This is a genomic window from Alicyclobacillus sp. SO9 (assembly GCF_016406125.1).
Classification (GTDB): domain Bacteria; phylum Bacillota; class Bacilli; order Alicyclobacillales; family Alicyclobacillaceae; genus SO9.
On record NZ_CP066339.1, the window covers coordinates 346027 to 403697 of the forward strand.

59 protein-coding genes and 2 pseudogenes (1 of these 61 running past the window's edge) are annotated in these 57671 nt (G+C 47.4%); 39 read left to right on the forward strand and 22 right to left on the reverse strand.

Going from position 1 to position 57671, the window contains the following annotated elements; all coding sequences use genetic code 11:
• The first annotated feature begins 64 nt into the window (after positions 1 to 64).
• On the forward strand, positions 65 to 634 hold the full coding sequence (locus GI364_RS01435; protein WP_198851965.1) for a site-specific integrase: 570 nt from the start codon (positions 65 to 67) through the stop codon (positions 632 to 634).
• Between the two features lie 39 nt (positions 635 to 673).
• On the opposite strand, the gene GI364_RS25280 is transcribed toward GI364_RS01435, so the two are convergent.
• Positions 674 to 823, reverse strand: a complete 150-nt coding sequence (locus GI364_RS25280) for a GyrI-like domain-containing protein (RefSeq protein ID WP_198851966.1) — start codon at positions 821 to 823, stop codon at positions 674 to 676.
• A gap of 331 nt (positions 824 to 1154) precedes the next feature.
• Here GI364_RS25280 and GI364_RS01445 point away from each other — a divergent pair, with 331 nt between their 5' ends.
• Positions 1155 to 2075: an alpha/beta hydrolase family protein gene (locus GI364_RS01445; RefSeq protein ID WP_198851967.1), complete on the forward strand. Its 921-nt coding sequence runs from the start codon at positions 1155 to 1157 to the stop codon at positions 2073 to 2075.
• 114 nt (positions 2076 to 2189) lie between these two features.
• Here GI364_RS01445 and GI364_RS01450 read toward each other — a convergent pair whose 3' ends face one another.
• The 3 genes from GI364_RS01450 to GI364_RS01460 all read right to left on the reverse strand — a co-directional run bounded on the left by GI364_RS01450 (position 2190) and on the right by GI364_RS01460 (position 3944).
• Complete coding sequence (locus GI364_RS01450; RefSeq protein ID WP_198851968.1) at positions 2190 to 2798, reverse strand: TetR/AcrR family transcriptional regulator; 609 nt, start codon at positions 2796 to 2798, stop codon at positions 2190 to 2192.
• A 289-nt stretch (positions 2799 to 3087) separates the two neighbouring features.
• A complete protein-coding gene (locus GI364_RS01455; protein WP_370541824.1) occupies positions 3088 to 3273 on the reverse strand; it encodes a YgaP family membrane protein in 186 nt (61 codons plus the stop codon).
• 143 nt (positions 3274 to 3416) lie between these two features.
• On the reverse strand, positions 3417 to 3944 hold the full coding sequence (locus GI364_RS01460; protein WP_198851969.1) for a YfiT family bacillithiol transferase: 528 nt from the start codon (positions 3942 to 3944) through the stop codon (positions 3417 to 3419).
• 261 nt (positions 3945 to 4205) lie between these two features.
• Here GI364_RS01460 and GI364_RS01465 point away from each other — a divergent pair, with 261 nt between their 5' ends.
• Positions 4206 to 4391, forward strand: a complete 186-nt coding sequence (locus tag GI364_RS01465) for a hypothetical protein (RefSeq protein ID WP_198851970.1) — start codon at positions 4206 to 4208, stop codon at positions 4389 to 4391.
• A gap of 42 nt (positions 4392 to 4433) precedes the next feature.
• Here GI364_RS01465 and GI364_RS01470 read toward each other — a convergent pair whose 3' ends face one another.
• Positions 4434 to 5387, reverse strand: coding sequence for a helix-turn-helix transcriptional regulator (locus GI364_RS01470; RefSeq protein WP_198851971.1), 954 nt, complete (start codon positions 5385 to 5387; stop codon positions 4434 to 4436).
• Positions 5388 to 5523: 136 nt separating this feature from the next.
• Here GI364_RS01470 and GI364_RS01475 point away from each other — a divergent pair, with 136 nt between their 5' ends.
• A complete protein-coding gene (locus GI364_RS01475) occupies positions 5524 to 6438 on the forward strand; it encodes an SDR family oxidoreductase (RefSeq protein WP_198851972.1) in 915 nt (304 codons plus the stop codon).
• Positions 6439 to 6744: 306 nt separating this feature from the next.
• Here GI364_RS01475 and GI364_RS01480 read toward each other — a convergent pair whose 3' ends face one another.
• Genes GI364_RS01480 through GI364_RS25060 form a run of 3 tightly spaced genes read right to left on the reverse strand, consistent with a single transcriptional unit; the run spans position 6745 to position 8686 of the window.
• Positions 6745 to 7410, reverse strand: coding sequence for a Crp/Fnr family transcriptional regulator (locus GI364_RS01480; RefSeq protein WP_198851973.1), 666 nt, complete (start codon positions 7408 to 7410; stop codon positions 6745 to 6747).
• A 32-nt stretch (positions 7411 to 7442) separates the two neighbouring features.
• Entirely contained in the window at positions 7443 to 8501 is a 1059-nt protein-coding gene (locus tag GI364_RS01485; RefSeq protein ID WP_198851974.1) for a hypothetical protein, read from the reverse strand.
• 56 nt (positions 8502 to 8557) lie between these two features.
• Positions 8558 to 8686, reverse strand: a complete 129-nt coding sequence (locus GI364_RS25060) for a hypothetical protein (protein ID WP_255524540.1) — start codon at positions 8684 to 8686, stop codon at positions 8558 to 8560.
• A 179-nt stretch (positions 8687 to 8865) separates the two neighbouring features.
• On the opposite strand from GI364_RS25060, the gene GI364_RS01490 reads away from it, so the two are divergent.
• Positions 8866 to 9936: a glycosyltransferase family 2 protein gene (locus GI364_RS01490; RefSeq protein WP_198851975.1), complete on the forward strand. Its 1071-nt coding sequence runs from the start codon at positions 8866 to 8868 to the stop codon at positions 9934 to 9936.
• A gap of 285 nt (positions 9937 to 10221) precedes the next feature.
• Complete coding sequence (locus GI364_RS01495; RefSeq protein WP_198851976.1) at positions 10222 to 11259, forward strand: LCP family protein; 1038 nt, start codon at positions 10222 to 10224, stop codon at positions 11257 to 11259.
• 7 nt (positions 11260 to 11266) lie between these two features.
• On the opposite strand, the pseudogene GI364_RS01500 reads toward GI364_RS01495, so the two are convergent.
• The 5 genes and pseudogenes from GI364_RS01500 to GI364_RS01520 all read right to left on the reverse strand — a co-directional run bounded on the left by GI364_RS01500 (position 11267) and on the right by GI364_RS01520 (position 13828).
• Positions 11267 to 12039: pseudogene (locus GI364_RS01500) on the reverse strand (ABC transporter permease).
• Positions 12040 to 12798, reverse strand: coding sequence for an ABC transporter ATP-binding protein (locus GI364_RS01505; RefSeq protein WP_198851977.1), 759 nt, complete (start codon positions 12796 to 12798; stop codon positions 12040 to 12042).
• Positions 12799 to 12812: 14 nt separating this feature from the next.
• On the reverse strand, positions 12813 to 13163 hold the full coding sequence (locus GI364_RS01510) for a DUF1048 domain-containing protein (protein WP_198851978.1): 351 nt from the start codon (positions 13161 to 13163) through the stop codon (positions 12813 to 12815).
• 12 nt (positions 13164 to 13175) lie between these two features.
• Positions 13176 to 13523: a DUF1048 domain-containing protein gene (locus tag GI364_RS01515; protein ID WP_198851979.1), complete on the reverse strand. Its 348-nt coding sequence runs from the start codon at positions 13521 to 13523 to the stop codon at positions 13176 to 13178.
• The gene (locus GI364_RS01520; RefSeq protein WP_304503180.1) at positions 13520 to 13828 is read right to left on the reverse strand and encodes a PadR family transcriptional regulator; all 309 of its coding nucleotides are present in this window, start codon (positions 13826 to 13828) and stop codon (positions 13520 to 13522) included. Before GI364_RS01520 ends, GI364_RS01515 begins: the two co-directional genes overlap by 4 nt.
• A 259-nt stretch (positions 13829 to 14087) precedes the next feature.
• Between GI364_RS01520 and GI364_RS01525 the strand changes: the two genes are divergently transcribed.
• Positions 14088 to 15536 carry a S41 family peptidase gene (locus GI364_RS01525; RefSeq protein WP_198851981.1) on the forward strand — a complete coding sequence of 483 codons (1449 nt, stop codon included), beginning with the start codon at positions 14088 to 14090 and terminating at the stop codon, positions 15534 to 15536.
• A gap of 42 nt (positions 15537 to 15578) precedes the next feature.
• Entirely contained in the window at positions 15579 to 16004 is a 426-nt protein-coding gene (locus GI364_RS01530; protein ID WP_198851982.1) for a hypothetical protein, read from the forward strand.
• Between the two features lie 50 nt (positions 16005 to 16054).
• On the opposite strand, the gene GI364_RS01535 is transcribed toward GI364_RS01530, so the two are convergent.
• A complete protein-coding gene (locus tag GI364_RS01535) occupies positions 16055 to 17239 on the reverse strand; it encodes an ROK family protein (RefSeq protein WP_198851983.1) in 1185 nt (394 codons plus the stop codon).
• 327 nt (positions 17240 to 17566) lie between these two features.
• On the opposite strand from GI364_RS01535, the gene GI364_RS01540 reads away from it, so the two are divergent.
• The 7 genes from GI364_RS01540 (at position 17567) to GI364_RS01570 (ending at position 26686) form a co-directional block, all read left to right on the forward strand.
• Complete coding sequence (locus GI364_RS01540) at positions 17567 to 22111, forward strand: beta strand repeat-containing protein (protein ID WP_198851984.1); 4545 nt, start codon at positions 17567 to 17569, stop codon at positions 22109 to 22111.
• 199 nt (positions 22112 to 22310) lie between these two features.
• The gene (locus GI364_RS01545) at positions 22311 to 23027 is read left to right on the forward strand and encodes a response regulator transcription factor (RefSeq protein WP_198851985.1); all 717 of its coding nucleotides are present in this window, start codon (positions 22311 to 22313) and stop codon (positions 23025 to 23027) included.
• A gap of 4 nt (positions 23028 to 23031) precedes the next feature.
• Positions 23032 to 23973, forward strand: a complete 942-nt coding sequence (locus GI364_RS01550; RefSeq protein ID WP_198851986.1) for a sensor histidine kinase — start codon at positions 23032 to 23034, stop codon at positions 23971 to 23973.
• A gap of 81 nt (positions 23974 to 24054) precedes the next feature.
• A complete protein-coding gene (locus GI364_RS01555; RefSeq protein WP_198851987.1) occupies positions 24055 to 24978 on the forward strand; it encodes an ATP-binding cassette domain-containing protein in 924 nt (307 codons plus the stop codon).
• Positions 24971 to 25666 carry an ABC transporter permease gene (locus GI364_RS01560; RefSeq protein WP_233095969.1) on the forward strand — a complete coding sequence of 232 codons (696 nt, stop codon included), beginning with the start codon at positions 24971 to 24973 and terminating at the stop codon, positions 25664 to 25666. The genes GI364_RS01555 and GI364_RS01560 overlap by 8 nt, the downstream gene beginning before the upstream one ends.
• Before the next feature lie 82 nt (positions 25667 to 25748).
• Positions 25749 to 26003, forward strand: coding sequence for a hypothetical protein (locus tag GI364_RS01565; RefSeq protein WP_198851988.1), 255 nt, complete (start codon positions 25749 to 25751; stop codon positions 26001 to 26003).
• A 38-nt stretch (positions 26004 to 26041) separates the two neighbouring features.
• Positions 26042 to 26686: a YidC/Oxa1 family membrane protein insertase gene (locus GI364_RS01570; protein WP_198851989.1), complete on the forward strand. Its 645-nt coding sequence runs from the start codon at positions 26042 to 26044 to the stop codon at positions 26684 to 26686.
• 64 nt (positions 26687 to 26750) lie between these two features.
• Here GI364_RS01570 and GI364_RS01575 read toward each other — a convergent pair whose 3' ends face one another.
• A complete protein-coding gene (locus GI364_RS01575; RefSeq protein ID WP_198851990.1) occupies positions 26751 to 27869 on the reverse strand; it encodes a DUF1648 domain-containing protein in 1119 nt (372 codons plus the stop codon).
• Positions 27870 to 27876: 7 nt separating this feature from the next.
• Positions 27877 to 28272, reverse strand: a complete 396-nt coding sequence (locus GI364_RS01580; protein WP_198851991.1) for a GntR family transcriptional regulator — start codon at positions 28270 to 28272, stop codon at positions 27877 to 27879.
• Between the two features lie 258 nt (positions 28273 to 28530).
• Between GI364_RS01580 and GI364_RS01585 the strand changes: the two genes are divergently transcribed.
• Entirely contained in the window at positions 28531 to 28728 is a 198-nt protein-coding gene (locus GI364_RS01585; RefSeq protein ID WP_233095970.1) for a sporulation protein Cse60, read from the forward strand.
• Between the two features lie 132 nt (positions 28729 to 28860).
• Positions 28861 to 29013 (forward strand): hypothetical protein, encoded by a 153-nt coding sequence (locus GI364_RS01590; protein WP_198851992.1) that lies wholly within the window; start codon positions 28861 to 28863, stop codon positions 29011 to 29013.
• A 328-nt stretch (positions 29014 to 29341) separates the two neighbouring features.
• Here the strand turns inward: GI364_RS01590 and GI364_RS01595 are convergent, their stop codons facing one another.
• Positions 29342 to 29956, reverse strand: coding sequence for a LysE family translocator (locus tag GI364_RS01595; RefSeq protein WP_198851993.1), 615 nt, complete (start codon positions 29954 to 29956; stop codon positions 29342 to 29344).
• 171 nt (positions 29957 to 30127) lie between these two features.
• On the opposite strand from GI364_RS01595, the gene GI364_RS01600 reads away from it, so the two are divergent.
• From GI364_RS01600 to GI364_RS01655, 12 genes are all read left to right on the forward strand, one after another.
• Positions 30128 to 30994: a LysR family transcriptional regulator gene (locus GI364_RS01600; protein WP_198851994.1), complete on the forward strand. Its 867-nt coding sequence runs from the start codon at positions 30128 to 30130 to the stop codon at positions 30992 to 30994.
• 224 nt (positions 30995 to 31218) lie between these two features.
• A complete protein-coding gene (locus GI364_RS01605; protein WP_198851995.1) occupies positions 31219 to 31632 on the forward strand; it encodes an RrF2 family transcriptional regulator in 414 nt (137 codons plus the stop codon).
• A gap of 142 nt (positions 31633 to 31774) precedes the next feature.
• Positions 31775 to 32968, forward strand: a complete 1194-nt coding sequence (locus tag GI364_RS01610) for an MFS transporter (protein WP_198851996.1) — start codon at positions 31775 to 31777, stop codon at positions 32966 to 32968.
• A gap of 233 nt (positions 32969 to 33201) precedes the next feature.
• Positions 33202 to 34419 (forward strand): ROK family transcriptional regulator, encoded by a 1218-nt coding sequence (locus GI364_RS01615; protein ID WP_198851997.1) that lies wholly within the window; start codon positions 33202 to 33204, stop codon positions 34417 to 34419.
• A gap of 136 nt (positions 34420 to 34555) precedes the next feature.
• Positions 34556 to 35497 carry an ROK family protein gene (locus GI364_RS01620; protein ID WP_198851998.1) on the forward strand — a complete coding sequence of 314 codons (942 nt, stop codon included), beginning with the start codon at positions 34556 to 34558 and terminating at the stop codon, positions 35495 to 35497.
• Between the two features lie 78 nt (positions 35498 to 35575).
• The gene (locus GI364_RS01625) at positions 35576 to 36937 is read left to right on the forward strand and encodes an ABC transporter substrate-binding protein (RefSeq protein WP_198851999.1); all 1362 of its coding nucleotides are present in this window, start codon (positions 35576 to 35578) and stop codon (positions 36935 to 36937) included.
• 111 nt (positions 36938 to 37048) lie between these two features.
• A complete protein-coding gene (locus GI364_RS01630; protein WP_198852000.1) occupies positions 37049 to 37939 on the forward strand; it encodes a carbohydrate ABC transporter permease in 891 nt (296 codons plus the stop codon).
• Positions 37936 to 38772, forward strand: coding sequence for a carbohydrate ABC transporter permease (locus tag GI364_RS01635; protein ID WP_198852001.1), 837 nt, complete (start codon positions 37936 to 37938; stop codon positions 38770 to 38772). Before GI364_RS01630 ends, GI364_RS01635 begins: the two co-directional genes overlap by 4 nt.
• 107 nt (positions 38773 to 38879) lie before the next feature.
• Positions 38880 to 40007, forward strand: a complete 1128-nt coding sequence (gene nagA / locus GI364_RS01640) for an N-acetylglucosamine-6-phosphate deacetylase (RefSeq protein WP_198852002.1) — start codon at positions 38880 to 38882, stop codon at positions 40005 to 40007.
• A 53-nt stretch (positions 40008 to 40060) separates the two neighbouring features.
• On the forward strand, positions 40061 to 41218 hold the full coding sequence (locus GI364_RS01645; RefSeq protein WP_198852003.1) for an MFS transporter: 1158 nt from the start codon (positions 40061 to 40063) through the stop codon (positions 41216 to 41218).
• Between the two features lie 58 nt (positions 41219 to 41276).
• Positions 41277 to 42014 carry a glucosamine-6-phosphate deaminase gene (nagB, locus tag GI364_RS01650; RefSeq protein WP_198852004.1) on the forward strand — a complete coding sequence of 246 codons (738 nt, stop codon included), beginning with the start codon at positions 41277 to 41279 and terminating at the stop codon, positions 42012 to 42014.
• A 223-nt stretch (positions 42015 to 42237) separates the two neighbouring features.
• Complete coding sequence (locus GI364_RS01655) at positions 42238 to 43149, forward strand: helix-turn-helix transcriptional regulator (protein ID WP_198852005.1); 912 nt, start codon at positions 42238 to 42240, stop codon at positions 43147 to 43149.
• Between the two features lie 117 nt (positions 43150 to 43266).
• Here GI364_RS01655 and GI364_RS25285 read toward each other — a convergent pair.
• Positions 43267 to 43719 (reverse strand): annotated as a pseudogene (locus GI364_RS25285) (alpha/beta fold hydrolase); the annotation flags it as partial.
• A 263-nt stretch (positions 43720 to 43982) separates the two neighbouring features.
• On the opposite strand from GI364_RS25285, the gene GI364_RS01665 reads away from it, so the two are divergent.
• Both GI364_RS01665 and GI364_RS01670 read left to right on the forward strand, forming a co-directional pair.
• The gene (locus tag GI364_RS01665; protein WP_198852006.1) at positions 43983 to 44561 is read left to right on the forward strand and encodes a TQO small subunit DoxD; all 579 of its coding nucleotides are present in this window, start codon (positions 43983 to 43985) and stop codon (positions 44559 to 44561) included.
• A gap of 109 nt (positions 44562 to 44670) precedes the next feature.
• Positions 44671 to 45234 (forward strand): TQO small subunit DoxA domain-containing protein, encoded by a 564-nt coding sequence (locus GI364_RS01670; protein ID WP_198852007.1) that lies wholly within the window; start codon positions 44671 to 44673, stop codon positions 45232 to 45234.
• A 347-nt stretch (positions 45235 to 45581) separates the two neighbouring features.
• Here the strand turns inward: GI364_RS01670 and GI364_RS01675 are convergent, their stop codons facing one another.
• The gene (locus GI364_RS01675; protein WP_198852008.1) at positions 45582 to 46607 is read right to left on the reverse strand and encodes a DUF456 domain-containing protein; all 1026 of its coding nucleotides are present in this window, start codon (positions 46605 to 46607) and stop codon (positions 45582 to 45584) included.
• 396 nt (positions 46608 to 47003) lie between these two features.
• On the opposite strand from GI364_RS01675, the gene GI364_RS01680 reads away from it, so the two are divergent.
• The gene (locus tag GI364_RS01680; RefSeq protein WP_198852009.1) at positions 47004 to 47354 is read left to right on the forward strand and encodes a hypothetical protein; all 351 of its coding nucleotides are present in this window, start codon (positions 47004 to 47006) and stop codon (positions 47352 to 47354) included.
• A gap of 151 nt (positions 47355 to 47505) precedes the next feature.
• On the opposite strand, the gene GI364_RS01685 is transcribed toward GI364_RS01680, so the two are convergent.
• On the reverse strand, positions 47506 to 48282 hold the full coding sequence (locus tag GI364_RS01685; RefSeq protein WP_198852010.1) for an EAL domain-containing protein: 777 nt from the start codon (positions 48280 to 48282) through the stop codon (positions 47506 to 47508).
• Positions 48283 to 48511: 229 nt separating this feature from the next.
• On the opposite strand from GI364_RS01685, the gene GI364_RS01690 reads away from it, so the two are divergent.
• Both GI364_RS01690 and GI364_RS01695 read left to right on the forward strand, forming a co-directional pair.
• Positions 48512 to 49363 carry a 3-hydroxyacyl-CoA dehydrogenase NAD-binding domain-containing protein gene (locus GI364_RS01690; protein WP_198852011.1) on the forward strand — a complete coding sequence of 284 codons (852 nt, stop codon included), beginning with the start codon at positions 48512 to 48514 and terminating at the stop codon, positions 49361 to 49363.
• A gap of 155 nt (positions 49364 to 49518) precedes the next feature.
• Entirely contained in the window at positions 49519 to 49941 is a 423-nt protein-coding gene (locus GI364_RS01695; protein ID WP_198852012.1) for a hypothetical protein, read from the forward strand.
• 117 nt (positions 49942 to 50058) lie between these two features.
• Here GI364_RS01695 and GI364_RS01700 read toward each other — a convergent pair whose 3' ends face one another.
• A complete protein-coding gene (locus tag GI364_RS01700; RefSeq protein WP_233095971.1) occupies positions 50059 to 50742 on the reverse strand; it encodes a SpoIID/LytB domain-containing protein in 684 nt (227 codons plus the stop codon).
• 26 nt (positions 50743 to 50768) lie between these two features.
• Positions 50769 to 51323, reverse strand: coding sequence for a hypothetical protein (locus GI364_RS01705; RefSeq protein WP_198852013.1), 555 nt, complete (start codon positions 51321 to 51323; stop codon positions 50769 to 50771).
• 160 nt (positions 51324 to 51483) lie between these two features.
• Between GI364_RS01705 and GI364_RS01710 the strand changes: the two genes are divergently transcribed.
• The 5 genes from GI364_RS01710 to GI364_RS01730 form a co-directional block, all read left to right on the forward strand.
• Positions 51484 to 53217, forward strand: coding sequence for an ABC transporter ATP-binding protein (locus GI364_RS01710; protein ID WP_198853807.1), 1734 nt, complete (start codon positions 51484 to 51486; stop codon positions 53215 to 53217).
• Positions 53218 to 53294: 77 nt separating this feature from the next.
• Positions 53295 to 55208: an ABC transporter ATP-binding protein gene (locus tag GI364_RS01715; RefSeq protein ID WP_198853808.1), complete on the forward strand. Its 1914-nt coding sequence runs from the start codon at positions 53295 to 53297 to the stop codon at positions 55206 to 55208.
• Between the two features lie 292 nt (positions 55209 to 55500).
• Positions 55501 to 55683, forward strand: coding sequence for a hypothetical protein (locus tag GI364_RS01720; protein ID WP_233095972.1), 183 nt, complete (start codon positions 55501 to 55503; stop codon positions 55681 to 55683).
• 396 nt (positions 55684 to 56079) lie between these two features.
• Positions 56080 to 56358 carry a hypothetical protein gene (locus tag GI364_RS01725; protein WP_198852015.1) on the forward strand — a complete coding sequence of 93 codons (279 nt, stop codon included), beginning with the start codon at positions 56080 to 56082 and terminating at the stop codon, positions 56356 to 56358.
• A 288-nt stretch (positions 56359 to 56646) separates the two neighbouring features.
• On the forward strand, positions 56647 to 57671 hold the beginning of the coding sequence (locus GI364_RS01730; RefSeq protein ID WP_198852016.1) for a transglycosylase domain-containing protein. Its footprint extends 1297 nt past the window's final position; the window shows 1025 of its 2322 coding nt (coding positions 1-1025); its start codon is at positions 56647 to 56649; the stop codon falls past the right edge of the window.

The following is a 57671-nucleotide window of genomic DNA, read 5'->3' on the forward strand; positions in this document are numbered from 1 at the left end:
CTCTTCTCTTTCGTTGGCGTATGCTAGTCCTGACGTCAAAACTAGCAAACGGCGGCGATCCATCTTGGGATATGTTCAACCGATTCGAGATAAAGAGAAAATCGAGGTTATGAAACAGATTTTGAAAGCAGGCAATCCGCGTGATTACTGCCTATTTGTATTGGGCATCAACAGCGGTTTGCGAATCAGCGATTTGCTCAGTCTTCACGTTCGGGATGTGCTGGATGATGAAGGGGAGGTCAAGTCCCGGATTCAACTGCGGGAAAGAAAAACAGGGAAGAGAAAAGACTTCCCTGTTAGTATGAACGCCAAGCGGGCGATTGTGGAGTACCTTCGTGAGAGGCCAGAGTGTCAGCCGCAGGAACCGCTGTTTCTGAGCCGAAAGCTTGGCGGGTCCATTTGCCGGCAGCACGCTTGGACCATCTTAAATCAGGCTGCTAAGAGTGCGGGCATCGATGAACAGATTGGCACGCATACCTTGCGAAAGACGTTTGGCCATCAGGCTTACAAAGCGGGTGTGGATATCACTCGCATTCAGAAACTGCTCAACCATTCGTCGCCTTTCGTGACTCTTGCCTACATCGGTATTACCCAGGATGAACTGGACAACATCTACATGAACTTAAACCTATAGTGCACGTCCAGTAGACGGTCATGATGTATCTGAAACAAACTATATCGGTTTTACAGGTATGCAAATTTCGCAATACTCGTTTTGAGTCATGTCTCCAGTGTATCTCTCAAACATGGCTCTATTGTCTGGTTGGTACCCGCGCTCCCGAATAATTGGAAGAATTTTTGACCATGCCTGTTGAATGGCCAACTTGCCTCACATACGCGACGCGACACTGTTCCATCATCGAAATTTCAATATCCATCTGCGCTTATCCCCTTTCGTGTTAGCAGGATAACACACTATAAAATGTAATTATTAGAAATTTTAAAATGGACACTAAACCTTTATTCAGTCACAACTCATGGTTTTTATTGCTGTATTGTTGCAAGTGGAACTATGTTCCGTATATAATCGGAACGTAGTTCCACTTAATGTTGTGTGCACCCAACAACAAATCGTAAAGCACAGGTCAAGTTTAGTTGATCGCTTTCCGCAGACGGTGTTGGGCAAATCTCTCGCAAAGAAAGGAATATGTGTTATGAAAATCGGGATTAATACGCCAACTCCGGTTATCTCAGTGAAACCGGTCGTGTTACCAGCTCCAAATCGTGGTGATGACCTGCAAGTCCGTGTCTGTGCGCCCGCTGTTGGGCATGAACTACCAATCGTTGTTTTTTCGCACGGCTTTGGTTTGTCGTCGAATAGCTACGATCCTTTGGTTGATTTCTGGGCAGCTCACGGCTTCGTGGTCATTCAACCTACCCATCTTGACTCGATGACGCTGAACTTGCCGCCTGAAGACCCTCGTACGCCAACGATTTGGCGTTTTCGAGTGGAGGATGTGAAGCGTATTCTCGATGAGCTTGATTTCCTTGAAGCTGCTGTTCCTGGTCTACATGGACGTCTCAACCGTGACCGTATTGCAGTAGCTGGTCACTCATGGGGGGGCCAGACGGTGAGTATGCTGCTTGGCGCGCGAGTTCTCAATGAACGCGATGAGCCGGGAGAGGATATGTCCGATTCACGAATCAAGGCTGGCGTACTCCTTGCCACACCTGGGAAGGGGGGAGCTGATTTGACTCCATTTGCCACCGAGTATTTTCCGTTTATGAACCCGAGCTTTTCGGATATGAGAACACCTGCCTTGGTCATAGCAGGCGATCACGATAAGTCTGAACTGTCCACTCGGGGACCGGATTGGTTTACCGACCCGTACTTCTGCAGTCCGGGCAGCAAGAGCCTGCTGACACTCTTTGGGGCGGAGCACTCGCTTGGCGGAATCATCGGTTATAACGACACTCGGACGACAGATGAGAATCCCAAACACGTCTCCGTGATCCAACGGTTCACGTGGGGTTACCTTCGCCAAGCACTCAATCTCGATGATTCAAGTCTCTTGGAAGCATGTGCAGCCCTGGAAGAAGGCCAAGATGCACTGGGACGGTTTGAGTCCAAGTAAAGGGCGTATCCAACACGGCAGTAGGAATCTGTACTGATGCTACTGCCGATTTTTCTATTGGAACATTATAGAAATATGGCCCTTATAATCGGGGCCGGTAGTGGAGAAATAGGCTTAGGAGGGCGTACTGGCGCGGTAGCGTAACCCGTCTACGAGTAGCGAGACCATCATGCGTGCATGCTCTGCATCTGCGTTACAGAGACTAGCAGCCGCTCTGAGTAAATCGTATGGTTCAACGTCGACGCGTACCTCGCCGGCAACGGCAGCCGATTGAAGCAGGGAGTTCAAGGCAGGATTGAGTCGCTTTTCGAAGTAGGCAGGTAACGATGCATAGGCAGGGTCGCCTGAACTTAGAGCCGCTGAGAGTCCGCGTTTCGCACCTATGAAATCCACGTAACGGAGCATCCATCGCGACAGGGCCTCGCCCGGCCCGCATGTGGCAGACAGTTCCTCCATGGCATCAGCGCAATCATCAACCTCTCGACGAAACACCGCTACTATCAGGTCTGAGCGCTGAGGAAAATGGCGATATACGGTGCCAATACCGACGCCAGCTTTCTCTGCGATTTCTCTCACTGGAGCATCCACTCCCGAGTTTGCAAATACAGTCATAGCCGATTGGAGTAACGCATTGATGTTGCGCTGTGCATCGGCTCGCACGCGTCGATCCTCTCTGTCAAGAGGTTTCAAATCATCCATTGCGTTTGTTCTTTTGTCGTTCATGGAGTGCATCACCTTCTTTTCATGCCGTGATTACTCCTTATCTTACCACTACAAGGACAGGTACAATCACAACCAATTTGCGCTCCGGTGAGGCGCTTGATAACGCACTGGCGCGTCATGGCAGCCTCATTAATGACCTCGAACAAGGTCGCTATTTCAGTAGCTAAATATCGTTCGATACTAAAACTTGAGGAGTTTCACAGGCAACACTACTACAGGTAGCGGGATGCGGTGTCGTAACCGCATCCCGCTTTGCCTGGGAGAGTAAGATGGCGTGGGTTCCCTAGGACTACCGCCTTAATGTGCGGATACCAAACAGACGATACAGTGGACAGAATCCGATAATGGCTGTGACAAGTGGAATCAAACCTATCAAGCCCCAGTAGCGGACGGGACCATGGAGCAGGAATAAAGCCAGTAGGGCGATGCCTAGGATGATTCGAATAACGCGATCGACCGGTCCAATATTTTGCACAATGTACACCCCCGAAAGAATGAAAGTATCGTTGATGTCTACAGTATTGCAGGGGTGCCGCTATGCTTCCGTGACAAAGTCACGTATAGGGTATCAGGAACATTGCTGATGCCGATATCGAACGAGAACGAAGACTCGGACAGTTACCAGCCCATACGTTCTCGCAGCGACGTGATGTGGGCAACGTGGTGTCTGCCATGCCAGGCATACAGTCCAACCGCTGTTTCGAGAGACACCGCCTCACTTGATTCCGGATTGGTGAAAGTGAGCAAAAACTGAGCATCTTGCAGATTGGAAAGGAGTGTAGTCCACCGTTGATGAAGTGAGTCAAGCAGTGCTAGGGACACTTCGACGGGTGTTTCACGGTAATCGTCCAATTGCGCCCACCGGTCTTCCAAGTAAGGCTTGATAACTGGATTTTCCTCTGTTAGCGCTAGTTTAAAACGGACATAACCGTTCATATGGCTGTCGGGTACATGATGAACCACCTGACGGACGGTCCATCCCCCAAGGCGGTAGGGTGTATCCATCTGTTCAACAGAAAGCCCTTCAATAGCGGACCTCAGTTCTCTTGGCGTCTCGGCTATCTGCTGTATCCATTGGTTCCGTTGTTCAATCGAAATCTTCTCATTGTGCTCAAATTTCCCGATAGGATACTGGAAGTTTTCCATTCTGCTCCGCCTCTTTTCATTCAGGTGTGTTCAGCTAATACTAGCAAAATTCTTAACCTAATGTATATTGAACCTCCTAGTCATTCTCCTGGTTGAGAAGCCAACAGCCGGAGCTCGACATGTGTGGATATGGATGACGATTTGGTAGAACGGTCTTTAGAGTCGGTGGGGATGAAGATGCGGGATGATGGACTCAGTCGACTACCGTTCTTCTCAACATGACTTTCAAATATGCTACACTCTGCACAAGGAGTGATAGTTGTGGACGAAATGCACGAGCTGCTCAAATCGATTTTGCATCAACTTGAACTGTTGAATGCAAGACAAGAGAGAATGGAAATTGACATTTCCATCATGAAGGATCAACTGGTGGGACAAAACAAGCGAATTACTGATAACAATCACCGCATTGCCGATATAGAACAAGAATTAAGACTTGGAGAGTAGTAAGGACCGTTCCCAATGAAGCACTCCTTATCTCCGACAGCCTTACTCATAAAGTCGAAATGAGTCCATCAGCGCAGCAACGACGTCTTGTTTCAATTCAACTGGTTCGACAATCTTCATATTTGGACTGTTTTCGAGTACACACTTTTTCGCATCAACATGACTTTCAAAAAACATGGAAACGTTGTACCATCCGGTTTCATCTGGTTCTCCAATTTCGTCTATCCGCGACCAGTGTCCTAAACGCGATAACTTGGGGACTAACTCTGGTGCACAAAGCAGTAGTACTGGATATCTTGGAACGTGGGTTGATATGGAAGCTACCGACTGCTTCCAGAAATCATCTAATCTAAAATCTATTGGCCTAGACACAGAATCCCTCAAAACCTCAGCATTCTCTATTCGTGACACTCGATAAGAGCGGAGCTTTCCATCTACTTCAGCAACCATATACCAGATGGTGCCTTTAGAAACGAGTCCAAGTGCCGCTGCAGTCCTCTCTGACACTTCATCGGATTTCCTATATTGGAAGCGTATATACTTATCGTTAAACACTGCCTCCTGGACAGTTTTCAAGCAGGGAACGGGCTCATCTTTTCGATTCCAGCCTGCATTGCCGATATAGACACGCTCGGTTACAGATTGCATCTGGGGACGTAATCCCATGGGGATGGCATTCAATAGCTTCAGTATGGCAGATCTAAATGCAGTGCTTAATCCCAATTGGGTTAATAGTTGATTCGGAGATATGAACAATGATTGTATTTCTTGTTCAGTGAGTTTGCCAGTAATCCCTGTTTTGTACTCTTCAGATAAGAAGACGCCCCCTCCGGATCCCCTTTCCATGTATACGGGAACTCCCGCTGTGGACAGTGCCTCAATATCTCTATAAATTGTCCGGTCAGAAACCTCCAGCTTATCAGCGAGCGTCGATGCAGTCACGCGGCCCTGACTTTGCAGCAAAAGCAAAATAGAAAGCAGCCGATCAGCGCGCATATAGGTTCTCCCCTCCCAAACGGAAGATCAGTTCACGCCAAACTCACCTAATATGACAATTGGTGTCATGAATTCAATTATATACTGTCACCATCGCTTGAGGCGAAATTCTATAACACTGGAGGGTACGAATGACATGACAGCACTGAAAGGCAAGATAGCATTAGTAGCGGGGGCAACACGTGGCGCAGGCAGGGCGATTGCGGTTGAGTTGGCCCGAGCAGGGGCCTTTGTCTATGTGACGGGACGCAGCAGCAGTGCCACGGGTCCGTCTGAAATAGGACGCCCGGAGACTATCGAAGAAACGGAGGCATTATTACATGCGGCAGGTGGTCAGGGGAAGTCTATTCGTGTAAATCACGTTGACCCTGACCAGGTGGAATCACTTCTACAAACAATCCAGGAGGAACAAGGGCGGCTCGATATACTTGTCAACGACATGTTTGGCGGAGATAGGTATGCCGAGTGGAATAAGCCGCTGTGGGAACACAACCTTGAGGGTGGACTCCGAATGCTGCGGATGGGAGTGGATACACATCTCATCACCCTCTCCAAGGCGATACCGCTCATGCTTCGCACGACAAATGGAATTATTATTGAAATGACAGACGGCACTGAAGAATATAATTCCAACTTCCGTCAGAACGTCGGTGCCTATTATGATTTGGTCAAAGCGAGCGTTGGACGAATCATCAAAGCCCTCACGTTTGAACTCGCTAATGAACCGATGACTGCCTTGGGCGTGACTCCAGGGTGGTTGCGGTCTGAAATGATGCTCGAAAATTTTGGAGTGACCGAACAGAACTGGCGAGACGCCTGCATCTCCACGCCTGACTTCGGGATCTCAGAATCCCCGACCTATGTGGCCCGGGGTATCGCTGCCCTGGTTGCCGACTCTCACGTGGCAAGGTTTGCGGGAAGGACCCTGACTTCGAAACAACTAGCAGATTTGTACGACGTAACCGACGTCGATGGCTCGCGACCTGACTGTTGGGGAATGCTCGAGCAATATGGTGACATTGACGAGAGCCATATCGAGGCATTTCGTTGATTCACGTCTTCAGAGTCCGATGCGACACTGTTAAGAACGTAATGTAGCCACCCAAATGGTTTCCTAGCCCGTTGGGTGGCTACTCTCAAGTCTGTCGGACTCTGAGATAACTGTCGCCCGACTTGTGCGAGAAGGTCGGGAGTGTAGAGCTTCCGACCTTCGTTATTATTGTGTTCAAACAAAGTAGAACATACTCATGTTATACGAAGTACTTGAACTTGAAGTTGGGGTTGTTTGCGTTTTAGAGATAGACAAGGCAAGACCAAGTTCGCAGACTTTCTTCATAAAATCCTGGAAATCGCAGCATCACGCATCTTCGCACCGCTTTGCCAATGCGGATCGGTTGGTCACTGTAATTCTGCCTTTGCCGGTTGCAATGAGACTGTCTCGCTCCAAGGTGTGCAGGATTCTGGTCACTACTTCTCTGGCTGTACCTAATTCCAGTGCAATGTCTTCGTGTCTGACGGTCAGCTCGATGTTTTCTGCTGAGGTATGCTCCAGCAAGTAGCAGGCGATTCGCACGTCCATTTTACCGAAGGTCACCTCGTGCACGAGCACCATGACATTGGTTAACCGGTGGTACAGCGTGTCGTAGACAAACCGCTGAACCCCGGTACTCTTTTGCATCCACTCTCGAAACATAGCGACGGGCACGGTCACAGCTGTGACATCCGTCTCGGCAGCCGCTACGGCAGGATAGCTTTGTTCAGCCAGTACACTGGACAGCATAAGGACACAGGATTCACCAGGTCCGACGCGATAGAGTGTCAGTTCTCGTCCGGAATTGGACACTTGATAGACTCGAATCTGCCCGCGCAGCACCAGTACCACTGATTCGCAGATGTCACCAGTCACAAGCAGCAAACGGCCTTTCGGAAAAGCCGCGTTCCAGTTCGGGTCGGCCCTGGTTTGTGCATCTTCCAGAAAAGGAAAGTGGTCTTTGGGGCTGAGAATTGACTCTCTATCAGGCATACGGTCATCTCCATGTCTTGATGCTGTAACTGTTAGGGTGTGAGTGTATAAGATTGAATAACACTTTGAGCAATCCCCTTATAATAGCCAGAGTTGCTTGGAATAATGACAGTCAGAGTATTGAAGTAATTCTTATTGAAAAGCTGGATTGTATACCACAAGCCATTGCCTTTTTTCTGTGTTTCTTGAATTTCGTATCCGTTCGACACCTTGCTAACCTTGTAAGAAACAATCCCTTGTCCACTTGGGCGGTTTTTGACGCTGGCATAGGTAACGTTCGTTGGATTGTGTGTGCCGACTACCTGTATCACGGCGTCGTGTGCAGGTAACCCCAAAGAAGACGCCATATTCGAGAAACTGCTGTGATTGGTGCTAACATAAAATAAACGGCCGGATCCGTTCGCCGGTGTAGGACCCTGGGTCCACTTGGAAGGATATTTCAAGGAAAAGTGGTATGCCTGATTGGTGTAAGTCGAGTAACTGTCTGCAGGCTGAATGGGTCCCGGCTGAAAGGAGTTCGCTACTGCAGTCACAAGACTGGCATCCTGACTCTTTTGTGATTTTGGATACAGGATTTTTAAAACGTATTCTTTCGATTTACCGATATACATTTTTGTGTAATAGATCTGGTTGGACTGATTAATGCCAGAGACAACCAACCAATCCTTACCTTCTATCTTATAGCTGGGATGATTCTTTGTAACCAATTTGCTAAAAGCTGATGCAACCGTATCATTCTGCACATTGTACTGACCATATGCTGTGATTTTGACTGCATTGCTGGAAGTCCATGATGCGCCATCGCCGTCTTGGGGCGGCGGGGATTTCTTATACGTGGTTGGAATGCGAACGGTAAAGCCAAATCGTTTGTTTTTGTACACTGTATAAGGAGTAGGAGAATTGCTTTTGGTCGTGTTCTGAGTTTGTTGTGTCTTGGCATTTTTCTGGTTTGTCGTTGTACCGTTGGCGTTTCCCTGCTTGTTGGTCGTGCCATTGCCTGCTGCTGCGTTTGTCTTTGAGCTGCAACCAACGAGAACAACTGTGGACAGTGAGATGACACCAGCGAATACCCATAAATTTCTTTTCGTCATTGGTTGTGCCCTCCTTCTGCTTTGATTGGTTTTACCATCCAAGGATGTTCCTGTGTTTATACTACCTCGTAGGCATCGTCTGTGTCATTCATTGTCGTAATTTGCAGTTGGTACGGAAGAGTGTCACATGCGTCACGACTTTGTTCCAGCGGCATCGTCATGGCAGCTTTTACAGCCCTGATCATCCTGACAACTCTTGTCCAAACAAGGATTATTGCAGTTTTTGTCGAATTTCCGTATGAAAAATTATCAAAACTTAGAAAAGACGAAATGGCCTCGTTGCATCGTCTTGCAGTTAAGCCTGAGTATGTCTGCAGTATGGGGAACAGGGATTTTCCAACTCAGGATTGGAGTACGAAGACCTATGCTTACGATATGGACGCAAACATACAACGACGAAAAATATATCGGGCAGTGTATCGAAAGTGTGTTGAAACAGAGTTATCCGGATTTTGAGTATATTATTGTGGACGACGGCAGCACAGACGACACCTGGGCTGTCATCGAAGACTATGCCCGTAAAGACCCGCGCATCCGGGCTTTTCACCATACGAGCAGGGCTGGAGGAATTCGATACAACCTGATGCTTGATACCATCCATGGTGAGTATTTTGCCGTGCTGGATAGTGACGATTGGTTGGAACGCGATTTTCTCGCTCACCTCGTTGGTTTTTGTAAGACGGATAACCTGGACATGTGTGTCTGTGGCACGCAGTCCTTTGACGAAGCTACTGGAGAGAGGAATATCCTTCGTAATTCCGATGCCAAACTCTCTTTTACCTTTGCCGAAACGCCGTACTACTTTCGACTGATTCACAGTTTTTTGCGCCCTGTCTGGGGCAAACTCATTCGGACAGAGGTTCTTCGCAAGGCAGACCTGAGCGTGTTTCAAAGGTTCATGGAACAGAAGTACAAAGGCTTTGACACGGCGTTTACCATCGGACTGTTTGAAAGTTCTCAGAGGATTGGAGTGTTGAATCAGTGCCTCCACAATTACAGAGTGAGGGAGAATTCATCCTTCTCTGCTTTTTCAGAGACTCGATATGATGCCTACGAAGAACTGCATGAGCAATCCATCAAGCTGCTGTCAAGGTTTGGGCCAATTAGTTCCGAGAATCAAGAGTTCATGTCCATGGTCTTCTTTAATGCTGTCAAAGATGCCTTGGATATCTGTATCCGTTCTCCCTTACCTGAACCTGAAAAACTGACGTATGTGGCTAGTATTCTTGGCAAGCCCAAGGTACTGGAACTGAGAAAAGAAGATACGGGTGAGGGACTCGAACTCCTTGTTCCATATGTAGCCTGGTTTATTCTTCGAGCAAACACTATAGAAGTTCACAGAAAAGAATTTAGCAATCTGCTGAAGTTCATTCAGCCCAAGCTTTTGAACCCTATTTCAGACAGTGAGTGGGACGCACTCCTCGATGCATACTAGGGGAGTAAAACAGCCACAACAAAAGAATCACATCATCTCCACTGAATCACAACATTCTGTGTGTATACTTCAATTCATCGAGTAAGCGCCCTTTACTCACATTGACCCCCCTATGAGTACTACGTCATATGAGGCTGCCGTCGGTCGGCAGTCTTTTTTTGTGCGTCCGGGATGGGCGTTTTCTTGACGGCCCAATCATCCGACAAATTATAGCAAACTTTGAGATTTGTGTTGCACAATAGTCGTAATCTAGATTCAATCATGCCAAAATTAAGGGAGCTAGATATGAATAATAAGAAGAATTCAACGCCCAAACCACTGAAGAAACGCAGCCGTACGAAACGTGTTTTAGCATATACTGGGGTGGGTGTTGCTCTCATCCTTGGTGGTGGCGGTGGATTTTTAGCATATGAGTATCATCACTTACAGCCTAAGAACTATATCACGACGAAGACGCGTCCGGTGCTTGCCGGGGGTTCGAAAAAAACGAATGTAGGCCAAGCGAATGGTACCTTCAATATGCTGCTGATAGGGTCCGATGCACGTGCAGCCGGCAGTAAAACGGATTTAACCAACGCTGCCAGCCATTCAGATTCGATGATTCTCGTCCACGCAGACCTAAACAAGCATCGGTTCAATCTGGTGAGTATTCCTCGTGATACACGCGTGTACATGGCTGGCTACGGATATACGAAACTGACCAGTGTTCAATATATGGATCAGGTCAATCACGGAGAAAAACAAGGCATCATTGATGCGGTCAAAGCCATTAGCCAATTGACTGGCGTACCGATCAATTATTATGCAGAAACCAACTACTCTGGGCTGCAGAATATGGTGAATGCCGTGGGCGGTATTACAATCAAACTGCCGTTCCCGGTGACGATTAACCATGCCTGGTACCCGCAAGACAACGGTAAGTTCTTTTCGAAAGGTTCTCACTTCGTGAAAGGAAGGATGGCTTTCGAAATTGTCCACACGAGATACGGGGTGCCTGGTACCGACTTCGGCCGGCAGCGTTTGCAGAAGGCCGCACTTGTAGGCATCGCCAAGAAAGTCATGAGTCCAGGCGAAGTGACCAGAATTCCGGCGTTGCTAAAGAGTCTGCACAGCTACCTTGTAGCGACGAATATGTCCAAACAATTGATGCTCAGTATCGGGCTTGGTATGAAGGGACACTTTAGCGCAAGTAAGGACATTCACTACGACCAACTCAAAGGCCCATCCAAGACTGTGTATAACAGTGTGTTGCAAGCCTATGACGATGAGGTTATTTTGCCAAAAGCAGAGATTCAAAAGCTGATAAAGAAGGATTTTTCGTAAGAGTGATTTACGCGATTTTTCGTTTGTAAGTCCACATTGCAAAGACATAAGCAACAACAAGGATGCCGAAACACCACGCGAGGGCAACCCATGGGCTGTTACCGACAGGCTGTCCGGTCAAAAGCAGCCGGATTGTGGTGATAATTGAGTTAACAGGCTGGTTGTTGGCAAAGACACGAACAACAACAGGCATATTTGTTGTCGGCACGAACGCTGAGCTAATGAACGGCAGAAAGAGAAGCGGATAGGAAAAGGCGCTGGCACCGTCTACCGATTTTGCTGATAGACCGGCAATGACCGCGATCCAAGTTAAAGCCAGTGTGAATAACATGAGGATACCGGCCACGGCAAGCCATGACCATATGCCTCCTGAGGAACGAAAGCCCATCATCAATGCGACAAGCAGGATGACGGCAACTGAGATGGCGTTTGCTGCCAGTGAGGTCAAAACGTGCCCCCACAAAATGGTGGAGCGTGCGATTGACATCGAATGGAGCCGCTCAAAGAAACCCTGCTGCAAGTCGATAAACAGGCGGTAAGCGGTATAGGATATTCCACTTGCAATCGCCATCAACAAGATACCTGGCAGTAAGTAGTTCACGTAGTTTTGCGTACCCGACTGAATGGCGCCCCCAAACACATAAACAAACAACAGCATCATAGCGATTGGCATGATGGTGACTGTGATGATATGGTGTCCATGCTGCGAAAGATGTGGCGCATGGAACGTCCAAACATCACGCCCATGTCACTGAAAAAGTGGTTCTGTGTGGCTTCCATTTAATTTGCCTCCTTGGTACCGACAATCGCAAGAAAAACCTCTTCCAATGTCGGCTGTTTTTGCACATACTCCACTTTCGCCGGAGGGAACAGCTTTCTGAGTTCAGCCAGCGTCCCGTTGGCAATAATTCTGCCGTCATGCAGAATGGCAATTCGATGGGCAAGCTGCTCTGCTTCCTCCAGATACTGAGTGGTCAAAAATACGGTTGTGCCGGAGTCGGCAAGCTCTTTGACCATCTTCCAAACCTCAATGCGGGCCTCTGGGTCAAGTCCTGTGGTTGGTTCGTCCAAGAAAATGAGTTTTGGTGTTCCGACGAGGCTCATGGCGATATCGAGCTTGCGGCGCATACCGCCGGAATAGGTCGCCACCCGGCGGTTGGCAGCTTCCGTCAAACCGAAGCGATGGAGTAAGGTGTCAGCGGCTTGTCGCGGATTCTTGAGGTGTCGCAGTCTGCTCATCATGACGAGATTTTCTCTTCCCGTTAACACCTCGTCCACGGCCGTAAATTGTCCCGTCAGGCTGATTGACTGCCGCACGTGTTTCGGTTGTGACGTGACATCGAATCCGTTAACCACAGCGGTTCCGCTGTCTGGCTGAAGCAACGTGCTGAGAATCTTCACAATCGTTGTCTTTCCCGCGCCGTTGGCTCCGAGCAAGGCGAAAATACTGCCGTGTTGTACTTCGAACTCTACGCCTTTCAAAACATCAAGTTGCTTGTATGACTTCTGCAGTCCTTTCACCTGAATGCCTGTTTGCATTTCAGCCCCTCCTCTTACTCTGCCTTATTCGAAGCTTTCTTCACGGACTTTTGCACTTTTTTACTCACAGCTTCCTGATACATGTCAGCGTAGGTTTTGGAATCCTTGATGAGATCGTCGCAGAAAGCAGCTACGTCACTACCCGTTACTTCCAACACGTCTTTGCCTAAGGCTGCACCTTCTTCAAAGAAATTGACGATGCCTGAGAGCAACCCCGTCTCTTCAGTCAAGTCGACGGGCCCCACCTTGAAGAGGTATTTTTGCATTTCCTGATAAACAATCTGATAGTCTTGCGGAAGTGCTTTAACACGCGCCATGTGTGCCCGCCACTGTTTTTTGCCTTGGATAATATCCTGGATTGTCATTTTCTTCTCCTCCTATTTACCTAGCTTTTTTGCGACATTGTGGTTGAGCTGCTGACGCCACTTATCCCGGTAGGACTTCGCTCCTTCTTCTCCGACCAACGCTCTGCAAAACCCCTTGATATCGTCGCCTAGAACCTCTGTTGCACTGTGCCCGTCTGCTGCCGTTTCTTCGAGCAATCCAAGCACACCATCTAGAATTGGCATGAGGTTGCGACCTGTAAAATCTGAGTACGGCCAGAGATTGGAAGTAATCGTTCCCCACGCCTCTTGGAAATCAGCCGGCAACTTTTTCGATCTCGATTCAAAAGACTGCATTTCCTTCGTCATGTCACTGCCTGTTATCTTCTCCCAGAAATTCATTGTTTCTTCTCCTTCAACTCGTCAATTTTGGAGGATACAAACTCCCACTTTGTCCAGAATTCCTGCAGTTGCCGGCGTCCGGCATCGTTCAGCACGAAAAACTTTCTTGGCGGCCCCACGTCGGAGGGCTTTTTGGTGACCTCCACGAGTTTGTTCTTTTCCAACCGGACCAGAATGGTGTACACCGTTCCATCCACAACATCAGTGAAACCGAGGGCATTCAGCCGCCGTGTGATTTCGTAGCCGTAGGTTTCTTTGCGGCTGATAATTTCAAGCACGCAACCTTCAAGTACACCTTTGAGCATTTCTGTTAGATGTTCCAAGTCTCTCGCCTCATTCGCGTGTAGTACTCTGTAACACATCTATGCTGTGATACAGATAATAAGTGTTACTTAGTACCGGTACATAGTAATACAGAATAGCTAACGTGTCAACAGTGTAAATTGAACCAAAATGCAAAAAAATATGTGGTCCTGGCACAGCGCGTTGTACTGACTCAAATTGCATATAAATAGTATAATTATCCTTGATGAGGAAGGTATTCCCGCGAAGGGGTGGAAATCTGTGAACAGAAATCGGTTGAAACCCGCGGTAATAGGGACACTCTTTGCGCTTCTGCTAGGCGGTATTGTATTCGGCATCGGTCAGCATAGTGCTTTGGGCGGCGAGAAAGTGGATGCTCAATCGCTGACACCGAAAGGTACACCAACAGCTGCAGAAAAGAGAGCTGTCTTCAGCCGCGTCTGGTCGCTTTTCAATGAAAACTACCCGGATTTTCAGGAGAAAGTGATTAATTGGAAGCAAGAAAAAATTGCTTACGAACCAAAAGCCATGGCTGCACAGACGTGGCCCGACTTTTTTCAAGTTGTTCAAAACATGATTTCGACACTTCATGACTCGCATAGCGGATTGATGGGTGCACCGTTGCCGCAACGCTACTGGCCATTTCTGTTTACGCAGGTATTTGCAAATCAAGTGGTGGTCATGGCGGCCCCTGGTAACAGCGCCGTGCACCCGGGAATGATTGTGCTGGGTATGAACGGGAAGCCGTTGACAGACGTATTACAATCCTCCTATTCAGACTGGTTTCGACCCCTTGGTCCGCAAGTACAGACTCTATTCGAGACACCGAAGGATGTGCCAGAAAAGATTACATTTCAAAATCCCCAAACTCACGTCGTACAAACGGTAAGCATGCCAGTTTTCTCGGCGCAAAAATTGAGTCAGCTTTGGTCTGGTTTCAGTTCTCAACACCCAAAATACACCTACGATCCAGCCTTCCAATTGTTGTTCTTCGAGATGAAAACCTTTTCTGCTAAGGTCCGCTCGTTGACATCATCAAGTCAAGTTGTGTTTCGTCAGTTTGGGAAAGGGATTTTGTATATTCACATTCCGCTTATGACGGACACCTTGGAAGCACAGTTAAAATCCCACATGAATGAGATTTTAAAAGCGAAGGGACTCATCCTTGACTTACGGGATAATCCTGGCGGAAGGAGTGAACCAGGAGTATGGTTCACGGATCACTTGTACACGCACTCAGAGGTGCCGTTGCTTAGCAGAACGTATCACCACGGTTCATTCTCCGTATGGGATCACGCGGTCTTATTGCCGCTGAAGCCGCATATTTCAGCACCGACTGCAGTGCTCATCAACAGCAGCGACGCGTCTTCCGCAGAGATGTTTGTTGCCCAACTAGGAGATGCGCCTAATGTGAAGACTTTTGGCAGTCGAACCATGGGAGCGGATGGGAACCCCAGGCTATATCCGGTTATGAAGGGCGTTCAAGTGAGGATCTCCGGTTGGCAGGAAACAGTGACGGCTACGGGACAACCCATCGAACAAGTCGGAATAGCTCCCGATGAAACCATCTCATGGTCTATGCCACAAGTAAAGAAGTACATAGATTCCCTTGAAGGAAATGCGGATCCTCTCACGCTCGATCCCGTTGTTCAAGCAGGCAAAAACTGGATTCTATCAAGACAACCACGAACAGCGAGTTTGAATGGTTGATTCGTCGAACCACAATGACATATTTGCGGTCAGGAGGCTGTGATGCGTTACAAAACAAATGCCATTGCAATGATGTCGCCGTTTGCAAGTTTCTTCGTGATATTTTTCGCTGTAGCTGATATTGTCTCTGCTCCATACAAGTCCATCTTCTGGGCAACTGGGTTAGCGTACATCACTGGGTGGACCATACTAACGCTGCGACTTTTTTATAAGTACAGAACGCTCAGCGTGGAAGAAGATGCACTCATTTTCCCAAAACGCCGGATTCAAGCATCGGAGTTGCGGAAAGTAAGATTCTCTGAACAAAGCCATTCTTGTTTGTTGTACTTTAAAGGGCGCAAGTACCCGCTTACGATAGAATTTGGAACCAAGGATAAGGACTCCGTGGTAACTCAGCTTCGCGGCTGGTGTTGGAGAAACAGAGTTACCGTGGAGACAAGTGGGAAGCGAGGTGCTTCACATCAATGAGTCTATCCAAATCGGGCACATGACGAGAATTTGGTGTTGGTGGACTGAATTCAAGTGGTATAGTAGTCAACAATTTTGCAGGCAGCTCCACGCGCAATCTCGTCAAATTGTGACTTTGGCGTGGCAAAGATAATTTCGTTTTTTGTATGCTGTTGTATTTTTCTTTGTGCCACTTCCTTCGCTTTGTTGTAGAAGATCGGGGTCTTCCCTAACCACCCTCCGATAATGATTACGCTAGGTTGATGAACCAAAATCATGTTTGCAAGTCCGAGGCCAAAGTAGGAAGCGGCCTCTTTAATCACGTCCTCGTATACGGCATCTCCTTTCTCTAATCCAGCAAGAATCTGTTTCCTAACCGCCTGGTTGTCAGGATGGTAATGGTCAGTATGAAAAAGGTCCATTTGCTGACTGGGCCCCAGTTTCTGCATGAGATTATGCCGTATGATGTCTAAACCGACATAGCTTTCAAGACATCCTCTGGCACCACAATTACATTCTGGGCCGTTCTCATTGATACAGATATGGCCGAATGCGTCTTCTTTAATGTGATTGTCTTTGGCCAACTGGCCGTCTTGAATCACTGCAGCACGCAGGTCATCGCCGACGAGTGTATAGATGAGATTTTCTTTGTTTTTACAGTATTCGGTTCTGTATTCCCCCAAAGCAATCAGTTTGGTTCCGCCGTCCACTTGAACTGGCGTTTTGACGTTGTGTTCGAGATGCTTTGCGATAGCTGCATAGTCAAATCCAAAGGTTGAATTTCTACTACTATCAATGGGTTGCAGGGTACCAATACCAATGCCCAGCATTTTATCTTTTATGGGGAATCGCAAGAAAAGATTGTCTAATTGCGATTCAATCATATTTGCGATTGTATCCGACGGTTCTTTGCCAGTAAGTTCTGTTTCAATTGTATGAATGATATCGAGATGAATGTTCAGCAAGGCAGTACTAAGACATTGCTTTGAAAGATGAACTCCAATTACGTATCTGGCATTTCTATTAATCGCATAGAGTTTAGGTTTTCTGCCGCCCGTAGATTCCGCCAGCCCTAAAGGCGCAATCAACTCGCTTTCCTCTAGGTCCTCAATAATTCGATTAGATGTGTTTAACTTGTAGCCGCTTAAATGCATCAGGTCTGTGCGACTAACGGGTCCGTATTTCCGGATGAGGCCATAGATCAATTTGAGTTTTTTCACCTTTGGAGATAACTGACCCACAAATTGCTCAATCATGCACTTTAGCTCCTAGACCAAGATTTCGTCCCTTATAAGGAATAATATGTAACTTAATTTCAAAAATAAACTTAAATAAATTTTGAAATAAAGATTTCTTTATGTTATAAAGTTTATTGTAACAAAATTTTAACAAACATTAATTCTCTAGTTACTAGCAAACTGTGAGGTAATCCATTGTCGAAAGGAGAATGCCAATACATCTAGAGTTAGCAATCTAGTCAAGGGCTATACATAGAGAAAAGTATTGTGACTGTTGTGAATATTATGCAGAAATCATGTCGACTCATGTCGGGAAATGTAAAAATGGAATGGTGGGCTGTAAGGGTGAAAAGAATATTTAGCCGATTGTTTAAGGCTTTGGCTGCTGGGGTACTGCTTCTAATGCTGGTACCGCCAGGCATGGCTTTAGCAGCTACAACGACTGCAAAATATGCAAATGTATTGGTTAGTGATGCTGGGCAAACTGGAAACTCTATTACAAATAGTAATACTTCAACAAGTATCGCTGTAGGTCCAAATGGGTACATATATGTTGTGTACCATGGATCCAATGGAATTCGAGTAGCTCGCAGTACAAATGATGGACAGAGTTTCGATTCGAGTGTCAAGATTCTGGGTACAGACTACGAGCCTTCGATTGCTGTTTCATCCACAGGTACTATTTATGTGAGCTGGGCAGATGCAAACGGGAATATTTGGATTGCTAAGAGTACCGATAACGCGAGTACCTTCTCTTCACCTGTTGAAGTCGGCTCAGAGGCTGCCGATGAATTTGCAGTCACAGGACCACGAGTTCATATGGCTGCTGACGGGACTCATGTGTACTTAATTGGTCCAGCAGGTGAAACAATTTACGTAAGTAGTGACAATGGAGACACTTTTAGCGCAGTCCATCTGTCTTCAACGGCGTACGTATTTTCAGATGTGCACGTCGATCCCGTAAATCACGATGTCATTGTCAATGAAGATAATCCATCCATTCGTTATTATGTCAGTACGAATTACGGAGAGTCTTTTGGCTCTGCTGTGGCTCCCACTGGAGATACCGTCAATTACTCCGTGGGAAGTGTATCTGCTAGTTCGAGCGGACACAACTTGTTTATCGCCGGGGTTGGGTCGACTGGATACAAAATCGACCCGATTGCTCAAACGAATGCTACAGTCACGCTACCCAACGATTCTACAAATCAAGGCCGCTCAATTCAAGCAGACGGCTACGGGAATGTGGTCACCGGTTATTCCGATGGCGCCCATGTATACTTCGCCGTAAGTCACGATTTTGGCAGTTCTTTCGGTTCACCGGTTCTGGTGACCGCAGGCACATCCGCCAAGGCTGCGATTAACTTGACCAACGGCGATGTCATGTTCCTCTATACAGACTCACAGGGTCATGTGTATCTGAATACCTATGCGAACCAATTGGTTGGGTACAACTTGAACGTCTCTCTAAGCAGCCTTTCATTTAACGGCTTCTCAGGTTCATCGAGTTCTCCTCAGACGATTACGGTGACCAACAAGGGCACTAGTCCGATGACCATTACAGGAGTGACTACAACCGGTCCTTTCAGTGCAACGAATACTATTTCAAACCCTATTCCCGTTGGCGGCACAGGACAAATTAGCGTGACCTTTCACCCAACAACAACGGGAACACAGACCGGACAACTCAGCATTGGTATTCAAGGAGCCACGAATCCACGTGTGATTCAACTGTCCGGAACTGCTGCGCCTCCTGCAGCTTTGTCTGTTACCAGTACCAGCTTGCCACAAGCGACAGCAGGCGCATCTTACTCGGGCAAACTGAGTTCTAATGGTGGGACTTCCCCAATCACTTGGAGCGTAACAAAAGGTGCGTTGCCTACGGGACTGTCACTGTCTTCCGATGGTGCGCTCAGTGGAACACCGAAAAATTCAGGTTCCAGTACATTTACCGTACAAGCTAAAGACTCCAAAGGAACAACGGTTTCGCAGCAACTCACATTGACGGTCAATCCTTCACCGAGTATTACCACCTCGACACTTTCTGGCGCTACCGTGGGCAGTAAGTACAATGAGGCACTTTCCATGACAGGCGGAACGGGGAACGATACCTGGTCGATAGCAAAGGGTTCGCTTCCATCCGGGCTGTCTCTGTCGGGTGCCGGTGTCATATCAGGGACTCCTGCGACTGCGTCCACTCAACAATTTACGGTTCAAGTGAAAGACCAAAACGGGGCTGTGGCCACGAAGCAAGTTTCCTTGACCGTTAACCCGGTTCCGAGCATTTCTGCGACGAATCTTCCTGGTGCAACGCTAGGCACTAAATATACACAGTCTATTTCAATTTCCGGGGGAACGGGGCCTTACACATGGAGTCTCGCCAACGGGAATTTGCCGAGCGGACTGTCTCTTGCGGCTGACGGCCAAATTACAGGTACACCTACCACAACCGGGACAACGCAATTCGAGGTAAAAGTGAAGGACGGCAATGGATCGGTGACAACCAAGCAGGTATCTCTTGCTGTCAATGCCGACCCAAAGGTTGCGACCCAAAGTCTGAAAGGCGCAACAGTAGGGGCAAAGTATCAAACACCCTTGTCCGTTACAGGTGGTACGGGTCCACTTACTTGGAGCATCACGAAGGGAAGTCTTCCGACTGGAATGAGTTTGGTGGGTTCAACCATTCAGGGAACACCGAGTGGGGCGGGTACAGCCCAGTTTACTTTACAAGTACAAGATGCAAACGGTGTTGTATCTACCCAAGCTCTGTCCTTGACTGTAAATGGTGCTCCCAGTATTTCAACAACGACCTTGCCTGATGGAACTGTGGGTGCGAATTATCAGACAACACTGACAGAAGCTAACGGTACTGGCTCATTCACCTGGACACTCGCAAAGGGCACCCTGCCAAACGGGCTAAGCCTCTCTCAAGGCGGGGAACTTACTGGAAAGCCATCGACTTCAGGAAGCAGTACCTTTACTGTGCAAGTCACGGACAGCAACGGCGTAACATCAACGAAGCAGCTCACACTGAAGATCAACCCTGTTCCATCCATCACCACTTCTTCTCTCCCAGTTGATACAGCGGGGATTCAATACCAACAGGCCTTAACTCTGACCGGAGGAACCAGTCCTGACACTTGGACCGTCGCTAAAGGAAGTCTACCGACTGGACTTAGCTTGTCTAAGAGCGGGATGATTACCGGTACCCCGACAAGTTCGTCGAATGGTCAGTTTACGGTACAAGTCACGGATGCCAACGGAGCTTCAGCGACAAAGACCCTCTCATTAGCCGTTAATGGGAAGCCGAGCATCTCAACCTCCGTGTTATCTGATGCTACACAAGGAACGACTTATCAGAAACAACTGAACATCACTGGCGGTACGGGTCCCTTTACTTGGTCGCTGCCATCCGGAAGCCTGCCAAGTGGTATGACGCTGAGCAACAACGGAGCGTTAAGCGGTGTGCCGACTGCAACTGGCAGTTACAAATTTACGGTGCAAGTGAAGGATAGTACGGGTGCAGTGGCAACGCAGCAGTTGTCGTTAACAGTGGACGCAACGCCCGCCATTACAATGTCAACACTACCTGGGGCGACAGTGGGCGCTCCGTATAAACAAACTCTCTCGATGTCCGGGGGGCTTCAACCCCTTGTTTGGAAGTTGGTACAAGGGAGTCTTCCGCAAGGATTGACGTTGTCGCAGAATGGCACGTTAAGCGGGACGCCCGCATCTGTTGGGGTTTCGCAATTTACAATTGTGGTTACGGATGCCAATGGAGCGACAGGTACACACGAGTTCAAGTTCACTACCCATGCAGTCCCAAGTATTTCGATAAAGAACGTACCTGGCGCCACGATGGGTGGCACATACCATGGCGTATTACCCGTGAATAACGGGACAGGCCCTTTCACATGGATTTTGAGCCACGGTCAATTACCAAGTGGTTTGACCCTTCATCATGACGGTACTATCACCGGTTCACCTGTCAACATAGGGTTGAGTCAGTTTTTAATTCAAGTTACGGATGCCAACGGAGTACAGGCCAATAAACAAGTCTCGATGCAAGTGAATCCTACACTGTTGATTACGACGAAAACCTTACCGATGGTTCTTCAAGGCAAAACATATCAAGAGTCGATACAAACCACGGGAGGAACAGACCCGATTCACTTCACTGTAGCGTCTGGGTCTTTGCCTGGAGGACTAACACTCAACCCTGATGGAAGTATCACAGGCACCGCTGCTTCAACCGGTATGTCGCAGTTTACGATAACTGCAACGGACGCAAATGGTGTAACCGCTGCGCAGGCATATACCCTATATGTCATCCCGGCAGCACCTACGGAGACGCTGAAAAAGATTGATGGTCAAAATATTGTGGGCTCTCAAGGAACGACTTTGAAAGCTGTTCAAGGACAGAGCACAGCAGTTCTACAGGTTCCAAACGGCGCTTACACCATGCCGATTCAAATGAACTTGACGACTGGTAGTGTGCCTTCAAACTTATTGGGAAGCAGCAGCAATTTCGTAGCTGCATTCGGCGTCAACTTCAATAGAAATTACGTGCCGAAGAAGCCCGTAGTGCTGACTATTTACAATCCGAACATTACTACGAATTCAACAATCTACAAGATTTCAAACGGGAAGCTTGTTCCAGTACACGCAGTCCTGTCGCCGGGAAAAGCAGTGATTAGCTTCACTTCCGATCCCGATTTCGTAGTCGCAAATCAGACCACCCCCAATGCAGTCACAGCTCATACAGTTGTGCCGAAAGCCACATCACCGGTTACAGGAAAACCGTTTCTGTGGAACTACATTTTTGGCTCAGCCCTGTTAGCTGCTGGAGGCGGAATGCTCGTCATTTATAGAAAGAAAAAGAAGTATTAATAAGTAACGTGATGTTGCTGTTTCCAGTGTTTGTAAGCCTCCCTCCTTGCTGAGGGGGGCTTTTTATTGCAATCTCAGGTGGATGATAACGTCTAATTGGATACACTCTTCAGTGCAAATGAGGGGAATGGAATCGACTGGAGACGTTTTGTTCTGATAGACTCACATTATACTTAATTCAGCAGTGGAGGAAAGTATCATGTCGAACACACTATTACTTATAGAGGACGATATCCAGATTGTCGAGATGGTGCAGAACTACTTGCTGAAAGAAGGATATACTATCGTCACCGCATTGGACGGTTTGGATGGAATCAATCAGTTTCAACGTCAACAGTTTGACGTGGTAGTTGTCGATGTGATGATGCCGAAGTTGGACGGCATCGAGGTAATTAAGCGAATCCGAGAAACAAGTTCCGTGCCCATCATTATTATGTCGGCGAAGGATAGTGACATGGACAAGGTGACGGGACTAGGATTTGGTGCCGATGACTATATTGTGAAACCTTTCTCACTCATCGAAATATCGGCCCGAATAAAAGCTGCCATTCGCCGCGCCACGACGTACTCCAGTGACAGCACCTCCATAGCTTCAGATGGGCTGTCAACTTCGGGCAGTCTCTTGAAGTTCGATAGATTGAGCATTGACCTGACTAATTTTACGGCATGGAAAGATGGCGCAGACCTAAAGCTTACGGCAAAAGAATTCGAGATTTTGCGTCTTTTTGCCGAGCACCCCAACCGTGTTTTTACAAAGGCACAGCTTTATGGGCTGGTGTGGAAAGAGGACTATTATAACGACGAGAACGTTATTAATGTACATATTCGTCGTTTGCGGGAAAAAATTGAAGACCAACCATCTACTCCTCGCTACATCAAAACTCTGTGGGGAATTGGATATCGTTGGGAAGGATAACATCATGCTTATCGTGCTGACTTTACTGGTAATCGCTTTGTCTGTCGTCGTGGGCATCCAATACTCTGCATATCGGGCAAGAAGTGCAACGCTCGGACAAATTCATGACCGATTAAATGAAATCATTTCGGGTGATACCGAAGACCAACTCCTCGTTTTTACGTCAGATACCGCATTAGTACCGATTTTAGTGGACATCAATCATTTGCTGCATCGCCAGCGGCAAGACGCAGCAAATTTCGCAAAAACGGAACAGTCTATGAGAAAGATGGTAGCTAATATATCCCACGACTTAAAAACTCCTCTTACAGTAGTGCTTGGTTATCTCGAGACGATTCATTTGGATAAGGATATGGACGAGGAAGAAAGAAAGGCTCTGTCGTCTAAAGTATACGCAAAAGCAAAGGAAGTACTGAGTCTCCTCCGTCAGTTTTTTGATTTGGCCAGAATTGAATCCGGGGACCAAGCAATTCCACTTTCGTTGATTCACATGAATGACATTTGCGAAAGAAACCTGCTGAACTTCTATGACACGCTTACAAATCAAGGATTTTGCGTCACCATTGAAATCCCGGACACGCCTTTATTTGCGTGGGGGAACGAAGAAGCAATGCATCGCATTTTAACAAACCTGATTGCAAATGCAATTCAACACGGTGCTGACGGACGAGTCGTCGGGTTCACGCTGCGAAGTGACAAGGAATTCTTGTTTCTAGAGGTGTGGGACAGGGGGAAAGGGATTGATGAGCGACATCAAGAGCGTGTGTTTGAGCGAATGTATACACTGGAGGACTCTCGTAACAAATCGTATCAGGGCAGTGGACTAGGGTTGACCATCACGAAGCGCCTGGTAGAAGCCCAAGGAGGAACCATCCGCATCGACAGTAAGCCATATGAAAAAACAGTGTTCACCGTTCAACTGCATCGGGTACCTTTTGCAAAGTAAGAAATTTTTATGAATTGGATAAGAAAAAAGATAAGTTTGCTCTGTAGAATACAATTTGAAAGTAAAAAGGAGGGAAGGAACATGGACTATGCCGTAAGAACCAGACAACTAACCCTGACCTACAGCGGTAAAGAGGTTGTTTCTAATGTGAACTTAAATGTCCGAAAAGGAGAAATCTACGGATTACTAGGTCCAAATGGAGCTGGGAAAACCACAGTCATGAAAATGTTGACTCATCTGGTAGAGCCGACAGCAGGCGAAATTGAAGTCTTTGGGCAGTTACTGACTGACGCGTCATACCGCCTGTTGGGAAGGATGGGCACCATCATAGAGTACCCTATCTTCTACGAGAAGCTGACCGCTCGCGAAAACTTGGATTTGCACTGCGAATACATGGGATACCATGACAAGCAATCCATTTCGGAAGTGCTTGAGCTTGTGAAATTGCATGGAGTCGAGGAAAAGGCGGTCAAGGAGTTTTCACTCGGGATGAGGCAACGACTTGGAATCGCTCGCGCAATTCTGACCAAACCAGAGTTACTACTGTTAGACGAACCCATGAATGGTCTCGATCCGTTAGGTATCAAAGACCTCCGCGACTTGCTGAAGATGCTGTCTAAAGAGTATCGGACTACGATTCTCGTCTCAAGCCATATCCTTGGAGAAATTGAACTCATAGCCGACACCATATCTGTCATGAAAAACGGAGAGCTAGTTCAGGAGGTTTCAATGGATCAAGTCACAAACCAGACAACCGACTATATAGAAATTACAACGGAAGAGATGAATAAGGCTGTCTATGTGCTTGATAACTATTTGAGCTTATCAAACATACGCGTGATGGACGAAGGTCAATTGCGCATTTATGACCTCAGTACACCGCAAAACGAACTCATGAAGGTACTGATAACGCATGGTGTACCCATTCAATCGGTTCATAAAAAGCGGGGGTCATTAGAAGACTACTTCTTGTCTATCCTGAATGGGGGTGGTATCAATGCTTAAGCTTATGAGACTTGAACTGCGCAAGTTTGGCCTCAAACCCTACGTTCGCTCAGCGGTGATTGGAACCATCTTGATTTTCATCTTAGTAAGTTGCTTGACTATGAATGCGCAGATGAGAGCATCGTTGCCCTTGTCAAGCTATCCTATGACATTTTCTATCATTGACACCCTTGTTCGTGGGATGTACATCGTTTTTGCGGCCGTCATCCTCTCACGGCTTATCATTGGCGAGTTCCAGAATAAGACCATGGCACTCATGTTCACGTATCCTATAAACCGTAAAAAGATGATGGCAGCAAAGTTGCTGTTTGTACTCTTGTTCACCTTTATTGCGAATATTATAAGCTGTCTGTTGATAGGTGCTGGATTTGCAGTGTTGAACCACATGGAAGGTGTGATTCCGGGTCTTCTGACCTGGCCCGTCACAGAACGGTTCTTACTAGTGGTTTTCATGAACGCGTTAGCAACCAGTTTTTTGAGTCTAATACCGTTGTACTTTGGCATGCGCAAACACTCAGTGGCGACAACCATCACTTCATCAGTTATCGTAGCGGCCCTTGTCTGCCAGAACATCGACGGCAAAACCTTGTATTCTATCATTGCGGTACCCATAGCCTTGGCGCTCCTCGGTGCAGTTATAGCGTACATGTCCATCCGCAACATTGAAAATGTAGGACTTGTCAACTAGTGTGACAAGTCTATTGCTCAACTCGTTATTTGAAATGTATAATACAAGCTAGACTTTGACAGTTGGGGAGGGCAGATTCGACATGATAGATTTGCAGTGGTTTTACTTGCTCCCTCTGTTATCTGTCTTTGTCGGTCTCGCCTTGTATGTATGGCACAATCATGTAAACTCTCCGTTTTCTTCTTCGCGCCATCGCGTGGTGAGTGTACTCCGTCTTCGGCGCCCGGCCAATTCCGGATTAATGGTGCAGCCGATTCTCCTTATTATCCGCACTGTGCGTCGTAAGTTGTTACAAGTAGATGATGATAAGGCGCCTTCCTTTGTTCTGCTTTCATAGCGTTAAGATTTGAAGCAAACAAAAGGAGGACATGTCTGATGTATAGTATTATCAATCAGTTCTTTCACGCACTCTTATCCAATTTGGATGGATTTACTCATGATTGGGGTCTTGCAATCGTTATGTTTACGATTGGGATACGACTGCTGTTACTGCCACTCTCTTTTAAAGTCGCCAGAAGCAGCATCGCGCAGGCATCCCTAGCGCCGGAACTCGCGCAGTTGCAGAAATCATGGACTTCATCGAAATCGGAATTGATGCAGGCACAACAGAAGCTCATGAGGGAAAAAGGTGTAAAGCCGCTGGCATCTGTGAGTCTGTTAGTTCTGCAATCGCCGGTGTTCTTCCTGCTGTATAGACTATTTAGGCACTTGAACCACCCAGCAGCAACCATTCTGGTACCCTGGGTTCCGTACTTGACCGCTGCCGATCCGTTTCATATTGTCCCCATCGCAGCCGGTATTCTAATGGTTGTTGGTACATTCGTCACATACAGCCAGTCACACGTGGGCGGTGCACAAATACTCAGCGGGATTGTCAGCTCTTCAGTTATGATGGTTGTTTTATGGGGGGCACCCGTAGCGGTTGCACTTTACTATATTACTTCTGGAGCTTGGGGAACCTTGGAACGGCTTGTTTTCAAGAAATTGCTCCTTCCAAAGAACAAGATAATTTCAGCCTGAAGCTTGTTTAAAGCTCAAAACAGTACATGCCCGTTACCATCAGGGCATGTACTGTTTGTGTTCTCTAAAAGAGCGTTTTTCCAGTGATAATACCCAGTAATAGTAGGGCGGCGATGATAATTACAATCGTGATGAATACACTTGGTCGTCCAAAATTCACTGTGAAACCAATTCCAAATCGCTTTGGTACAAATAACGATGGGTCAGAAGGGTTGAAGTAGAACACTCCGCCTTTCCAGTACTTGTCGTCATCGATTTGTACTCTTGTAGAGTGAAGTGCCTCCGGTGAGACTTTTCGTCCAGTTTGGGCTGCCCGAAAAATCCAGGCGATACAAATCACCGTGCCCGCAAACGTCATCAGGAACGAGATTGCGGTTAACGCAACTACATGATTTCTTCCAATTCCCCAGATGGGAAGCAGACCCACTGTTAGGCCGACATTTGTCATGCTTAACATCACCCAAAGAGATTTCATAATTGCTTGACGCAGTGTCCGATAACGTCCGCGAGAAGCGTCTAGGCTCGCAGGGTCTAACCGCATTGGGAGTCGGTTAATGTTTGCGTGCGTTAGGAAGAAAACCAGCCACATGAAAAGTTCAATTCCGAGCATACCAAATACGCTCCAAACAGACTTATGTGCATATCCGTTGGCGACGCCGTTGGAAGCAAAGTGAATGGCGAAATGCGTTGGCAGGGAAGCATATCGAATGGATCCAATGCCAATACCGGCCACTATCCCAATCAGCCCGGGAAGTGACCAGACCAGTGAGACAGTATGTTGTTTGAGGTGGGCCCGCGTGTCGGCCGCAACGGTCTGCTGAAGTCCCTGATACCAAGATTCTGCAGTTTTCACCGATAGTAGACGCCCTCTGGCAATGTAGAAATTGGCTGCGTTCAGCACCAAGACACTCAATATAAAGATGATAGGTGCTGCCGGGCGCTCTGCCAGACCAGGGGCCGCGAAGGTTATAATACTTCCGCCAGCCAATGTCAGTGCCAGGATAACGACCCAGAGAACATAGTACAGCCTTTTGGCCTTCGCAATGACAGGTGACTTCGTGTGTACAGGCGGGATCCGGACACTAAACTGCGTCGTTTCAGGCGTCATCATAGGTACCAAAATAGATGCTAAATCAATGAGGACTGCACTGAATAGAATCTCTAACGAAATGATTGAGACCATGATATTTTCACTCCTCCGACTCGGACAAGTGAGTATTTCTCACTCGCTCCACTATGGCTTTACACTGCGCGACGACCTCCTGTGGACTCATACCTTTAACGAGCGCCTCAGACAGCCAAATCTCCGCGTTCTCCAACCACCGGTCGGGAAAATCTGGTTGACGCGGTTCAACCGATACGACGGCTCCCATCTTCCGACTCATTTTAATGACGCCTTCTTTGGCCAAAAGATCGTACGCCTTATTGACAGTGTGAAAATTGATTCCAAAATCTGCTCCTAATTGCCGCGTGGACGGCAAGGACTCATCAGGACGCAAGCTGTTGCGTGCAATGCCTAAAATGATTTGATTGCGAATCTGCAAGTAAATCGGAACATCACTGTTTATGTCCAGACAGATGTCCATTGGCACCCCTCCTGCCCGAATACTATTGTCACACTAAGTACATGTGTTATACAACATATATAACAAATATAACATTTTGCGTTCATTGTCAACTATATAGACGCCCAATCTTTGCGTTTGCGTGAGAACGCTCTAGTGCGTCCTCAATGCATATAATTTTGTCCGATAATGCATTTCAAGTCTGTCACGGCACGTATGCTACTAAATCGGGAATAAATGGTATGATAGCAAAGACATCAGGTAAAGGAGGTGGATGTGTTGGGTTTTGGATCAGTACCGACTACAAATCAGGTGAAGATTTTTCGAAGTACGAGTATCAATGACTTGGAAGAAAGTATCAACCGTTTCATTCAGGACTTCAGTTCCAACTTCTTAATTGACATTAAATACACAATGTCGAGCGTGGGGTCTTCAGAGGAGATTTACTCAGCATTGATTCTGTATAAAACGTCTTAAATCTGAGAGTCCTGTTTCGGTTCGCACAAAATAGAGTGTTCGTTTACGGACCAAATTGAGAATATACACATTTTTAGGGTGTTGAACTTTGTGTAGGATGCAGAAGAGGAATATGCAGGAGGTGGTGAAGGCGTGCTGACAATCGTATTTGGCTTTGTGGGATTACTCCTCTTTATCTGGTTCTTAGTTTCAATTAGAGAGATCAACCAGAATACTCGCCGCACAGAACAAGCCTTGCAGGAAGTCTTGACGTTGTTGCGTAATCGGTTCCCACATGAGGATTAACCGTCAGTGAGTGGAAATGGGCATTCTGTGACTCTATTGCTCTCGGACTTCCACAACCCTCAAAAATGGGCCATCCAGAGGATAACGAAAGGTGCGAAAGGAATCGGTTAGCTCTTCTGATGCCAAGATCCAAGGTGCTGTAATGCTGCCAAGAACTTTATTGTAAACGCTGGGAATATCATTGGGACCTATCAAAAGTCTCACCAAAAGCCAGGGGAAAATTTTGCTTGGACCCGCACCAAAATTCTCGCAGTAATGAGAAACATCGAATCCATCCGTCCTGCTCAATACAGAAAACAGGAACCCGTCAATTAAAACTTGATATCAATTAGTAGTGCTTAATTCCTCTCAATACAAGGTAAACGTGTTCCCATAAGATAGATAATCCCACATAAAAAAGCAGCACTGCCATTGCCTTGTTGAAGATTTGCATGATTCGTTGATTCATCACTAAACGATGCAGATACTCCCCGACCAACGCATACAGGGTTGGGGCGCCGACAGCCAAAAGTGCCAAACACAGAGACATGAACAAAATTTCTATGCCAGTCACACCTAAGGACGGAAATTGAATGACGGCAATCGGAAGAGTCGCAAGTATGGCTTTTGGGTTCAGTAGAGTCAAAAGCAATCCTTGTTTAAAGTCAGGAACCATGGCGTTCGAGGTAGCGTTCACATCAGTCTGCGCCCTAAATATCTTTACCGCGAGGTAGAGAATATACGTCCCGCCGAGTAAACTAATGTATGGCAAGTAGACCTTCTTCACAACTACCTGCCCTGTGTATCCAAACAATAGGAAGAAGAAACACATTGCACTCCCTACGCCAAGGAAATACCATACCGATTGCTTCAATTTATGCTGTAACCCTGCTTGGAGTCCCAGTAGATTGCCTGGACCCGGAGTGTACATGATGCCGATTGCATATAAAAAGACCCCTATCATTTTATACAACTCCTAATCACAGTGTCTTCGAGTACGAGGTAGCCAATGAATACGAGCTATGACCGTGAGGATCAGCACCGTACAAGAAGAGTGTACGTCCGTAATTGCATCATGTACAATTAATTAAAATGATAATATGAATCATATTTTGCGATGCTTGAGGAGAACCCAATGGACATCAATGCTTTTAAGATGTTTTTGGCGGTGGCAAACATGGGAAGTGTCACAAAGGCTGCGGAACACCTGAACTATGCTCAGTCGAATGTGACAAGTCGTATACAGCAGTTGGAGAAAGAATTGGGAAAGCCGCTATTTTATAGACATCACAAGAAGTTGACTTTGACGCCGGCAGGTCAAGAACTGCTGCCGTATGCCAATAAGTTGCTTCAAGACTTTAATGAGGTGATGGACGTCGTTGAGGACACCTCTATGCCTCGGGGGACATTGTCTATCGGTACTATGGACTCAACCGCAGCGGTTCGTTTGCCAAAAGTCCTTGCGCAGTATTATCGACTCTATCCACAAGTAGAATTGAACGTGGTTACGGCACCCACGGAAAAACTAGTAGATAATGTCCTACAATATACCCTCGAAGGCGCATTCGTAGACGGACCTGTCGAACATTCCGACCTCATTGAACACTTTGCCTTTGAAGAGCAACTCGTATTAGTCACGCCTGCGACCAATCAATTGTTCGAGTTAGAACGTATTTTGCACGAACCTCTTCTGACTGCATTTGTCCGCTGTCGCTATGTAGCCAGATGGCAGCGCTGGCTGCGGGATGAGGGGCATAAACCTATGAAAGTGATAGAATTTGGCATGATTGATACGGTGCTCAGATGTATAGAAAATGGGTTTGGAGTGGCGGTTCTACCGAAGTCTATGGTCAGTTCGTGGGTCGTGAAAGGGAGCTTCAATTATTATCCGTTACCGGATGGGTACGCTTCAATACCCACCATGTTCATACGCCGCAAAGACGCATATGCCTCGAGCGCTTTGCGTTACTTTACTACCCTGATTGACATCGAGTTAGATTGAATCTGGGGGTTATCTATTGACAATCATCTTGGACGTTCTCTCCGGTTTCATGATGGTCTGGTTCACCCGATTCTGAAACTCGTGTCCAATGATTTCCATCAACGTATCAATGAAAAACTAACAGGTGTTTAAAATATCTGGTGCTCTTTCAAGGTTTCACAGGATAACTAATTCGGTTTGACAAAGGAACTGTAATCGAATATATTTCAGTAAGGGGTGTTGATATGCACAGCGAATTTGCGATAGCCATTCACAGTTTGGTTTTTTTGGCCCATACGCCGAATCGACTGAGGACCAGCGACAGCATCGCGAATAGCATTGTCATACACCCGGTGCGAGTCCGCAAAGTATTAGCTCAGCTTCGAAAGCGTGGTTATATTCAGTCAAAGGAGGGTGCAAAGGGCGGATTTTACCTGAACAAAGACCCAAAATTCATTCATCTCGACGAACTGTATGCTATCTTCACAGAGGATTCGGTCGTGCCAAAGTGGCCGGAGGTGAATCCCCGGTGTCCAGTAGGGAGTCACATTGAGGAAAGCATGGAGTCGATTTTTGAAACAGTGGAGCAAGGGGTAAAGGAACACTTTCATCAATATACAATAGCGGATGTTTTAAATCGTATACAAGAAAAAGTATGAAATTTTTTACACACATAACTGTAATGTTTTCATTTACAGATATTTGGCTGCTGGTTCGTAGTGCGCCTGTAAAGACTGCCCGTTCATGTGTATAACTATTGCATTAACTGTAATAAAAAATATTACAAAAGGAGGTGTTGTCATGAAGTTTCGCAACCGTAACGTTTTATCATTTTGGACGGTAACATACACGCTCTGTGTTGTCATGATGGGGACTAATGTGCCAGCACCGCTTTACAGTATTTATAGTAGAATGTGGGATTTTTCAAGTGGCATGGTGACCCTGTTGTTTGCGACTTACGCCTTTGTTCTGGTTCCATCCAGTTTGCTTTTTGGACAATTATCTGACCGGTTTGGCAGAAAGAAAATGCTGCTAAGCGGAGTAGTGACAGCAGCGGTTGGAACGCTCATTTTTGCAATCGCTCATGAAACCTGGATGCTTTTGTTAGGACGTGCGATACAAGGTCTCTGTGTAGGCATTCTCAACGGAAGTGCCATCGCCATGTTGGCAGAGTTACGCCCGGGTCACCGTAAAGGGGCCTCATTTGCAGCCTCTGTCGCTATCGCATTTGGCACGGCTGCTGGCCCATTGATATCAGGAATCGTGGCTGAATACACGCCTTTTCCCGTGCGGATCCCGTATTACATGCACTTAGCCCTTCTTGTGCCGGCAATCATCGGCATCATGGTGACTAGAGAGACTCTGCAGCAACACTCCCGTACATTTCGTCTGCGCATACCCCGTGTGCCAGCGTCGATTCGATTTCCCTTTCTAACTGCCACATTTGTAGGTGTTTTTGCTTGGGCCGTTGCAGGGTTTTTTATGGTTGTTGCTCCGACATTTGTAACAAGCCTGGTTGGTATCCGTAATCTGGCTGTTTCAGGAGCAGTTGTGTTTTTGATGCTGGGATCTTCGACTATCACACAACTCCTGTTTAAAAAAACGGCATTTGCAAGGGCGATCTTCAGAGGGTTTGTGTTTCTGACTACCGGACTTGTGGGAGTAGCTGTCTCTATCCCCGCGCATAGTGTGTGGCTGTTGTTGCTAAGTACAGCCGCAGCAGGAGTTGGGCATGGCCCTGCCGCCTCGGCTAGTTTGGGGATGGTCACAGAGATGGCTCCAGCAGCCAGTAAGGCAGATGCTGTATCAAGCTATTATGCAATAGCGTATCTCGGGGTAAGTGTACCCGTTCTGGGTCTCGGACTTGTCGCAGAGTGGCTCGGAATGTACGGGGCAATCCTGGTTTTCTCAGTTGCTGTCATAGTGGGAATCTTCATACTGTCTCGGTTTATTCCGTTGGCATTGAAAGAACCCCAACTGATGGTTGCGCCATAAGTTCAACTATCTAGCGGTCCAATGAACGGTTTGATGTTTGTGAATCTGATACATGGCCCCACCGGGTGTGTACTGTTGCGGATGGGGCTGTGGTTGTCTGAAAGCCTAAGTTGGATAGAGTAAAAATGAACCAAAACTCAATATTAAAAAATGATTGACAATTTAGAGGGCTCTAAGGCATACTCCATGTATAAACTTCTTTCGACGAATGAAGTAAGAAGGAGAAGTCCAATATGGATGCTGCCAACAATGTCATTCTTCATGATATCAACACGAATTCCATATTCCGGCTAGTTCAGCATCAGGGGCCTGTGTCTCGCGTCGAGATCTCTGAACGCACCGGACTTGCAGCCAGCACGGTTTCAATGATTACAGGTGAGTTGCAGGGAAACGGATTTATTCGTGAATGTGGCTATGCAACTTCGACTGGGGGAAGGCGTCCGCGACTCTTGGAAATCAATCCGGATGGAGGGTACTTCCTTTGTGTTGACTTAGCTGGGTCAAATATTGCGGTAGGCGTGCTCAATTTGTCATTTGAGCTTGTGCACGAGTGGTCCTATGAAAAAACAATGGCCAGTGGAGAGAGTTTGTATCGCGAGATGGTAAAGTCCATTACCGAAGTTTTGACGTGGTGCAATGAAAACACTTTCAAAGTAATCAGCCTTGGTGTAGCCGCGCCTGGTTTGATGAACGCTGACACTGGCAAGATTGTGGAAGCGAGTAACTTGAATTGGCATGACCTGAAGTTAAATGAACTGCTCGAACAGGAGTTTCATCTTCCTGTAATTGTCGAGAATGACACAAACGCTGCGGCCTATGGAGAGTTTCTGTACGGTTCTGAAAATGCCAGCAAAGCACAAAACATGATGTACATAGCCGTCGGCACTGGTGTTGGCGGGGGGTTGATTATTGGCAGGGAGTTGTACAAAGGATCGCAAGGAATGGCTGGTGAGATTGGACACGTCGTAGTTCAGCCGAACGGACAGCTTTGCAGTTGCGGGAAAAAGGGGTGCCTGGAGACCTTGGTCTCTGAGTCATCACTTCTTCGCGAATATAACCATCAGACTCAAGCCAAGGCGGGTGACATTGAAGAACTGCTTGAACGCGCTGAGGCTGGCGACGCCTTGGCGAACACAGTATTTACAAGTGCGGGTGCCACTTTGGGCATGGTTGTCGGAAACCAGGTCAATATCTTGAATCTGGACAGTGTGGTATTTGGCGGTCAGGTCATTGCACGAGTTAGACCCATGTTTGAGACTATCGTCAAGAGCCTGAATGGTGTACTCCTTCCTGGTTTTGAAAGCAATTTGGAGGTGCGAGTTTCGTCACTTAGTTCTAGCGCTGGGTACGCAGGCATTGCGTACTCTAGCTTGACTAGCGTGATGGATAAGTATGGGTTTAAGCATCCCGTTATGTTGGAAGGGACAACGTTGTATTCACAATTTCCCTAATTTAAAGGAGGTGACTGGAAAATGCGTTCTCTGAGAGCGGCGAATGATGTCAGCGTACACAGGCAGACCTTGATGGCCGCCCGAAGGAGTGATCTGAAATGTATTTTGACGGTTATCGAGGGGTTCTGATATCAAAATGTCTTACGTGATTGGCCTTGATGTTGGCGGTACGACGATTAAAGGCGGAATTTTTACAACGACAGCGCAACCGTTGGCGGAGATTCGTTTCAGGACATACGACAAAAACAATGTGAGAGACGAGATACTGGCCAGCATGTCAAGTGTGATTCATCGCTTGGAAGAACAGGCGGACCGTCTTGGCCTCGGACGGATGGAAGGTGTGGGAATTGGTGTTCCTGGGTTCGTCAGTTCCAGTGAAGGCGTGGTTTATAAGGCAGCCAACCTCGCCCTGATAAACGTGAAACTGAGGCAGTGGTTTGAGGAACGTTTCAATGTCCCGTGCGTAGTGCAGGGTGATGCCAGAACGGGTGCCCTGGGAGAGTTTGAATTCGGCGCAGGCAAAGGTGCAGAATCCCTGCTGTATGTGGTGATTGGTACCGGTGTTGGGTCAGGAATGATTTTAAATGGCGAGATATACGAAGGCGTTCACGCTTTGGCTGGTGAGATTGGCCATACCATCATTCACCCGGATGGACAACTGTGTGCATGCGGGAAGAGAGGCTGTCTCGAAACCCTTGTGTCGGGTCCGGCTATTGTCAGAGAGTATCGAAATCGGACCGAGTCTCAGTCTGAAACTGTCCCGGAAATCATCACGAAGCGAGCAGAGGCGGGGGAGCAAGCGGCGCTGGATGTGTACAAAAATGTGGCAAAAACACTGGGTATCGCACTAGCCAACTATTGCACAATCGTCGATCCGTCCCGCATTGTCATCGGCGGCGGGGTTTCCCTGGCGGGATCGGTTTTATTCAATCCACTGCGTGAGTTTTTCAGAGCATACGCGTCTCCGGGAGCAGCAAAGTCAATTGACATTAGGCCCGCGTCGCTGGGAGACCGTTCAGGACTTGTTGGTGCGAGCCTGCTCGTGAAAAAGTCCTGGCAGATGGCTGGACGCCATTAAAGGGGGTGAAGCAATTCTGCTGCAATCGTCGCATGCTGTAACCTGCGTTTCCTAGATTCCTAAGGGGGGAAGATGTACATGAAATCTAAAAAGTTAATGAAAGTAATGGCACCTGTATTCATGGTTTCCTTGTCTGGTGCCGTGCTCGCTGGCTGCGGGACCAATAACCAGGCTGCAAACACGGGCAACGGATCACAAGCAAAGGCACAAAGCAGCAGTGACAAAGGCCCGCTGAAAATTATTATGTGGGTCAATCCTCCAGCCGTAGCGGCAGTGAAGAAGATTGACGCAGAATTTCAGAAGAAATACGGGGTCAAAGTCCAGCTTCAGACCACAGCCAATGACACATCTGGTTATAAAACACTGCAGCAGACGGCAGTGCAGGCGGGCACAGCAGACATCATGGCGATTCAGCCGTTTGATCCCATGCCGCAAAAAATGAACAGCAACAACATGTCAAAGACACAGGAATGGGCTGTGCATAACGTCTTTGTACCCTTGAACAATGAATCCTGGATATCCGACTTCAAGCAGAATGACTTGAATGCTGCGGCATACAAAGGCAAGGATTACGGCCTTGTGACAGGTGTCTACCAGACGGGGATTTTCTACAACAAAGCCATGTTCAAGAAGTACAATTTGAAGGTCCCGACCACCTACAATCAGTTTATTAGTGTGGCCAAGACACTGAAGTCGCACAATGTTACACCGGTTTGGACAGGACTTGCCGGCGGGGCCACCTTCTATACAGAGTTCATGATGTATCCGCTGCTGCAGGACATCTTTGCGCCAAGCCTGAACGGCGGCAGTGTCAGCACAGCACTGGCATCAGGCAAAATTAAGTGGACAGACCCGAAGATGCAGACGGTGTTCAACAGAGAGAAAAACATTGCATCCAATTACCTGGAGAAGAATTACGCGGGTCAGAACTGGCAGCAGATGCCTGGAGCATTTGCGGCTGGAAAAGCGGCCATGTTGCTTGACGGGTCTTGGGATTTGGCATCCGTTGAAAAGGCGAATCCGAACATGAAAATAGGATACTTCCCGCTTCCCGGAAGCAATACTGCTTCAGACAACAATTCGGTTGCAAACGCCGATTTGACCTGGACAATTCTGAACAACGGTAAGCACAAGGCCCTTGCGAAAAAATGGCTGGCGTTCTTCGCCTCAAAGAAGATCTACAGTCAGTATGTGGACATGACGGGTATTTCGCCAAGCGAAAGCGGTACCTTTAACAGCAAAACAGCAACCATCATGGGCCAGTGGTTTGGAAAAGGAAGACTGATTAAACAGACCGCAGACTGGCTGATTCCAAGCGGTCCCTATTACTTGCAGTCGAAAAACTTCTGGGCCGCACAGCTAAAAATGCTTCAAGGCGGTATGACGCCAACGAAGCTGGCTCAAAACTATCAAAAGTCTCAAGACCAAGCTTTGAAATAGTCTGAAGCAGCTATGATTTATCAAGCGAGTTAAAACGGTACGGAGTCCTCGCAGAGGGCTCCGTCAATGAAACCGTTGTCATATTCCAGACTAGATGAAGGAGTAATCCTCGTGAGTAACGTATTCGGTGGACGACAAAAGTCACTCATTTATCTGACAATGATTCCTGGACTGCTGGTATTCCTGCTTTTCGGGATTATCCCGTCGGTTTCCACGCTTGTCATTTCGTTTACGGACTATACGGCCATTCCAGGTGTGCCAATGCATTTCGTTGGCTTCGCAAACTACGTTCATTTGTTTGTGAATAACTTTCAGGGGTTCAAGCAGTCTCTGGTTGCAACTTTGGAATTTGCCGCCGGCGTGACAATTTTTCAGAATCTCTTTGGCCTATGGATGGCAAACGTACTGACAAAACGCTTTCCAGCCGTCAATTTCTTTCGAACACTTGTCTTTATGCCCGCGGTTCTGGGTGTGACAGTCATTGGTCTGATGTGGTCGCTGATTTTGACTCCGTCAGGAGGACCTGTGGCATACATTTTAAGTCTGTTCGGAACGTCGTCAGCATTCTTTGGTTCAAATACCTGGGCTATGCCCCTGGTTATCTTTGTGCAAATTTGGGCGAACCTTGGCTTTACAACCGTTGTGTACATCGCAGGCATCAACACGGTACCTCACGAGTTCCATGAAGCAGCGAAGATTGACGGGGCATCGGGATGGACGAACTTTTGGAAGGTGACCTTTCCAATGATCGCGCCCAGCGTGACGGTGAATGTGATTCTTGCGGCAGCGGGATCGCTTCGAACCTATGACTTGATTTATGTCCTGACGGACGGGGTGCATAACACAAACACCTTAGGGATGTACATGTTTAACACCGCCTTTGAAGGTTCCGGCAACCTTGGACTTGGAGCGGGCATCGGTGTATTGCAGTTTGTTTTGACAATCATTGTGGTCTTGGTTCTGCAGAAATACTTGAACCGCAGAGAGGAGGCCATGTCATGAGTTTCGCAAAGGAGAACCTGTCGAAACACTGGCTGAGACTGCTCATTGTGGTGGGTCTGGTGGTGGTTATCTTCTACTTCGGACCGCTAATCTTTGTGCTGAACATTTCCTTGCAGAGCCAGCAGCAGTTTCTGACTCATTCCATGTCTCTGCCGCATCCCATGAAATGGGGCAACTTTATTCAAGCTTGGCAAAAGGCGTCGATGAGCGAGTACTTTATGAACTCTATTGTCTATACTTTAGTTCCAACCGTACTTGCCCTTATTTTCAGTGCATTTCTGGCCTTTCCGATTTCAAGGAAATACATCAGGTGGTCAAAGCAACTGCACGCACTGCTGACCTCTGGCTTGTTTTTTCCCGTTGCGCTGATTCCCTTGTTCATTGAGGCGCGCTGGCTGCATTTATATAACAATCGTCCCGGCTACATGATTTTGCATATTGAAGATGCCATGGTGTTTGGTTTCTTCTTGTTTGTCGGGTATTTCCGGACCATCCCGAAGGAGTTGGATGAAAGTGCAGTGATTGACGGGTGCAACTACATCCGCTACATTATGACCGTCATTGCACCGTTGGCAAAACCAGCTTTTGCCACGATGGGTATTTATGCAAGCATTCAAATTTGGAACGATCTCATTGGCCCAGTGGTATTCCTCGCCTCGCCCAATCTGTTCCCGCTGTCAAGGGGTTTGTTTGCCTTTTACAGCAGTTATGCCAGCGAATGGACTCTCTTGGCAGCTGGTGTCCTGATTGCCGCAGCGCCTTTGATTGTCGCGTTCCTGTTTTTGCAAAGGTACTTTATTGAAGGTGCAACAGCAGGTTCGCTTAAAGGATGAGATGAGGGTGACGGCGTTTCAGGTTTTCTTAATAACAAAGTATTCGGTAACAAAGCAGTTGTAATGCGCGGTTTGCATTGGCGTCAGAGGGCGGGAGGTATCGAAGCGTGGAGACCACGATAATCAGCGGATCGATAAATGGAGTACAAGTGCAGATTAAGGTTGAAGACGGCATGATTCAACAAATAGGAGACCTAGCCAAAACAGACTTTACGGGTGCGACACTGATTCAGACCGACGGTGAGATTCTGCCTGGCTTCATTGACGTTCACGTTCACGGCGGCGGTGGAGCAGAAGTGATGGAAGGCACGGAAGAAGCGTTTGAGCAGGTGTGCACAACCCATGCCAAACATGGCACAACCGGACTGCTTTTGACCACGGTAACAAGTCCTGCAGCAGAACTGGATAAGGTGTTCTCAGCCTATCAGAAAGGACGCGTTCGAAACGGGGCAGAAGTCCTGGGGTTTCACCTTGAAGGACCATTTATCAATCCTGAGAAACCAGGAGCACAGCCGAAAGAGCATATTATCTTACCGAATACAGACTTGTTCAAACACTGGCAGTCCCTGTGCGGGGGCGCAATTCGGTATGTCACGGTCGCACCTGAGATGGAACACGCAGAGTCACTGATTCGATGGGCTGCAAACGAGGGCGTGATTGTTTCCATGGGCCACTGCAACGCAACTGCGGAGGAGGCGGCCCAAGGAATTGAATGGGGTGCAAAAAGCACAACCCATCTGTTTAACGCCATGAGCAGTGCGCATCACCGTAAACCGGGATTGGCTGGCACATCCCTTGGCGACAATCGGATTATGGCAGAACTGATTGCAGATTTGATTCACGTACACCCGTTGATGCTGACTGCGGCCATCCGCGCTAAAGGCTTACATCGCATTATGCTGATTACAGATGCGGTGCACGCTGCAGACATGCCGGAAGGGGAATATGTTTGGGGCAATCGGACGGTTCAACTCCGAGACGGTGCCGTAAGGCTGCCAGACGGGACACTGGCGGGAAGCACACTAACATTGGATCGGGCAGTTCACAATCTCCTTAGTATCCATGCACTAGAGCCTGCGGATGTGCCCCAAGTTACCTCAGGCAACCAATCGGAACTGCTGGGCTTGCCACACGGCCGCATTGCTGTAGGAGCACCTGCAAACCTGATTGCAGTCAATCAAAGTTGGGAAGTGACACACACCGTTGTTCGAGGCAAGCTCGTATATCGCTCCTGACCAATTGGCGTTTTGAATCTTAGCGAAGGCCTAAAGGCGGGATTATAGCCAACATGGCGAGACAGACTTATGCACGAATGTCGCTCTATTATTTCTTCTTTTACACAACCATCGCGGTGTTTGCACCGTACTTCAATTTGTATTTGGCATCGCGCGGACTAAGCAGCGAACAAGTAGGAATGGTACTGGCAGTCATACCCCTTGGCGGCATTCTGATGCAGCCCTTGTGGGGCATGATGAATGACAGGCTGCAAATTCAAAAGACAACCATCTTTTTGGCGCTGGTTGTTCCGGCCATTACACTACTTTTGTATCCACATTTGCACTCGTTTCCTGTGTATGTGCTGGGCACAGCCGTGCTTGCTGTGTTTCAATCCGTGGCTGTTCCTGTTGCAGACAGTATGACGATTGAGACAGCCGGAACAGGTCACTACGGCAAGATTCGATTATTTGGATCCCTTGGCTACGCCATCGCGGCAGCCATTGCCGCTGCATTATATAAGCACTATGGTGTCTCAGAGATTTCCGTTGTTTATGGTTTCACCGTCGTGCTGGCTCTGTTCGGACTCATCTTTTATCCGAAGCCTGCAAAAATGCACTCTGGGCATCAGAGACCTGCTCTGTTTTCGGGTATGATTGTTCTGCTGAGTAACAAGAAATTCTTGCTGATTCTGTGTTTTACCTTGCTGATTACTATTAGTCAAGCTGTGAACAGTAACTTCTTCACTCTTTATTACCATGCTCTGGGTCGGCCTATGGGCTGGCTCGGTATCATCTATGCACTGGGCGCATTGAGCGAGCTGCCGTTCTTTTTTATTATCGGCAGGTTTATCGGCAAGTACGGTGCAGAACGGATTTTCTTGCTGGGCGGGGCAATATTTCTGTTGCGGTGGATTGTGCTCTGTTTTGAACCTCCAACCTGGGTTATCGTCATGATGCAACTATCCCACGGGCTTTCGTTCACCCTGACCTTTACAGCTGGGGTGTCCATGGCTGCACAAGCGAGTGCACGGGATAACCAAGTCACCGCGCAGACCGTATATAACTCGGTGAATATGGGCTTATCGGCGATTATTGGAAGTTTAATCGGCGGCGTTGTCCTCAATCAATTCGGGCCGCGAGGACTCTACGGCTTTGCCGCAGCCATTTGCGTGCTGGGACTCATAGCCATGTTCGGTTTAATTCGCAGCACATCAGCCCGGTCAGACTGATGAACACTAAAAAGTGATGAAAAAGAACTTCTATTACTATGATACGAGGAGGTTTCCCATGGTAATCCGCATTTTTGACAATCAGGACGAAGCAGGTCTCTACGCAGCCTCTCTTGCCGAGCGAGCGATTATGGGCGCCGCCCATCCCGTCTTAGGGCTGGCCACCGGAAGTACTGTCATTCCATTCTATCGCGAACTGGTTCGACTGGTGCAGTGCGGGCTGGACTTATCTCACATAACCACTATCAATCTGGACGAATACATTGGGCTACCGCCTCATCACGAACAAAGCTATCATGCCTTCATGAAGCGGCACCTCTTCTCCCGCGTCAACATTCCTGAAAGCCAGGTGTTCATTCCCGACGGATCTGTTCCAGATTTGGCAGCTGAATGCGGTCGTTATGACGAAATTATTCGGGAATACCCGATTGACCTACAAATTCTCGGGATTGGGGTAAACGGACACATTGGTTTCAACGAACCGGATGACCTCCTCGTCTCCCGCACGCACGTGGTTGAACTCAGCGAGGAAACAATCCGCAGTAATTCCCGCTTCTTTGCCGATGTTTCCGAAGTCCCGACGAGAGCCATTACCATGGGTGTACAAGCCATTCTCCAGGCTCGTCAAATTGTTCTGATGGCGTTCGGTGAAGAAAAGGCACATATTGTAGCAAAGGCCATCCGCGGGGAAGTTCGTACAGACATTCCAGCCAGCATTCTGCAACTGCACCGCGACGTCATTTTTGTACTTGATAAAGGCAGTGCCAAGGAGCTCTCGCTCGCCAAGGACGCGTAATATTAGTATCTTGGCATATAAACTGTCCAACCTGATGTATCGAGTGGTCGTTCCGGGCCACACTGAAAATGGTCCTGCCGGGCTAGTGCGGTCTAAGTGAAAAACGAGACATAATAGGGGTAATGAAAATGGGTGAACTTCCGGGTGCGAGCTGCAATTTCGACGCTGCTAACAACCTGAATAGGGGCTGTACCTGGGCTCACTCAATATCGGAGTGACGAATGTGGTCTTCAAACGAAGTGCACTGTCTCGCCTGTTTTTAATTCGTGCTACGTTTCCCCTCATTATTCTTGCTGTGCTTGTATCAAATCAGGGCCCGCACTTTTGGTTGTTGGGCTTTTTCATTTTGAGTCTGCTGGATTTCATAGGCGGTATCATACAGTTGATTTGGAAGCCTGGCTTAATCGATTACAAGTTTGCGGCAGTGCGCGATGTCATTTATGCGGCTGCATTTTATCTGTTAGTTCTTCAAAACATTCATATACCGGCTATGATGCTCGCTCCGTCGGCGCTGGCCGAAGTGTTTGTGTTGTTCGGCTATAGGGTTTTTCTTCGAGCGTTTATCGCTGAGGCGTTGATGCTGGTTGTGCGAATGTCCACCGTTTATTATAAGTATCACTTTATTCACCCTAATTGGGCCATCATGATTTGTACCGCAAGTCTTGTGATGGGACTGTTGGGGCTGGAAATTAAGCGCATGGAAGAACTCCAGAGAGAGATTGTGCTACAACAGAGAGACCTGAAGGCTACGTTAGCCGAAATGGTGACGGCCACGCTGTCTTCCAGCGGTATTGACAAGGCTTTCATACAGCAAAAAAAGATAAATCCCATGCTTGAAGAGATCTGCGAGCAAGCAAGTTTGGCAAAGGGGAGGGAAATTGGGCAGCACCTGGCAGATGCCATTGCTGAGAGACAAGCAATCGCAGATTTGTTTACGTCGCGGGAGCTGGAAGTTCTTGAGATGGCAGTTGAGGAACAGTCCTACAGGCAGATTGCCGAGCAGTTGCAAGTCAGTCCGGGGACGGTCCGGGCACATGTGGCGAGCATCATGCGAAAAGCTGGTGTTCACACCAAGGACGATCTCGTTCACTGGGCCCACGACCACCGTTTGCTCTCTGTTGAAAAGAGTGTTTAGACAGGGAAGCAGGTAGAAATAAATTGGAGGGTTTCGTCCATGACGAAGGGAAGGTGTTCTTTGATGGTATGTCCACAATTCGGGATAGGTACGATTCGGGCCTGTGGTGCATGCCGTTGAAATGTTGAAAGGCCATCTTTGCGCATGTCTTCCTTGCTGTAAAGTTAGGTAGCCACCCTCTATCAGCACCAGCCCTTTGATTCTTGTGGATAAAGCAGGACTGCACATGCAGGCTGAATATGCTCCATAGGAATAGCCCCCAATGAAAGCTTGGTTCGCTTGGAGATAGTCTAACAGGGCCGTCCAGACTACCAGTTGACTGTTTGGCGAATAGTCCGTGCGGGGGTCATCGGATAATCCGTGACCAGGTGGATCGAACACAGCAATATTAAGGTCTTGATTAGCCACTAACTCGAACGCGATGAGCAGGGATTCTGCTGCATCACCTTGACCTGGACTGAGTATGAGCCAAGGCGACTCTGTGGACGTTTGGCGCGCTAGCACTCGGACTGTACCTTCCTTGGTGGGAACCGTTCGAGAGGCCACTTCATGTGGTAATTTGCTTCGCATCAGGTCTGACCTCCTTTTGTCCAATCATAACATCATCTGGGAAAGCAATCTTGGCGATTCCACACATCCTCTTTAAAGCACGGTAAGAACCCTTGCTTTTTGACTTTGTTATCTCTTTCTGTGTAACCCTATCTTTCACTCGAAGGTCTTAGAAAAAATAAGAACCCTAACCAATGGAATATCAGAACGACGTAATGCTACTTTCTCCTCAAGGTCAACGCGAGCAATGGTTGACTGAACAGACCTGAGGGGAGAGATGAAACATGGGAACTGTGGCGAGCCACATCCGGTATGAGAGTAAAGAGAGAGAAAGGTCTGAAACAAAATCTCCTGAGTTTGCACCCATGAGTTATTTATGGGCCTTACGATTTGTCATTGGCTTTCAATTTCTTTCTGCATTTATTCGTAGATACATTAATGCTCCGGCCAAGATGAATCCTGCTTCACCTGCATTTCTAGGGCACAAGTTTAGTACGTTTTACCCGCATGCGATTTGGCCGGTAAAGCCGATTCTGAGTGTGATTATCCAGCATCCCAATACGACGTTCGGGTTCCTTACCTTCTTTTCAATTGTGGAATTGCTGGTGGGCCTCTTCCTGATTACTGGAACCCTGACCAAACTTGCGGGATTTGGCGGAGCTATGCTGAGTCTTATGATTTTACTTGGATCCGGTTGGATGGGCACGAGCTGTGTAGACGAGTGGCAGATTGGCACGGTCGAGGGGATTGCTGCTATGGTCTTTATGTTTGCGGGATCGGGCAAATTTGGCGTAGACCATTGGATTCGCCGCCATTGGGACGGAAAGTTGAAGCTTGGCAAGTTTCACATCTCCCTGCTGTAGAGACGGTGTGTGAGCGTCTGCTTTGGCAACATGACCAAGAGACAGGGACTCATTTTTGATTGAACTGCCTTGATTGAACTGTCTTGACTGAAATGATGGAGGGATAACCATGACAATCCATACACCTGTGCAAGAGACAGAGGGGAACGTGGCAATAAATCCGGATGTGAAAGTTAAAAGTCGGGTACGCATGCAAGGCATCGCAATGTTACTTGTCGGAGTATTCTTCACCCTGTTCACATACCAGTACTTTCACCACGGATTGTGGGGTAAGCTGAACAACTATAACAAAAAACCCATGGTCACACTTCAAGGGACCACCATCAAGAACAATCAACTGAATCTGGCATTATACAGACCCAACGGGCCTGATACCTATGGTTCTTTTGTGGAGAAAGTTGCTGTCTCTGTACCTGGGACCGCCAATCCAGTTGAGACGTGGACTCCTACCGTGCTGGCGAAGGTTTCTAAGGGGGACATCACGAACATCTCAAAGTTTCAGCATGTCCATACAGGACCCTGGGGCCTGATTGTACCTTTGGCCGCCAAGGCTAAAGTAGACCTCCCTTTGAACGCGGCTGCGCAGTCGGCCGTGCAAAAGGCTGGCCAAGCGGTTGTCACAGTTCAGGATGTGAGCGGGGCCAAATGGACTGTGTCTGCAGCAGTGAAGTAACAAAGCCAGGTTGAACGGTTAGAGTGAGCTGATAACGGGGACTGTCCTGTGAATTGAGCACCATTGGGCGGCCCTCGTGTGATTTATATATAAGAGGCCGGCTCGCGTTCGGAACCTCACCAGAAAAACATATTTTTGAAGAAATAGATAAGTGCTAGAAGTGTCACACTGGCACTACCTGCTTAAGCCCCGACAATTCTGCAGAATCATCGAGGTAGGTGTATCCATCGTACTATCTACGCCAAAACTCTCATGCAACGGTCATACTCCGCTGTTTCTGCTTCCGGCGGTTCCACAAAACTTGCAACGCAATGAATCCGCCTCCTCGTCTTAAAGAATCCCGGGTATTAGAACAAGTGTTTGACACTTTTCCACAGAGAAACAGAATGATGTTGAACCCAAGGGACGGCATTGCCAAGATGCCCACCTATGACAGCACCGTAGTGTCCTCCAACAAAAGAGCCTACTGCGGACCCAATAAAGTCGCCAGCCGCAGCTCCAACGACCGTACCGCCACCAGGTTCAATTAGGGTCCCAAGGATACCTCCAATTACAGTTCCAATCTCCCCACCGGCACTTACACCTACTATACCCCCGGCAACACTCCCTACTGCGCGACCAGTATCATTCAGGACAACTTTCGTCTTGGTTTGAGCGGAATCGTTTGAGTGAATCTCTTTCCAGGCGTCGATTGTTGCCGGCACAACACTCACCACATCCCCCACATATCCGCCTATTTTGCTTACTTTCTCTAAGGTTTCTAAAGTTCTCGTTCGCCTAAGATATTTCATCAATTTGCGACGAGTCCCCTTAGCATTTCCGTTCTTGATCCGTTTGAGCAAATCATCAATTGAGAAATATTCGTTGAGCATTTTACCGTTCTTCCCGATACTGTCTATATATTCATCCACCTTCTTCCCGAATTCCACCCAATCTCTTTTCTCTCTTTTTCTTTGACGAGAATTTGTAATCAAGCCACCAGCTATACCGAGACCTGAGATAAGGAATATGAGCCACGGCGGAAGCGAGTGATTGTCATTCCCAAACAACCTGCTCCAGAGTGAATTTTGGTTGTTAGCTGATGCATGCTTCAAGTGAAAATGTGATTCTCGGGATATAGTCAACGTCGTAGGCCCCAACGCTAAGACAGTGACCTTCCCGCTAGCGGCATCTTTCGCTATAATCGTTGTCCCTAGAAGCTCCTTAAGAGACACTTGAGCTTGAGCAATTGAATGCTTCGATTCATCAACGGTCTGTTGCATAGTGGTTAAAATCGGTTGGACGTTTTCGCTAGGGACGGCCTTCTTGATGTTTTGAGTCCATGTGCCAATTGAATTATGGAATGCCTGCTCGGTAAGTTGCGGGCTAATCAACAAAACTTCCTGTTTTTCGTTACTACTCAAGTCCAATCGGAAGGACCAATACTTTTTCCGTTAATGGAGGACAAATTCTTATTAATTGAGTTCAACCCCTCGGAAATATACAACAAATAAGGCTGTACGGAGTTGTAGTATTGATACCCGGCCGTTCCATAATCAAGAGTTTTGAAGTGCTGACTTTCCCAATTCAATGTATCTTGTGCGTAATACCACGATTTCCATGCGGAAATCGTGGCCCTGTCATTGCTCTTAGTAACTTTCACATGAATAACGCGGGATGACATACTGCGCTATTTTCTTAAACTACATTTCTGTAACAAAACCATGTTGACTTGCATCATATCTGTGAAAGCGGAGTGCTTAGTTGGATTCTGAACAGCAGCTACGACTATGGGTTGCACAATATACGGAACGGTTGGTTCGACTGGCAGACTCCTACGTTCAAGACTTGGCCACTGCGCAACATCGTGTTCAGGACGCATTCCTAAAGGCTTTTCACAATCTGTCTTTGCTTCAATGCAAATTACACCATCTCTTACGGGGCAACGCTACGATAAAAACCATCAGAGTGTGTCGTTTTCAACAAATTCTGGAGTCGCTCTCAACGCTTATCACAATCTGACGAAAGCCATGGTAATCGACGGGACGACTATCTCCTCCCCAAGTGTCAAGACCACGACTTTCGATGGTGCTGAGGTGAAGATTTTTACGTTTCACGGTCAAGTGACAAGCAATTTGTAAAGGGACTGAAGAGTGAAAGGTAATAAGCCGAAATGAACATAACAGCGGGCTCTTCAATCAGCATCTCTGGACCTTCATTGTGAGCAGTAAATCCAGTCCAAGTGTCAAAGTCTGCCTCATCATCTAAAGCTGTTTCAGTAAAACGAGACCTCTAGATGACCTCCGGTCTGTGGAAATAATATCCTTGCGCTAGGGATGTGCCAATCTGAGAGAAGAATTGAGCCTCTTCTTTCCGCTCAATCCCCTCAGCAATGACGTAAACTCTTTCCTCGCGCCAGTAGTCGACTAGTGATGTCATCATGTGTTGTCGATAGGGGTCTGCGTCTATATGAGATACCAGTTGTCGGTCTATCTTTACGTAGTCTGGTTTTACCATCGCCAACGTGTGAAGTCCAGAGTAACCCATTCCCACATCGTCTACAGCTATTTTCATACCTGTATGCTGCAAAGTGTGAATCACGGATTCAACGTCAGTTTTAGAATAGGTGTCCAGCCCTTCGCGTTCCGACAACTCCAGTACAATCATGTCTGGGGCAATCGGAAAATCTGCTAACCAGCGGTTCCATTCTTCTGAAAACAGGGTCGACAAGTGTACATTGAGAAACACATGCCTGTTATTTCGTTTGTTCTCTGCTATTCCCGACTCGGCGAAGCGCTCCAAACCTAGCTGTAGTGTATAAACATCCAGTTCCTGACTTCGTCCATGGGAGGCGCTGAATGAAAAAAATTCTTCAGTGCTCGAGAACTCTGTGCCCAGCATAGGTCTATTTAAAATCTCTATTCCGTGGATCCGTTTGTCACACGGGTCCGCGCTCATCTGCACAATCTCTTGCTGGAAAGTCTGGAACTTCTGTTCTTCAAGGTCTGCAGTGACTCTTTGCATCTTGATTTCACAGGGAGTCAGTGATCTGCGGCGTGCGAACATCATAGACTCATCTCACTTCCTTGCCATCTCTGCTTGTCGATTTCTGTCGTAACAGGGAACTTTGACGTTAAATTCGACTGCATCACAGATGAATCCTGTTTTAAGTTTCACACATTAAACCGTGCTGGACTGGCTGGAGGAATATGAACAGCTCCTAGAGAAATATAGAACAAGCCTTTGGGAATTTTGGAATTCTTACACCTTTGCACCAAACAACAAGGAGCCAAAAAATTTGAATGTTAACAAACTTACAGTTGTAGGCGCGGGAACAATGGGTCAAGGCATTGCTTACACAGCGGCGGCGTCTGGGTTTGAAGTAATGCTTTTTGACAATCAAGCAGAACAGTTGGATAAAGCAAAGGGGTTCATGGAGGGAAGGTTGAAGCGTGATGAAGAGAGGGGCAGGCTGAAGGAGTCAAAAGAGCGTGTTCTCTCCAGAGTAAGTCTGTTTTCCAATCTTGCCAAGGCCGCTTCTGATGCAGACTTTGTTATTGAAGCAGTTCCCGAGATTCTTAGTGTCAAGCTGGACGTCTTCAAAACCTTGGATGAAGTGTGCCGTTCCACCACGGTGCTGGCGACTAACACATCGACCATGAGTCCGACTGAAATTGGTGCTGGAACAAATCGTCCCGACCGCACGATTGCAATGCATTTTTTCAATCCGGTGCACAGAATGAAATTAGTAGAAATTGTTCGCGGCCTGGATACATCTAATGAGACTTACAATCTGGCGCGCACCGTCGCACAAGAGATGGGTAAGGAAACGGTTGAGGTGAATGAATTCCCTGGTTTTATTACCAGTCGTATCAATTGTCTGGTTGGAAACGAAGCCATGGTAATGCTGCAGGAAGGCGTTGCTTCAGCAAAGGATATCGATAAGGCTCTCAGGCTGGGTCTGAATTACCCAATGGGACCCTTGGAACTGGTAGATTTGGTGGGTCTTGATGTTCGTCTTCGCAACATGCAGTACTTGCATGAAAAACTTGGGGAAAAGTTTAAGCCGGCTCCACTTCTTGAGAAGTATGTGAAGTCAGGCAGGCTGGGTCGTAAGAGTGGTGAAGGGTTCTATAAGTACGATGAATGACATGTGTTTGTCATTGCCCGTTCACATGACTTCACAATTTCTGTAGCTTTTTGTCCATAATTATGTGTCGAACATAGTGTTACATTTCGACAGACTTATGAAACTAACTCTGCTATAGTCGTTTCAGAATCAGTTTCATGTAAGGCGGGATTGTATTGGAATACAGAGTTAATGCTGGTGCGACGTTTCGAGCTTTTACCATGTTATTGCTGATTTTATTTGTAGCGGCTGATATTGCCGGGCAACCGAATCATCAATCATTAGTGTTGCATCTGGGGCTGGTAACGCTGATTCTCTGGCTGATCTTACGTTTTCGATTCATCTCACGATATCGAAGACTTAGGTTTGAATCCCATTCTCTGCGATTTGCGAAGCGAACGGTAGATGCCAGGGACATAGACTACATCTTTCTTGACGATGCAGAATGCTCCTTCAAGATTGTTTTCCGCGAGTCGCTCATTCCGGTTCGTCTTTCTTATTCAAACTCTGAGAGTAAAAGCGTGGGCCCACAAATCCGCCAGTGGGCGTCGGCAAACCATGTCCCCATACGAACAACGGAGACGGGCAACACAGAGTAATCTGTTACATGACGGGAATTCATTGAATTCATGAAATTACAGTCGCAAAGGAGTGTTTTCCTTTTGCTTTTCTGCTGTTGCCTTTCTCCTTATAGCGGTCTTTATCAGTCTGCCTGTTTAAACTGTCTGTGAATTGTGTTTTGGGTAAAACAGTCCGAGAATGGGCAGGTATTTCTTCTTCCCAGTTGTGCCCCAATACTGCGATCCCCATTGTGACATCAGGTCTGCTCCTACAAAGGACCAGTTCGGATTGTTTGGAATTCCGGCGCGATACTCCAGCTTTTTAATTTCCTTGTTTGCTGGGACATACACAAGATTCCAGGTGGCATCCACTGCTCTATTGGTTGCTGGAGTTGCAGTTTTGTACTTGTATTCTTGGAAATTGGTTGTGTTGTCTACATCGAAAGTTTTCCCGCTTTCCGTAACCGGATGTAAGGTGTGATACCATCCAAACATTTTTACGGCAATGGCACCAGCCCTCAATGCATTTTGATTCCATCCTGGCATCCATTCATTTGGCAAAACGTCCTTACAGTACGATTTGAATGATACCGTTTGAACATACAGGATTTTTCCGCTGGGATTATTGTTGGCTCGAATTGCCACGCGAATTCTGTTCGGGTATTTTGTGTTGTCAATGGTTTTCAAGGTTTGGGCATTGGCGTGTAAAGGTATGAATGTACAGAGACAGAGACTCATTAGTGCAGCCGTTCCGGTGGATTTCTTCACTGTAGATGGCTTCAACAATGCAGATACTTTGAATAACCTACGTGGTTTGAACAATGCAGATTGTTTGAACATAAACTATCACCTCGTCTCGTTTTTGCCTATTTTTCCTCATTTGGTCCCCATGGGGCATAGCCGTAATCACCTGGAACAGGAGACTGTCGTTGCAGATGCAACTGGTTCGCGTACCTGTCCACCATTCTCATAATATCCAAGCGGTGTATGTTGCCGATGCTGTAGCTTGGTTGATTTTCACTATTGGGCCCAAGTTTCTTCATCGTAATCGGCTGCTGTCCCTGTTTTATAACGGGTACGTCAAACACAACGGATTCGTTGTATCCTTTTGCTACCGCCATAGCTGTAATGGTTCCCATTTTCTCCGCTTTGTTGAATCTGGGGTCTTGTTTTAATTGCAAATTCGCTGTCCAATCTCCATGCTGGTTGGTTAGACCAGATTGAAGTACCTTTCCATCGGGATTGATGCACGAAACTCTTGCGCCTGAAATATCCTTTTGGCCCGTTGAGATGACGTGAAATGTGATTGTTTCACTCTGTGCCGACTTCAGCTTTGCATAGGTCACAGGCACTAGTGAAGATGAAAAGAACATGAGAGCTGCAATGGACAGCGTGGCTCCTGAAAGCTTGCGTTGACTCAAACGATATCGCCTCCCATGCAACGGTGTGATGGTCTAAACTGTCCAAATTGTTGACCAACCTCTGATAGGAGGTTCTCCAAGTTGAGTAGAAACATACGGGTGGGATATAGTGGAGTTTGGTAGTGAAGTAGTGAAGTGCACTCAGCGAGGAAGTGAAGATGTGTGGGAACTGTTTTGGAAACTGCTGAAGCCGTATAAGGGGGCAGTTATATTTGTACTTGTCCTCACCTTTTTACAGACACTGGCCAACTTGTATCTGCCTACACTGATGGCAAACATTGTGGACATCGGTATTGTGAAAACAAATGTGCCCTACATCGTGCATGTTGGCTTGTGGATGCTTCTGGTTTCGGCTTTAGGCGTCGCCTTTTCGATAGTTGCAAGTTATTACTCGGCTAAAGTGTCCAGCGGATTCGGTATGGTGCTACGGAATGATGTTTTTACACATGTTGAATCTTTCTCAAGACAAGGATTTGACACCATTGGTACGGCATCCCTCATCACACGCACCACAGATGACATTACGAGGTTGCAGCAAGTGCTGACAATGATACTAAGAATGATGATTATGGCGCCTATGATGAGCATTGGCGGTATCCTCATGGCTGTTATGAAAAATGGGCGACTGTCCCTGATTTTACTTGCGGTCATCCCCATCCTCGGTGTATCTATTTGGCTGATAACCCGTTCCGGCCTTCCGTTGTTCAGGCTGTTGCAGAAACGGATGGACGGACTGAATCTAGTGGTTCGGGAAGGCTTGACCGGCATCAGGGTTATCCGGGCTTTTAACCGGGAGGCGAGAGAGGAGGAGCGGTTCGACGAAGCCAATGAGAACTTGGCTGATACAGCGGTTCGCGTAAATCGCATTATGTCTCTGCTGATGCCTGTCATGATGGTATTGATGAACTTCTCAACGATTGCGATTGTCTGGTTTGGGAGCCGTCTGATTAATGTGCAGCAACTGCAGGTTGGCGATTTAATGGCCTTTATTCAATATGCAATGCAGATTATGTTCTCTTTAATTATGGTCTCCATGATGTTTGTCATGATCCCCAGAGGGGCGGTTTCGGCGGTCCGGATCAACGAGGTGTTGCATACGGATATTGATATTGCCGATCCCGTCAATCCCCTCCCACTTTCCCCCGACAGCACCGGTGAAGTAGAGTTTCGTAACGTCAGCTTTCAATATCCTGGGGCGGAAGCTGCTGCATTAAAGGACGTGACGTTTCGTGCCGAGTCTGGGAAAGTGACTGCTGTCATCGGCGGAACAGGATGTGGAAAATCTACCCTCGTGAGACTGCTGCCTCGTCTCTTCGATGCAAGCAGCGGACACATCCTTCTAGGCGGGGAGGATATTCGCCAACTGACACAGGTAGAACTGCGATCAAAAATCGGATTCGTTCCCCAACAAGCCTTGCTTTTTACAGGAACCGTAGCCGACAACATTCGCTATGGGAGAGAAACTGCTTCGATGGCAGAAATACAGCACGCGGCACACGTGGCACAGGCTGATGAGTTTATTCAGGAGATGCCGGAGGGATATGATGCCGTGATAACCCAAGGCGGAAGCAACCTGTCCGGCGGACAAAAGCAGCGCCTAAGCATTGCCAGAGCATTGGTTCGTCGACCGGACATCTACATATTCGACGACAGTTTTTCAGCTCTCGATGCAAAAACCGATGCGCTGCTGCGAACAGCCCTGTTTCGCGAAACCGGTGACGCTACGGTCATTATCGTCTCTCAGAGGGTCAGTACGATTTTAAACGCAGATAAGATTGTTGTACTTGACGAAGGCAGAGTTGCAGGCATTGGGAAACACAGCGATTTAATGGAGAGTTGCGGTGTCTATCGCGAGCTTGTGGCATCCCAGTTGGCGCGGGAGGGAACAGCGTGATGACTGGCAAAAAAGGCAGTAATGTTAGCAGCAATCAGAGCAGCAATCAGGCGATGAACCAGTCCGGGTCCGCAAGAATGAGAAATCGGGGCATGGGACCAGGGGGCTTTGGTCCACCTGGCGGAGGCATGCCGGTTCAGAAAGCGAAAAACTTCAGAGGGACACTAAAGCGACTGTTGTCTTATCTCGGACAACACCGGATGGCTTTGAGCGTTGTCTTCATTACATCTATTTTTAGTACTGTGTTTACCATTATCAGTCCGAAACTGCTGGGACAGATAACAACAAAGTTGTATTCGGGTATGATGCTGAAACTGCGAGGAACACCAGGTATGACCCTTGACTTCCCCTACATTTGGCGGATGCTGCTGATTTTGGGTGTACTGTACCTGTTCAGTGCGGTTTTCGGGTATGTCCAACAGTATGTCATGGCGGGCGTAGCCCAACGAATTGTCTATCAAATGCGAAAAGAACTGCAGGCAAAGCTGGCAAGAGTTCCGCTGAAGTTCTTCGACAATCGCAGTCACGGTGAAATCCTAAGCCGCGTTGTCAATGATATGGATAACATCAGCAGCACATTGCAACAAAGTCTAGTCCAGTTGGTCACGTCCATTGTAACGCTGGTGGGTGTCATTGTGATGATGTTGTCCATCAGTTGGATTATGACCCTCATTGTCATTGTCACGCTGCCATTTAGTTTTCTAATTACCGTCAAGATTGCATCCAAATCACAGCGCTACTTTATGGACCAACGAAAGCTCATCGGAGAACTGAATGGACATGTGGAGGAAGTGTACACAGGCCACGATATTGTGAAAGCATTTAATCGTGAAGAAGATTCCATTCGCAAGTTCAAGAGCAAGAACAAGCAGTTGTATGAAGTCGGTTGGAAAGCTCAATTCATTTCCGGAATGATAATGCCGTTCATGTCCTTCATCGGCAACATTGGGTACGTTTTAGTGTGCGTCGTCGGAGGTGTATTGGTGACTCGAGGGTCTATACAAGTTGGGGATATTCAGGCGTTTATTCAATACGCCAGGCAGTTTTCACAACCGATTACCCGGGTTGCCAACATCGCGAACATCATTCAATCTACGATTGCATCTGCTGAACGAGTCTTTGAAGTGTTGGATGAACCAGAAGACAGTGACCAGTTGATTGCCAACGAAGCGGCAAACACAGCTGCCAACGAAGCGGCCGGTGCCGGGCAGATGGTGGAGAACCTTGCTGTTCAAGGGAATGTACAGTTTCACGATGTCTCCTTTAGTTATAATCAAGATGTGCCGTTGCTAAGGAATATCCGTATTAGGGTAAAACCTGGACAATCGGTAGCAATTGTGGGTCCAACCGGGGCGGGGAAAACAACACTGGTTAACCTGCTCATGCGCTTCTACGAAATTGACAGCGGAAGCATAACTGTGGACGGTGTGGATATAGCCGAGTTGCGGAAATCCCAACTGCGCGGTTTCTTTGGTATGGTGCTGCAGGATACGTGGCTCTTTCATGGTACAATCCGTGAAAACATTGCGTACGGACGCATTGATGCAACCGAGGATGAAATTGTTCAGGCTGCCATGGCCGCCCATGCCCATCACTTTATTCTTACGCTTCCTGATGGGTATGAGACGGTCATTAACCAGGAAGCCTCAAACTTGTCTCAAGGTCAGAAACAACTGCTTACCATTGCCCGAGCCTTTCTGGCAGATCCGCCCATCCTCATTCTTGACGAAGCGACAAGCAGTGTGGATACAAGGACAGAAGTCCAAATTCAAAACGCGATGCAAGCGTTGATGAAAGGCAGAACCAATTTCATCATTGCCCATCGTCTCTCTACAATTCGCGACGCGAATCTCATTTTAGTCATGGACAAAGGAGCAATTATCGAACAGGGGACCCATAGTGAACTGTTACAGAAAAACGGTTTCTACGCGGAACTGTACCACAGCCAATTTGGGAATCAGTTCAACGATGTTTCTAGCTACGGTATGTGACGACAGGTCAAATGACAGATCATTGAGACCACTGACAGCAGAAGATATTCTGATTGGCCATCCGGAGACCGTGGTAGAGAGGTGGAGGAGAGTGCGGCATCTTGGCACTCCGTCATTAGATTGGGAGAGAATGATATGGCTCATAAGCACAAGTTGACGTTTCCAGAAAAACTACCTGGGGCTTTGAAACCATTAAAATCATTTCAGTAAATAATATGGTGTTCTCCACAAAAAAAACAAATCTCATCAATCTCTCTGCAACATTCCGCGAGTAATATATGACTCAGGAGAGATGGCAAATGTGGCTGTCGAGGCGGATCGCGAAGGTGGGGCGGCCGCAAATACTTCAGGTGTGGAGGTGGAAACGGTAATGATTGCGACGATTGGTACTGCCGCAATCCTGTTCGGTGTTGTTCTGATGAACTGGAAGTTCCGGTCTATGACAAAGCGACTTGAAGCCAAGCTGAATCGATAAACTGAGTGCACAGTTTGCCATAAATACAGCTACTGAAACGCCGGGAGGCGTTGAGAACACATATGAAACGACCAGCGGTAATTTTGGTATCAGCATAGAGCAACAGAACCAGCCCCCGACCTTACATAGCTAGGGGGCTGTTTTTATAGATTTATGCCACAGCCAATCATGTGAAATGGAATAGTGAGTATTGCAGCAGTGAGTACTGGAATAGCTTACGCTGCCGGTGTCATTCGGTTTGTTTCAATGGACAGGATTATCCGGATCGACAACGGACAGGGTTAGCGGGATCGACAAGTTTCGACGAAGGTTCTGGTTATGGGACAACGTATTCTGACACCCTTTTTGCGATGGTTGAGCTATTCTCTCTGTAAAACCGTGAGGGGAGGATATTTTGTGTCAAATGCGACGCTTTCAAGAGCTTGTGTGGAATACATAGGGCTGCTGAGACAGCATCAATCCGAACAACCGCTGGTTTTACAGCCAAACAGACCTCAATTCCAGAGGCAACGGCGGCGCCTTGGGAAGCTTGCGCTCGAAGTCGGTTGTCGGATAAAATTACAGACAAGCCTAGACTTTGATGTGATTGGTTTGCGTGCTGGATTTAAGGTGCGAGAGGAACCGGTGCAAACACCGCATCGTCCCAAGACTCCGGAAAAGGATGATTCCGTCTAGTTCGTTTTCGTTGCTTTCAGTTACTCGTATAAAACAGACCAAAATCGTGATGGCGTGTTATCAGAGCGATTCTATTTGCTCTGTGTGACTTTTTTGTCTTGTACTACTTTAAAACGCGAAAGGTGAGTATCCTCCAACTGATTAGTTCGTGTCGGAAAGACAGATGAACGACCCCCACTATCATCATTTTAATGTATTCTCTCCTACCCGTTCTTCATAAACTGTTAGTTGAATATCGCTTCATCTAAAACTAGTTTCATTTCATGCGTGCCTTGGGGAGGAACCAAGTTGAAACAAAAAAAGAAGAAATCTGGACGTAAGCTAAATGCATTGCAGAAGACTGTACTTGCGGTGACTGGTGTACTTATTTTTGCTATTGCCCTGTTCGCTGGAGGTTTTGTGGCCTACGTTGAAAGGACTCCTATTCCTGTGTCGAAGTTGGCCAGTCCGTTGGGGCCAACGGTTGTTTACGACAGAAACGGGAATGTTTATATGAAAATCGGTACCAATACTGCAGATTTGACGTATGAGCAGATTCCAAAAAACCTTCAAAACGCCTTGGTTGCTACTGAAGACCATAATTTTTGGTCTGGTTCGAGTATCAATTTAAAGAGTATTTTCCGGTCCGCCTATGTCGATCTCTTGAAAGGCAACAGGAATCAGGGTGGCAGCACCATTGAGGAACAACTTGCTAAAATTGTTTATCTGAACGATGATAAGTCTCTTTCCTATAAGTTTAAAGAGATTGCGATGGGTGTTCAGTTAAATCGGTATTTCACGAAACAACAAATTCTCACTATGTATTTGAATAAGGTTTTTCTCGGGGAAAATTCAGTGGGTGTAAGGCAGGCTGCCCTTCGCTATTTTGGCGTGGATTTAGCCAAACACCCGAATCAGCTTACACTGGATGAAGCGGCTTTGTTGGCGGGGTTGCCTCAGGCTCCATCCGGCTACGATCCGTTGGCGCATCCGAAGGCAGCCCTGAACAGAAGAAATCAAGTACTTCAAAACATGGTGAAATACGGCTACGTTTCGCAAGCGCAGGCATCTGCAGCTGAAGAGAAGCCGTTGGGTGTACATTTTCACGGGACGCCGTCCTGGAATACGCACCCACTGTTTACGAATATCCTTTTCGACGATGCAAAAAAGATTGGAATTTCACAGGCGCAACTGATGCAAGGTGGTCTAAAAATCTACACCACAATTGATCCGCAAGTACAAAGTGCGGTTTATCAGGTGTTTTGGAACAACAAGTATGACAAGGACTTCCCGGGGCCTGTAGAAGGAGCAGGAGTTTTTGTTGATCCCAAGAG

Excerpts from the sequence above, each read along its gene's own strand:
- GI364_RS01450 (WP_198851968.1), bottom strand. The coding sequence starts at position 2,798 with ATGAACGACAAAAGAACAAACGCAATGGATGATTTGAAACCTCTTGAC.
- GI364_RS01545 (WP_198851985.1), top strand. The coding sequence starts at position 22,311 with ATGTCGAACACACTATTACTTATAGAGGACGATATCCAGATTGTCGAG.
- GI364_RS01560 (WP_233095969.1), top strand. The coding sequence starts at position 24,971 with ATGCTTAAGCTTATGAGACTTGAACTGCGCAAGTTTGGCCTCAAACCC.
- GI364_RS01625 (WP_198851999.1), top strand. The coding sequence starts at position 35,576 with ATGAAATCTAAAAAGTTAATGAAAGTAATGGCACCTGTATTCATGGTT.
- GI364_RS01610 (WP_198851996.1), top strand. The coding sequence starts at position 31,775 with ATGAAGTTTCGCAACCGTAACGTTTTATCATTTTGGACGGTAACATAC.
- GI364_RS01600 (WP_198851994.1), top strand. The coding sequence starts at position 30,128 with ATGGACATCAATGCTTTTAAGATGTTTTTGGCGGTGGCAAACATGGGA.
- GI364_RS01485 (WP_198851974.1), bottom strand. The coding sequence starts at position 8,501 with ATGACGAAAAGAAATTTATGGGTATTCGCTGGTGTCATCTCACTGTCC.
- GI364_RS01475 (WP_198851972.1), top strand. The coding sequence starts at position 5,524 with ATGACAGCACTGAAAGGCAAGATAGCATTAGTAGCGGGGGCAACACGT.
- GI364_RS01555 (WP_198851987.1), top strand. The coding sequence starts at position 24,055 with ATGGACTATGCCGTAAGAACCAGACAACTAACCCTGACCTACAGCGGT.
- GI364_RS01720 (WP_233095972.1), top strand. The coding sequence starts at position 55,501 with ATGGCAAATGTGGCTGTCGAGGCGGATCGCGAAGGTGGGGCGGCCGCA.
- GI364_RS01505 (WP_198851977.1), bottom strand. The coding sequence starts at position 12,798 with ATGCAAACAGGCATTCAGGTGAAAGGACTGCAGAAGTCATACAAGCAA.
- GI364_RS01495 (WP_198851976.1), top strand. The coding sequence starts at position 10,222 with ATGAATAATAAGAAGAATTCAACGCCCAAACCACTGAAGAAACGCAGC.
- GI364_RS01580 (WP_198851991.1), bottom strand. The coding sequence starts at position 28,272 with ATGGACATCTGTCTGGACATAAACAGTGATGTTCCGATTTACTTGCAG.
- GI364_RS01510 (WP_198851978.1), bottom strand. The coding sequence starts at position 13,163 with ATGACAATCCAGGATATTATCCAAGGCAAAAAACAGTGGCGGGCACAC.
- GI364_RS01665 (WP_198852006.1), top strand. The coding sequence starts at position 43,983 with ATGGGAACTGTGGCGAGCCACATCCGGTATGAGAGTAAAGAGAGAGAA.
- GI364_RS01620 (WP_198851998.1), top strand. The coding sequence starts at position 34,556 with ATGTCTTACGTGATTGGCCTTGATGTTGGCGGTACGACGATTAAAGGC.
- GI364_RS01570 (WP_198851989.1), top strand. The coding sequence starts at position 26,042 with ATGTATAGTATTATCAATCAGTTCTTTCACGCACTCTTATCCAATTTG.
- GI364_RS01490 (WP_198851975.1), top strand. The coding sequence starts at position 8,866 with ATGCTTACGATATGGACGCAAACATACAACGACGAAAAATATATCGGG.
- GI364_RS01635 (WP_198852001.1), top strand. The coding sequence starts at position 37,936 with ATGAGTTTCGCAAAGGAGAACCTGTCGAAACACTGGCTGAGACTGCTC.
- GI364_RS01515 (WP_198851979.1), bottom strand. The coding sequence starts at position 13,523 with ATGAATTTCTGGGAGAAGATAACAGGCAGTGACATGACGAAGGAAATG.
- GI364_RS01445 (WP_198851967.1), top strand. The coding sequence starts at position 1,155 with ATGAAAATCGGGATTAATACGCCAACTCCGGTTATCTCAGTGAAACCG.
- GI364_RS01460 (WP_198851969.1), bottom strand. The coding sequence starts at position 3,944 with ATGGAAAACTTCCAGTATCCTATCGGGAAATTTGAGCACAATGAGAAG.
- GI364_RS01470 (WP_198851971.1), bottom strand. The coding sequence starts at position 5,387 with ATGCGCGCTGATCGGCTGCTTTCTATTTTGCTTTTGCTGCAAAGTCAG.
- GI364_RS01535 (WP_198851983.1), bottom strand. The coding sequence starts at position 17,239 with ATGATTGAGCAATTTGTGGGTCAGTTATCTCCAAAGGTGAAAAAACTC.
- GI364_RS01575 (WP_198851990.1), bottom strand. The coding sequence starts at position 27,869 with ATGGTCTCAATCATTTCGTTAGAGATTCTATTCAGTGCAGTCCTCATT.
- GI364_RS01700 (WP_233095971.1), bottom strand. The coding sequence starts at position 50,742 with ATGTTCAAACAATCTGCATTGTTCAAACCACGTAGGTTATTCAAAGTA.
- GI364_RS01715 (WP_198853808.1), top strand. The coding sequence starts at position 53,295 with ATGAGAAATCGGGGCATGGGACCAGGGGGCTTTGGTCCACCTGGCGGA.
- nagB (WP_198852004.1), top strand. The coding sequence starts at position 41,277 with ATGGTAATCCGCATTTTTGACAATCAGGACGAAGCAGGTCTCTACGCA.
- GI364_RS01520 (WP_304503180.1), bottom strand. The coding sequence starts at position 13,828 with ATGCTCAAAGGTGTACTTGAAGGTTGCGTGCTTGAAATTATCAGCCGC.
- GI364_RS01565 (WP_198851988.1), top strand. The coding sequence starts at position 25,749 with ATGATAGATTTGCAGTGGTTTTACTTGCTCCCTCTGTTATCTGTCTTT.
- GI364_RS01680 (WP_198852009.1), top strand. The coding sequence starts at position 47,004 with ATGGGTTGCACAATATACGGAACGGTTGGTTCGACTGGCAGACTCCTA.
- GI364_RS01645 (WP_198852003.1), top strand. The coding sequence starts at position 40,061 with ATGGCGAGACAGACTTATGCACGAATGTCGCTCTATTATTTCTTCTTT.
- GI364_RS01480 (WP_198851973.1), bottom strand. The coding sequence starts at position 7,410 with ATGCCTGATAGAGAGTCAATTCTCAGCCCCAAAGACCACTTTCCTTTT.
- GI364_RS25060 (WP_255524540.1), bottom strand. The coding sequence starts at position 8,686 with ATGATCAGGGCTGTAAAAGCTGCCATGACGATGCCGCTGGAACAAAGT.
- GI364_RS01595 (WP_198851993.1), bottom strand. The coding sequence starts at position 29,956 with ATGATAGGGGTCTTTTTATATGCAATCGGCATCATGTACACTCCGGGT.
- GI364_RS01670 (WP_198852007.1), top strand. The coding sequence starts at position 44,671 with ATGACAATCCATACACCTGTGCAAGAGACAGAGGGGAACGTGGCAATA.
- GI364_RS01685 (WP_198852010.1), bottom strand. The coding sequence starts at position 48,282 with ATGATGTTCGCACGCCGCAGATCACTGACTCCCTGTGAAATCAAGATG.
- GI364_RS01615 (WP_198851997.1), top strand. The coding sequence starts at position 33,202 with ATGGATGCTGCCAACAATGTCATTCTTCATGATATCAACACGAATTCC.
- GI364_RS01530 (WP_198851982.1), top strand. The coding sequence starts at position 15,579 with ATGCGTTACAAAACAAATGCCATTGCAATGATGTCGCCGTTTGCAAGT.
- GI364_RS01550 (WP_198851986.1), top strand. The coding sequence starts at position 23,032 with ATGCTTATCGTGCTGACTTTACTGGTAATCGCTTTGTCTGTCGTCGTG.
- GI364_RS01605 (WP_198851995.1), top strand. The coding sequence starts at position 31,219 with ATGCACAGCGAATTTGCGATAGCCATTCACAGTTTGGTTTTTTTGGCC.